This window comes from Vibrio sp. JZG10, assembly GCF_054064075.1.
The window spans coordinates 230,687-288,357 of sequence record NZ_JBSUGE010000004.1 but is presented as its reverse complement, the minus strand read 5'-3'; the positions used below and the strand labels follow the sequence as shown (position 1 = coordinate 288,357).

General features: G+C 45.2%; 54 protein-coding genes (2 of these 54 running past the window's edge). 19 read left to right on the top strand and 35 right to left on the bottom strand.

All coding sequences use genetic code 11. From position 1 onward, the window contains the following. From ACWYVB_RS08245 to ACWYVB_RS08220, 6 genes are all read left to right on the top strand, one after another. Positions 1 to 622, top strand: the 3' portion of a protein-coding gene (locus tag ACWYVB_RS08245; protein WP_085344179.1) for a diguanylate cyclase. The gene continues 962 nt to the left of window position 1, outside the view; only the last 622 of its 1,584 coding nucleotides appear in the window; its start codon lies off the left edge, out of view; the stop codon is at positions 620 to 622. Between the two features lie 243 nt (positions 623 to 865). Then, a complete protein-coding gene (locus ACWYVB_RS08240; protein ID WP_006741936.1) occupies positions 866 to 1,246 on the top strand; it encodes a DUF3302 domain-containing protein in 381 nt (126 codons plus the stop codon). Beyond that, positions 1,246 to 2,376 (top strand): HlyD family secretion protein, encoded by a 1,131-nt coding sequence (locus tag ACWYVB_RS08235; RefSeq protein WP_457528671.1) that lies wholly within the window; start codon positions 1,246 to 1,248, stop codon positions 2,374 to 2,376. Before ACWYVB_RS08240 ends, ACWYVB_RS08235 begins: the two co-directional genes overlap by 1 nt. 337 nt (positions 2,377 to 2,713) lie before the next feature. Beyond that, positions 2,714 to 3,262, top strand: coding sequence for an ECF-type riboflavin transporter substrate-binding protein (locus ACWYVB_RS08230; protein WP_005375133.1), 549 nt, complete (start codon positions 2,714 to 2,716; stop codon positions 3,260 to 3,262). A gap of 6 nt (positions 3,263 to 3,268) precedes the next feature. Next, positions 3,269 to 5,008, top strand: a complete 1,740-nt coding sequence (locus ACWYVB_RS08225; protein ID WP_457528667.1) for an ABC transporter ATP-binding protein — start codon at positions 3,269 to 3,271, stop codon at positions 5,006 to 5,008. Beyond that, positions 5,005 to 5,844 (top strand): energy-coupling factor transporter transmembrane component T family protein, encoded by an 840-nt coding sequence (locus ACWYVB_RS08220; protein WP_457528665.1) that lies wholly within the window; start codon positions 5,005 to 5,007, stop codon positions 5,842 to 5,844. Before ACWYVB_RS08225 ends, ACWYVB_RS08220 begins: the two co-directional genes overlap by 4 nt. A 125-nt stretch (positions 5,845 to 5,969) precedes the next feature. Here ACWYVB_RS08220 and ACWYVB_RS08215 read toward each other — a convergent pair whose 3' ends face one another. From ACWYVB_RS08215 to napG, 4 genes are all read right to left on the bottom strand, one after another. After that, positions 5,970 to 6,281, bottom strand: a complete 312-nt coding sequence (locus ACWYVB_RS08215; protein ID WP_282149909.1) for a YrhK family protein — start codon at positions 6,279 to 6,281, stop codon at positions 5,970 to 5,972. Between the two features lie 171 nt (positions 6,282 to 6,452). Continuing rightward, positions 6,453 to 7,634: an MFS transporter gene (locus ACWYVB_RS08210; RefSeq protein WP_005394895.1), complete on the bottom strand. Its 1,182-nt coding sequence runs from the start codon at positions 7,632 to 7,634 to the stop codon at positions 6,453 to 6,455. A gap of 204 nt (positions 7,635 to 7,838) precedes the next feature. Beyond that, entirely contained in the window at positions 7,839 to 8,693 is an 855-nt protein-coding gene (gene napH / locus ACWYVB_RS08205; protein WP_457528663.1) for a quinol dehydrogenase ferredoxin subunit NapH, read from the bottom strand. Then, positions 8,693 to 9,463: a ferredoxin-type protein NapG gene (napG, locus tag ACWYVB_RS08200; RefSeq protein ID WP_015313573.1), complete on the bottom strand. Its 771-nt coding sequence runs from the start codon at positions 9,461 to 9,463 to the stop codon at positions 8,693 to 8,695. Before napG ends, napH begins: the two co-directional genes overlap by 1 nt. Positions 9,464 to 9,858: 395 nt before the next feature. Between napG and ACWYVB_RS08195 the strand changes: the two genes are divergently transcribed. Continuing rightward, positions 9,859 to 10,359 carry a GNAT family N-acetyltransferase gene (locus ACWYVB_RS08195; RefSeq protein ID WP_301657564.1) on the top strand — a complete coding sequence of 167 codons (501 nt, stop codon included), beginning with the start codon at positions 9,859 to 9,861 and terminating at the stop codon, positions 10,357 to 10,359. Positions 10,360 to 10,402: 43 nt separating this feature from the next. Here the strand turns inward: ACWYVB_RS08195 and ACWYVB_RS08190 are convergent, their stop codons facing one another. Both ACWYVB_RS08190 and ACWYVB_RS08185 read right to left on the bottom strand, forming a co-directional pair. Then, positions 10,403 to 11,377, bottom strand: a complete 975-nt coding sequence (locus ACWYVB_RS08190) for a phosphotransferase (RefSeq protein WP_457528695.1) — start codon at positions 11,375 to 11,377, stop codon at positions 10,403 to 10,405. 2 nt (positions 11,378 to 11,379) lie between these two features. After that, positions 11,380 to 11,655 (bottom strand): GNAT family N-acetyltransferase, encoded by a 276-nt coding sequence (locus tag ACWYVB_RS08185; RefSeq protein ID WP_006741945.1) that lies wholly within the window; start codon positions 11,653 to 11,655, stop codon positions 11,380 to 11,382. Between the two features lie 127 nt (positions 11,656 to 11,782). On the opposite strand from ACWYVB_RS08185, the gene ACWYVB_RS08180 reads away from it, so the two are divergent. Continuing rightward, on the top strand, positions 11,783 to 12,529 hold the full coding sequence (locus ACWYVB_RS08180; protein WP_043884593.1) for a flagellar brake protein: 747 nt from the start codon (positions 11,783 to 11,785) through the stop codon (positions 12,527 to 12,529). A 122-nt stretch (positions 12,530 to 12,651) separates the two neighbouring features. Here ACWYVB_RS08180 and ACWYVB_RS08175 read toward each other — a convergent pair whose 3' ends face one another. From ACWYVB_RS08175 to ACWYVB_RS08165, 3 genes are all read right to left on the bottom strand, one after another. Continuing rightward, positions 12,652 to 13,611: a porin gene (locus ACWYVB_RS08175; protein ID WP_005394882.1), complete on the bottom strand. Its 960-nt coding sequence runs from the start codon at positions 13,609 to 13,611 to the stop codon at positions 12,652 to 12,654. A gap of 399 nt (positions 13,612 to 14,010) precedes the next feature. Continuing rightward, a complete protein-coding gene (locus ACWYVB_RS08170; protein ID WP_005394881.1) occupies positions 14,011 to 15,639 on the bottom strand; it encodes a methyl-accepting chemotaxis protein in 1,629 nt (542 codons plus the stop codon). 294 nt (positions 15,640 to 15,933) lie between these two features. Continuing rightward, positions 15,934 to 18,294, bottom strand: coding sequence for a Lon protease family protein (locus tag ACWYVB_RS08165; RefSeq protein WP_005394880.1), 2,361 nt, complete (start codon positions 18,292 to 18,294; stop codon positions 15,934 to 15,936). A 186-nt stretch (positions 18,295 to 18,480) separates the two neighbouring features. On the opposite strand from ACWYVB_RS08165, the gene ACWYVB_RS08160 reads away from it, so the two are divergent. Beyond that, positions 18,481 to 18,978 carry a hypothetical protein gene (locus ACWYVB_RS08160; RefSeq protein ID WP_085342565.1) on the top strand — a complete coding sequence of 166 codons (498 nt, stop codon included), beginning with the start codon at positions 18,481 to 18,483 and terminating at the stop codon, positions 18,976 to 18,978. 85 nt (positions 18,979 to 19,063) lie between these two features. Further along, positions 19,064 to 20,695: an ABC transporter ATP-binding protein gene (locus ACWYVB_RS08155; RefSeq protein ID WP_395209186.1), complete on the top strand. Its 1,632-nt coding sequence runs from the start codon at positions 19,064 to 19,066 to the stop codon at positions 20,693 to 20,695. A 241-nt stretch (positions 20,696 to 20,936) separates the two neighbouring features. Here ACWYVB_RS08155 and ACWYVB_RS08150 read toward each other — a convergent pair whose 3' ends face one another. Both ACWYVB_RS08150 and ACWYVB_RS08145 read right to left on the bottom strand, forming a co-directional pair. After that, positions 20,937 to 22,970, bottom strand: a complete 2,034-nt coding sequence (locus ACWYVB_RS08150; RefSeq protein ID WP_457528658.1) for a prolyl oligopeptidase family serine peptidase — start codon at positions 22,968 to 22,970, stop codon at positions 20,937 to 20,939. Positions 22,971 to 23,091: 121 nt separating this feature from the next. Further along, positions 23,092 to 23,991, bottom strand: a complete 900-nt coding sequence (locus tag ACWYVB_RS08145; protein WP_005375112.1) for a LysR family transcriptional regulator — start codon at positions 23,989 to 23,991, stop codon at positions 23,092 to 23,094. 162 nt (positions 23,992 to 24,153) lie between these two features. Here ACWYVB_RS08145 and ACWYVB_RS08140 point away from each other — a divergent pair, with 162 nt between their 5' ends. Beyond that, positions 24,154 to 25,845, top strand: a complete 1,692-nt coding sequence (locus ACWYVB_RS08140; RefSeq protein WP_457528656.1) for an L-lactate permease — start codon at positions 24,154 to 24,156, stop codon at positions 25,843 to 25,845. A 315-nt stretch (positions 25,846 to 26,160) separates the two neighbouring features. Then, positions 26,161 to 27,300 carry an FMN-dependent L-lactate dehydrogenase LldD gene (lldD, locus tag ACWYVB_RS08135; RefSeq protein WP_457528654.1) on the top strand — a complete coding sequence of 380 codons (1,140 nt, stop codon included), beginning with the start codon at positions 26,161 to 26,163 and terminating at the stop codon, positions 27,298 to 27,300. 90 nt (positions 27,301 to 27,390) lie between these two features. Here lldD and ACWYVB_RS08130 read toward each other — a convergent pair whose 3' ends face one another. After that, positions 27,391 to 27,738: a helix-turn-helix domain-containing protein gene (locus ACWYVB_RS08130; protein ID WP_005375109.1), complete on the bottom strand. Its 348-nt coding sequence runs from the start codon at positions 27,736 to 27,738 to the stop codon at positions 27,391 to 27,393. A gap of 300 nt (positions 27,739 to 28,038) precedes the next feature. Between ACWYVB_RS08130 and ACWYVB_RS08125 the strand changes: the two genes are divergently transcribed. Continuing rightward, a complete protein-coding gene (locus ACWYVB_RS08125) occupies positions 28,039 to 29,142 on the top strand; it encodes a mechanosensitive ion channel family protein (protein WP_046875767.1) in 1,104 nt (367 codons plus the stop codon). Between the two features lie 72 nt (positions 29,143 to 29,214). Here the strand turns inward: ACWYVB_RS08125 and ACWYVB_RS08120 are convergent, their stop codons facing one another. The 6 genes from ACWYVB_RS08120 to ACWYVB_RS08095 form a co-directional block, all read right to left on the bottom strand. After that, complete coding sequence (locus ACWYVB_RS08120) at positions 29,215 to 29,934, bottom strand: carbonic anhydrase (RefSeq protein ID WP_048625383.1); 720 nt, start codon at positions 29,932 to 29,934, stop codon at positions 29,215 to 29,217. Positions 29,935 to 30,328: 394 nt separating this feature from the next. Beyond that, on the bottom strand, positions 30,329 to 31,360 hold the full coding sequence (tdh, locus tag ACWYVB_RS08115; RefSeq protein WP_005394871.1) for an L-threonine 3-dehydrogenase: 1,032 nt from the start codon (positions 31,358 to 31,360) through the stop codon (positions 30,329 to 30,331). A 44-nt stretch (positions 31,361 to 31,404) separates the two neighbouring features. Then, the gene (locus ACWYVB_RS08110) at positions 31,405 to 32,598 is read right to left on the bottom strand and encodes a glycine C-acetyltransferase (protein WP_005394869.1); all 1,194 of its coding nucleotides are present in this window, start codon (positions 32,596 to 32,598) and stop codon (positions 31,405 to 31,407) included. A gap of 212 nt (positions 32,599 to 32,810) precedes the next feature. Then, positions 32,811 to 35,141: a putative bifunctional diguanylate cyclase/phosphodiesterase gene (locus ACWYVB_RS08105; RefSeq protein WP_457528651.1), complete on the bottom strand. Its 2,331-nt coding sequence runs from the start codon at positions 35,139 to 35,141 to the stop codon at positions 32,811 to 32,813. Continuing rightward, positions 35,138 to 36,070: a transporter substrate-binding domain-containing protein gene (locus ACWYVB_RS08100; RefSeq protein WP_005394865.1), complete on the bottom strand. Its 933-nt coding sequence runs from the start codon at positions 36,068 to 36,070 to the stop codon at positions 35,138 to 35,140. Before ACWYVB_RS08100 ends, ACWYVB_RS08105 begins: the two co-directional genes overlap by 4 nt. Positions 36,071 to 36,132: 62 nt before the next feature. Further along, positions 36,133 to 37,542, bottom strand: coding sequence for an aminotransferase class V-fold PLP-dependent enzyme (locus tag ACWYVB_RS08095; protein ID WP_457528650.1), 1,410 nt, complete (start codon positions 37,540 to 37,542; stop codon positions 36,133 to 36,135). A 541-nt stretch (positions 37,543 to 38,083) separates the two neighbouring features. On the opposite strand from ACWYVB_RS08095, the gene ACWYVB_RS08090 reads away from it, so the two are divergent. Beyond that, positions 38,084 to 38,599 (top strand): superoxide dismutase family protein, encoded by a 516-nt coding sequence (locus tag ACWYVB_RS08090; protein ID WP_005394862.1) that lies wholly within the window; start codon positions 38,084 to 38,086, stop codon positions 38,597 to 38,599. 30 nt (positions 38,600 to 38,629) lie between these two features. Here the strand turns inward: ACWYVB_RS08090 and ACWYVB_RS08085 are convergent, their stop codons facing one another. From ACWYVB_RS08085 to ACWYVB_RS08070, 4 genes are all read right to left on the bottom strand, one after another. Beyond that, positions 38,630 to 40,003 carry a histidine kinase dimerization/phospho-acceptor domain-containing protein gene (locus ACWYVB_RS08085; RefSeq protein WP_457528648.1) on the bottom strand — a complete coding sequence of 458 codons (1,374 nt, stop codon included), beginning with the start codon at positions 40,001 to 40,003 and terminating at the stop codon, positions 38,630 to 38,632. A gap of 114 nt (positions 40,004 to 40,117) precedes the next feature. Next, entirely contained in the window at positions 40,118 to 40,849 is a 732-nt protein-coding gene (locus ACWYVB_RS08080; RefSeq protein WP_237311338.1) for a response regulator transcription factor, read from the bottom strand. 146 nt (positions 40,850 to 40,995) lie between these two features. Continuing rightward, positions 40,996 to 41,691: a spondin domain-containing protein gene (locus ACWYVB_RS08075; protein WP_005383999.1), complete on the bottom strand. Its 696-nt coding sequence runs from the start codon at positions 41,689 to 41,691 to the stop codon at positions 40,996 to 40,998. Positions 41,692 to 41,700: 9 nt separating this feature from the next. Then, entirely contained in the window at positions 41,701 to 42,384 is a 684-nt protein-coding gene (locus tag ACWYVB_RS08070; RefSeq protein ID WP_457528645.1) for a spondin domain-containing protein, read from the bottom strand. A gap of 288 nt (positions 42,385 to 42,672) precedes the next feature. Here ACWYVB_RS08070 and ACWYVB_RS08065 point away from each other — a divergent pair, with 288 nt between their 5' ends. From ACWYVB_RS08065 to gloA2, 3 genes are all read left to right on the top strand, one after another. Beyond that, the gene (locus ACWYVB_RS08065) at positions 42,673 to 43,146 is read left to right on the top strand and encodes a hypothetical protein (RefSeq protein WP_457528643.1); all 474 of its coding nucleotides are present in this window, start codon (positions 42,673 to 42,675) and stop codon (positions 43,144 to 43,146) included. Positions 43,147 to 43,223: 77 nt separating this feature from the next. Further along, on the top strand, positions 43,224 to 44,153 hold the full coding sequence (locus ACWYVB_RS08060) for a LysR family transcriptional regulator (protein WP_042601221.1): 930 nt from the start codon (positions 43,224 to 43,226) through the stop codon (positions 44,151 to 44,153). A gap of 30 nt (positions 44,154 to 44,183) precedes the next feature. Then, positions 44,184 to 44,567: an SMU1112c/YaeR family gloxylase I-like metalloprotein gene (gloA2, locus tag ACWYVB_RS08055; RefSeq protein ID WP_048625392.1), complete on the top strand. Its 384-nt coding sequence runs from the start codon at positions 44,184 to 44,186 to the stop codon at positions 44,565 to 44,567. Here gloA2 and ACWYVB_RS08050 read toward each other — a convergent pair. The 5 genes from ACWYVB_RS08050 to ACWYVB_RS08030 all read right to left on the bottom strand — a co-directional run bounded on the left by ACWYVB_RS08050 (position 44,547) and on the right by ACWYVB_RS08030 (position 47,939). Further along, entirely contained in the window at positions 44,547 to 44,912 is a 366-nt protein-coding gene (locus ACWYVB_RS08050) for a hypothetical protein (RefSeq protein ID WP_080619260.1), read from the bottom strand. The genes gloA2 and ACWYVB_RS08050 overlap by 21 nt on opposite strands. A gap of 176 nt (positions 44,913 to 45,088) precedes the next feature. After that, positions 45,089 to 45,478, bottom strand: a complete 390-nt coding sequence (locus ACWYVB_RS08045) for a cytochrome b562 (RefSeq protein WP_005394852.1) — start codon at positions 45,476 to 45,478, stop codon at positions 45,089 to 45,091. 155 nt (positions 45,479 to 45,633) lie between these two features. Next, positions 45,634 to 46,386: a phosphatase gene (locus ACWYVB_RS08040; protein ID WP_047009782.1), complete on the bottom strand. Its 753-nt coding sequence runs from the start codon at positions 46,384 to 46,386 to the stop codon at positions 45,634 to 45,636. 83 nt (positions 46,387 to 46,469) lie between these two features. Continuing rightward, complete coding sequence (locus ACWYVB_RS08035; RefSeq protein WP_005394850.1) at positions 46,470 to 46,916, bottom strand: SRPBCC family protein; 447 nt, start codon at positions 46,914 to 46,916, stop codon at positions 46,470 to 46,472. A gap of 99 nt (positions 46,917 to 47,015) precedes the next feature. Then, a complete protein-coding gene (locus ACWYVB_RS08030; protein WP_005394849.1) occupies positions 47,016 to 47,939 on the bottom strand; it encodes a DMT family transporter in 924 nt (307 codons plus the stop codon). Between the two features lie 129 nt (positions 47,940 to 48,068). Between ACWYVB_RS08030 and ACWYVB_RS08025 the strand changes: the two genes are divergently transcribed. Further along, complete coding sequence (locus ACWYVB_RS08025) at positions 48,069 to 48,959, top strand: LysR substrate-binding domain-containing protein (protein WP_301583177.1); 891 nt, start codon at positions 48,069 to 48,071, stop codon at positions 48,957 to 48,959. Between the two features lie 125 nt (positions 48,960 to 49,084). Beyond that, entirely contained in the window at positions 49,085 to 50,086 is a 1,002-nt protein-coding gene (locus tag ACWYVB_RS08020) for a S1 family peptidase (RefSeq protein WP_457528639.1), read from the top strand. 16 nt (positions 50,087 to 50,102) lie between these two features. Here ACWYVB_RS08020 and fliJ read toward each other — a convergent pair whose 3' ends face one another. The 8 genes in view from fliJ to ACWYVB_RS07980 are tightly spaced (at most 24 nt apart) and all read right to left on the bottom strand, a layout consistent with a single transcriptional unit that may run on beyond the window. Then, positions 50,103 to 50,543: a flagellar export protein FliJ gene (fliJ, locus tag ACWYVB_RS08015; RefSeq protein WP_005394844.1), complete on the bottom strand. Its 441-nt coding sequence runs from the start codon at positions 50,541 to 50,543 to the stop codon at positions 50,103 to 50,105. 24 nt (positions 50,544 to 50,567) lie between these two features. Next, positions 50,568 to 51,914: a flagellar protein export ATPase FliI gene (fliI, locus tag ACWYVB_RS08010; RefSeq protein WP_005394843.1), complete on the bottom strand. Its 1,347-nt coding sequence runs from the start codon at positions 51,912 to 51,914 to the stop codon at positions 50,568 to 50,570. Next, complete coding sequence (gene fliH / locus ACWYVB_RS08005) at positions 51,907 to 52,662, bottom strand: flagellar assembly protein FliH (protein WP_005394841.1); 756 nt, start codon at positions 52,660 to 52,662, stop codon at positions 51,907 to 51,909. Before fliH ends, fliI begins: the two co-directional genes overlap by 8 nt. 4 nt (positions 52,663 to 52,666) lie before the next feature. Then, the gene (locus tag ACWYVB_RS08000) at positions 52,667 to 53,680 is read right to left on the bottom strand and encodes a flagellar motor switch protein FliG (RefSeq protein WP_005394839.1); all 1,014 of its coding nucleotides are present in this window, start codon (positions 53,678 to 53,680) and stop codon (positions 52,667 to 52,669) included. After that, positions 53,649 to 55,397, bottom strand: coding sequence for a flagellar basal-body MS-ring/collar protein FliF (fliF, locus tag ACWYVB_RS07995; protein ID WP_031780427.1), 1,749 nt, complete (start codon positions 55,395 to 55,397; stop codon positions 53,649 to 53,651). Before fliF ends, ACWYVB_RS08000 begins: the two co-directional genes overlap by 32 nt. 3 nt (positions 55,398 to 55,400) lie before the next feature. Next, positions 55,401 to 55,757: a flagellar hook-basal body complex protein FliE gene (fliE, locus tag ACWYVB_RS07990; protein ID WP_005375045.1), complete on the bottom strand. Its 357-nt coding sequence runs from the start codon at positions 55,755 to 55,757 to the stop codon at positions 55,401 to 55,403. A gap of 15 nt (positions 55,758 to 55,772) precedes the next feature. Next, positions 55,773 to 57,104 (bottom strand): sigma-54 interaction domain-containing protein, encoded by a 1,332-nt coding sequence (locus tag ACWYVB_RS07985; RefSeq protein ID WP_006741978.1) that lies wholly within the window; start codon positions 57,102 to 57,104, stop codon positions 55,773 to 55,775. Continuing rightward, positions 57,104 to 57,671, bottom strand: the 3' portion of a protein-coding gene (locus tag ACWYVB_RS07980) for an OmpA family protein (RefSeq protein WP_457528635.1). Its footprint extends 452 nt past the window's final position; only the last 568 of its 1,020 coding nucleotides appear in the window; the start codon falls outside the window, past its right edge; the stop codon is at positions 57,104 to 57,106. The genes ACWYVB_RS07985 and ACWYVB_RS07980 overlap by 1 nt, the downstream gene beginning before the upstream one ends.

Genomic DNA, 57,671 nt, shown 5'->3' with positions numbered 1-57,671 from the left:
TGGTGAATTGGGTTCTACTCAATTACGTCGACTTTCTCGTTTTGAGCTACAGCTCAAACTCATTTTGTCAGAACTTGAAAACAAAGAGCTCAAGGAAACCACCAAACAACATAAGAATACGGTCGCCCAACTACAGCAAGATGTCTTTACTGACCCGCTAACCTCTTTGCACAACCGACGCTGGTTAGAAGTCAAACTCAAAGACCTGCTTTTGCACGATACTGAATTTGCGTTGATGGTCATCGATATTGACCATTTTAAGTCCATCAATGACGAGCTCAGTCACCTTGTTGGAGACAAAGCGATTAAACGTGTGTCTCAAGAATTAGCAGGATACTTCAAATTTAAAGGCGCTTCTTGCGTTCGCTTTGGCGGTGAAGAGTTTCTTGTCATTCTAGAGAATAGCAATCTAGAACGGGCAGAAATGCATGCCGAGAATTACCGCGAACGCATTTATCAATATGGTTGGGACGATATTCTTGGCGAGCGGGGGTTGACCGTATCGATCGGGATTACCTTACATCGAGAAGGAGAGAATACCCAACGTACCTTCTATCGCGCCGACAAAGCCTTGTACCGCGCCAAAGCCAATGGCCGAAACCAAGTCTGTACCGAACTTTAAACCATGCCCCAACCTTCACTTGGGGCATAACCGTGGCTTTTATTCTCTATTCCTTCCTTTATTACTACTTAGTTTGATTATAAGCGCCTTCACTTCTTATTGTCCCCGAATAGCAATCGATACGGATATCGCATAAACATAATTCAAGTACAAAATAACTTGATTGAACGATAGTTAAGACAAATACTTAAACTGTTCATTTACGTAAGATTTTCCATTAGGTAACAAGCACAGGCAGGTAAGATGTTTCTAGACTATTTTGCACTTGGGTTACTCATCTTCGTTGCTTTGGTGATCTTCTACGGGATTATCGTTATTCATGATATTCCGTATGAAATTGCTAAAGAACGCGAACACCCTCATCAAGACGCAATTCATTACGCAGGCTGGGTTAGCCTTTTCACTTTACATGCACTGTGGCCATTTTTATGGATATGGGCAACATTGTGGCGCAAGGAGCGAGGCTGGGGCTTCAAACAACTTGAGCAAGAAACGCACGACATTCATCACCGTCTTGAAGAGCTCATCGACGAAGTCAACGAACTCAAAAACGAAGTATCGATGTTGAAACAACAAAAGATTCAGCAAAGGCCTTTGACTGAACAAAGTAAAGAGGACGAATAATGGATTTATTGCTGATTCTGACTTATACAGCCCTTTGTATCGCCATTTTTAAAGTCTTTAATATTCCTTTGAACAAATGGACCGTACCTACAGCCGTACTTGGCGGCGTAGTGTTGGTGGGCACACTCGTCCTTCTTATGAACTACAACCACCCATTTACTCAGTTAGGTAACCAAGTGTTCCCAATTACGCCTATCGTCTCTGGTGTACGTGGCCGCGTTGTGGAAGTGCCCGTTCAAGCGAACCAACCGCTCAAAACCGGCGATATTCTGTTCAAAATCGACCCTGTGCCTTTTGAAGCGGAAGTCGCACGCCTTGAAGCGAAAGTGAAAGAAGCAAGCCAAGGTGCGTTGGGTTTAGAGTCTGACTTGAGAGAAGCAGAAGCGGCGGTTTTGAAAGCGCAAGCCGATAGAGATAAAGCGCAAAGAGAATTTAGCCGATATCAAAGGGGCTTTGATCGCGGCGCGTTTACGGAACAAGATTTAGATACTCGACGCCAAGCGTACAAAGCGGCAGAAGCCATGCTAGACGTTGCCATTTTGCAGCAAGAGCAAGCACAAATCGCATTAGAGTCGGAAATCGGCGGTGAGAATACCCAAGTCGCGCAACTACTCGCTGAGCTACGTAAAGCAGAGTTCAACCTTGAGCAAACCGTCGTTCGTGCGCCAACCGATGGTTACGTTACGCAATTGGCTTTGCGCCCTGGTGTGATGGCTGTGCCGTTGCCGCTTGCCCCTGCAATGACCTTCGTTCATACCGAAGACATTACGTACACCGCGGCGTTCAGACAAAACTCGCTACAACGTTTGAAGGCAGGCTTTGAAGCGGAGTTTATGTTCCGTGCGATACCGGGCAAGGTATTCCGTGGCGAAGTCATCGACGTGATTCCAGCTATTGGTGAAAGCCAAATTCAAGCCAGAGGTGCTCTGCTTGGTACCGATGCCCTGCGCACAAGCGGACGTGTATTTGCGAAGCTGAAAATCACGGACGATTTGAGCGAATACCACCTACCAATGGGTACCGCGGTTGAAGTCGCCGTTTACTCAGACAGCTTTACTCACGTGTCAGTGATGCGCAAAGTGCTGATTCGCATGAAGAGCTGGCAGAACTATTTGTACCTAGACCATTAATGAACAGCTAGCTCATTCATTTATCGATGAAAATAGTATCAGAAAGTGTAATCGGGGGCTGACAATCAGCCTCCGATTTCATTCTAGCCATCCAGACAGATAGCATTCCCACTTTTATCAATATTCTGTATAATGCGCGCCTTATTTTTAATGCTTGCTAAAAAACAAAGCCAGTCAAAGGGATACGTGAATCAAATCACACATTTCCTGAAGAAAAATAGAGCAAACAATAAGCAGCTTGGTTGTTTTGGATATATGTTACACAATCAAATAACCAATGCTTTCCAACAATATAAATGAACGTTCTTTAAAATCGACCATTGAACTGAGGTTATCTATGAATCTTTCTGCTAAAACCGTTGTGGTTATTGCAATTGGTGCTGCTCTTTACGGCATCGGTGGCTTACCTATGTTTGGCATCCCTGTGTTTGCAAACACAACGCTAAAACCAGCCATGGCAGTATTAGCATTGTTCTCAGTACTATTTGGCCCACTTGTTGGCTTTTTGGTTGGTTTTATTGGCCACTGGGTCACTGACCTATTCGCAGGTTGGGGCGTATGGCTCACTTGGGTACTTGGTTCAGGTATTGTTGGTTTGATTATCGGTCTATTCCCTTCTCTAACGCGCTACCGTTTAGAGAAAGGCGATTTCAATATGAAAGACTTCGCGTTATTCGTAGTACTTGCGCTATTAGGCAACGTATTTGGTTACGGTTGCTCTGCATTCCTCGACACGATTTTATACGCAGAACCGTTCACTAAAGTGTTTACCCAGCTTTCAATTATCGCGATCGGTAACACCATTCTTATTGCTATTGTTGGCTTCTTCATTCTTAAGTCTGTCGCTAAACGTAACAAGCAAAGCCGTAACTTAACAGAGGCTTAATGTCGAATGACAATCGAATTTTCTAACTTCTCTTTTAGATATGAGTCGCTGGACAAACCGACGCTAAAAAATATCAATCTAAGGATAGAGAAAGGAGAGAAAATCGTCATTATCGGTCCAAGTGGTAGTGGTAAATCTACCCTTGGGCAATGTCTTAACGGACTGATCCCACACGCAATCAAAGGGGAAACCAGTGGAACATTGACCATCAATGGTCAAGACACCGCCCCTTTCGACATGCACCAATACACTGAGCAAGTTGGCACCGTACTGCAAGATACGGACAGCCAATTCGTCGGTTTGAGCATTGGCGAAGACATCGCATTTGCGCTGGAAAACCAGCTAACTTCTAACATCGACATGTACCCATTGGTCAAAGCCACGGCCAAAATGGTCGACTTGGAACAGATGTTAGATCGCTCTCCCCACGATTTATCTGGCGGCCAGAAACAACGTGTTTCTTTGGCGGGCATTCTCGTCGATGACGTCGATATCCTTTTGTTTGATGAACCACTAGCTGCGCTTGACCCTAAAACGGGTAAAAAAACCATCGAGATCATCGATGATCTACACCGCGAAACAGGCAAAACCATCGTAATCATTGAGCATCGTCTTGAGGACGTTCTGCATCGCTCAGTTGACCGTATTATCTTGATGGAAAGCGGCGAAATCATTGCCGATACAACGCCAGATGAAATTTTAGCGTCGCCTCTGCTAGAAGATTACGGCATCCGCGAACCGCTTTATATTTCGGCTCTGAAAGAAGCAGGCTGCGCGATTGAGGGCGATGCAAAACCTTCTAGCTTAACTACCTTACCGTTGGAGCAATATAAACCAGCAGTACAAGCATGGTTTGATGGTTCAACAGCACAACCACCTAAAACGCCAGCCGAGACTTTGCTTGAAGTCTGTGGCCTCACCTATTCTTACGACGGTGAGAAAAACGCGTTAGAAGACGTGAGTTTTGACATCAAGCGTGGCGAGTTTGTCTCTGTACTTGGCAAAAATGGCTCGGGTAAATCGACCATCACCAAACTGATTATGGGCGTTATTGAAGCGGATAGCGGCTCAATGAGCATGAATGGTCAAGATCTTAACGAACTGACCATCTTCGAGCGCAGCCAGAAAGTGGGCGTGGTGATGCAAAACCCGAATCACATGATTTCCCATCACATGATTTTCGACGAAGTGGCCTTCGGCCTCCGTAATCGTGGCATTGAGGAGAAACAAATCGAAGCTAAAGTACTTGAAGTCCTTGAGCTGTGCGGTTTGAGCAAATACCGTCACTGGCCAATCGAAGCATTGAGCTACGGCCAGAAAAAGCGCGTGACCATTGCGTCAATTTTGGTCTTGGAACCAGAGCTTCTGATCCTTGATGAACCGACGGCAGGTCAGGACTACCGGAACTACACGTCTATGCTGAGTTTCATCGAAAAGCTCAATCGCGAGTTGGGCGTAACCGTGATGATCATATCTCATGACATGCATTTAGTGCTGGAATACACCACGCGCTCTATCGTGATTGCAGACAGTAAATTAGTCGCGGATGCACCAATGACGCAGGTATTCAGCAGTCCAGAGCTACTAGACCAAGCAAACCTCACCACAACAAGTCTGTTTGAGTTGGCTACGAAAGTTGGCATCGAAGACACCAATGGCTTTATGCAGCATTTTATCAATGTAGAAAAAGCGCACCGCCAACAAAAAAGCAGCGAAGTAAACCAACCAGAGAAAGCGGTGGCATGAAAGACAATAAGATGAAGTTTGGTATCAACTACATCGATACCCAATCGCCACTTCATAAGTTGAATGGCATTACTAAGTTCTTGCTTTTCATTGCTTGGGTAACGGTGGTGTTGACCACGTTTGACTTGCGAATCATTGCACTGTTGATCGTGCTTGGTTTGGGCTTATTGAAAATGACCAAAGTGCCATTTCATGTCTACAAACCACTTTTACTCGGTACAGGTACAGTATTGCTGATCAATGCCCTGTTTATGTTCGCGTTAGCGCCGCAACAAGGTACTGAGTTCATGGGCTCATCAACGGTTTTACTCTCGTTACCCGGTAATTACTCACTCACTCAAGAGACGTTGTTTTACTTAGTAACAGTGACGTTGAAATACTTCAGCATGTTCCCAATCGCGTTGGTGTTTGTATTTACCACCCATCCGACGGAGTTTTCAGCCAGCTTGAACCGCTTAGGTGTGCCTTACAAAATCGCCTATGCCGTGAGCTTAACGCTGCGCTACTTGCCGGAAGTGAAAAAGGACTTTGTTAACATCATGCACGCGCAACAAGCACGCGGAGTAGAACTGAGTAAGAAGGCTCCGTTGTTCACTCGTATGAAGAACGTGGCGAAGATTCTTGGCCCTCTGATTTTCTCTAGTTTGGACAGAGCAGACCAAATCTCAAACGCGATGACGCTACGTGGTTTTGGCCGTCACTCATCTCGCACCTGGTACAGCCTAAAACCCCTGGCCAAAGCCGATATGATCTGCATGGCGGGGATTGCAGTGATAGTGATTGCTGCGATCAGCAAGCGTGTTATGGACACACAACTGTTCTGGTATCCGTTTTAAAATTCTAAAGCTTCAAGCTGAACATAACGTGGTTAGTGTTGTGACCACGTTATGTTTCCCTCTTTCCCCTCGATAACCCGCTCATTAGCCTTTTGCTTGCAGGTGCTCAAAATAGGCGTGTAATCTCAGCGGCTCGTTGATGTGTCAGAAAGTTGCTTATTTAAGCGACCAACATGAACTAAACTCATCAGTTTTATCAGGGGCTTAATGATCAACTGTGCGCTGCCTACGATGAACAGCCAAGTCCCGCTTTCAATCAACGAATCATTCAAAAAGAAAAAGCTACCAATTAAAAACCAAATAGCTATGAGCAGATCGTTGGCAGCACCTAACGCCTCATAGCGACGTTGAATAACGACGTGACGGTTTCCTAGATCTAAATCCAACTCCCTGCCATGTACCTGCACTGTAAAACCCTCCTTAGTGTTTCGACTCATGTTGTACCCGAGTAATTTCAACATACTTAGGTATAAAACCCTAACGGACCCAATAGATATGTACAACCATAGAAGAAACAACATGAAGATAAAGAAAAGGGTGCCTAAGCACCCAAGTCAATAAAGCTATTAACAGTAATTAACTTCTATTACTAGATAGTAAGTACCAACTTAGCTCCACTTTAATAAGCGGGTCTCATTGCCCTCTTCTGGCTTCGCTGGAATATTGAGTGACAGCAGTAAGCTCACAGCCGCCATACCTGCACCGATGTAAAATACGCTAGCAGGAGAAACCAGCCAAATCACACCAAACGTAACAGGTATCACAACCGCCGCAATATGGTTAATAGTAAACGCAACCCCAGCGGTCGACGCCATATCGGCAGGATCGGCAATTTTTTGGAAGTAGGTTTTGATAGCAAGCGCTAGCGCGAAGAACAAATGGTCGACAACATACAATGCAGCAGCCCACTCCGCGGTTTGCACCAAACCATAACCGACGAATACGAAGATCAAACCGACGTACTCAAACATCAGCGCTTTACGCTCACCAACAACGCCGATGAAGCGGCCGATTCGCTTCGCAAACAAGAAGTTAAAGACATAGTTGATCAAAAACAGCAAGGTAATGTCTGCGGCAGAGTAGCCAAACTTCTCTACCATCAAGAAGCCAGCGAAAACCGTGAAAATCTGACGGCGAGCACCACTCATAAACGTGAGCGCATAGTACAACCAGTAACGTTTACGCAGAATGAGTTTCTTGTTTTGAGGCACTTTTGTTTTAAATTGAGGGAAAGCAAATGCCATCACCAAAATAAGCACAAAACCTAAACCACCTGCCATTAGATAGACCGTTTTAAAATCAAGTTTGAGCTGTTCGAGCGAAACCCAAATCGCACCGTAGGTAAACAGAGAAGCCAAAGCCCCAACAGAAATAAATTTACCCAACATTTCCGGGGCTTCTTCTTTCGATAGCCATTGTAAAGACAAAGACTGCTTTAGTGTTTCAAAGTAGTGGAAACCGGTGGACATTAACAAGGTGGTAAAAAGTAGACCGTACAAAGTGGGAAAATAACCTGTTAATGCCGTACCAAGCGTAAGCATCGCCAAAGAGACGAGCATAAAGCGTTGTTCACGGATAAAAAGTAAAACGAATACCGCAGTGAAAGCTAGAAAGCCAGGTACTTCCCTAACACTTTGAAGTAAACCGATATCAGCGCCATCAAAGTTCGCTTTCTCGATAACAAAGTTGTTCAACAACGCCATCCAAGTAGAAAAAGCAATGGGCACGATAATGGAAATTAACAGGAGGAAATTTTGCGGCGTTCTCCAGCCTTGCGATGAGGTAGTCATGATGTTTCCTTTAAATATGAAGGCATCATCATAGCTTCAAATGTAACAAATTCGCAATATCATTATTATTTTCAACCCTGGCCAAGCAGATACGGTGTAGAGATATTGTTATGAAAATAAACATCGCACTCAATTCCTTGGTTAAGCGCGATGTTGAAATATCGAGAGAAATAGGTAAAAACGCCAGTGATGAGGCTCAGTAACTTAATCGATATTCTTTACTGTTAGACGATTCTTAAATTCAAACACATGTTCTGGACACGCATCCAAACATCGGCCACAGCTAATGCAGTTTTGATCCATAACTCGACGATCTCCCTCTTTCAATGGTTGTCGAAGCACCTCAGGTTCTGGGCAGACGTAAAAGCAATCCATGCATTTGGTGCAATCTTCGCGGCGAACAGCAGTAACGCGCAACAGGCTTTTTCGGCCTATCACACCATAGGTAGCACCCAGTGGACATAAGTGCCCACACCACCCATGCTCAACTAAGAGTAGATCCAGTACGAACACCAGTGCGATCAACACCCAACCTGCGCCCATACCAAACACCAATCCGCGATGCAGTGCCGCCACTGGATCTAACCATGTCCAAAGAATCGCGCCAGACAGCGCGCTGCCCAACATCAAAACAGGGATCAGCCAATAGCGAATAGCAGGAGACCAACGATAGCTCGCTTTAATGTTGATCTTTCTGCGCAGCCAAGCCGCCAAATCTGTCACGATATTTAACGGGCACACCCACGCACAAAATGCGCGCGGCGCTAAAATCGCGTAGAACACCACGACAATCACTACGCCTAACAGCGCATTAAACTCCGGAACATGGCCTGTCGCCAAAGCTTGAAGCACTATCAACGGGTCACTTAAAGGCACGGTGTCGAACAACATACTCGATGAGAGATTACCAGTTAGAGCCCCTAATGTCGGCCCAGCCATAAACAGCGCAATGATGGTGAGCTGGCATAGTCTGCGTAAAATCAAAAACCGATGCGCGCACCACCAGCCAAGCTTTTCAACCGCTTCTTTTCCAGCATTTTGAGCTAAGTTCTTTGCCATTACTTACCTCCTTTTAGCGATTCAAGCGCACCTTCCGGTACAGGCGTCTCACTAGGGAGGATATTTTCGAGTGGTTTGTCGATCTCTTTCCAACCAAAATTGTAGTGACTGCCCACTTTGCCTTTCGCCAAATCCGTCGGGACGACTTTAATAGCAGCGACATCCAACACGCACGCTTGTTCGCACTTGCCACATCCGGTACACACTTCGGAATTCACTGTTGGGATAAGTTTGGCGTGATAACCGGTTCGGTCGTTGTGAACCATCTCTAATGTGATGGCTTCATCAATCAGCGGACAAACGCGATAACAAACGTCGCATCGTAGCCCTTGCCAGTTCAGGCAAGTTTCATGGTCAATAAGAACCGCTGTACCCATTCGAGCATCATCAATATCGGTTAGCTTCGGATCCAGCGCCCCACTCGGACAAGCGACCACACAAGGGATGTCTTCACACATTTCGCAGGGAATATCGCGCGCAGTAAAGTAAGGTGAACCAGTGGCTACAGGAGAAAGTAATGTCGCGAGTTTCAATGTGTCGTAAGGGCATGCTTGAACACACAAGCCACATCGAATACAGGCTGATTCGAAATCGCCTTCTGGCAAAGCACCGGGTGGGCGAATAGGCACACCTTTAGTTTCTCGAGCTTGGCTTTGCAGCGATTGTAAGCCCAACACACACGCCGCTGCGCCAACGCCTGCCGCAGTTCGGACAGTATCACGCAAAAATCGACGCCGACTTTGCGATGTTTTAGACTGAGAGGATTTCATGCTATTTCCTCAACGAAACTCCTTTATCAAGTTAAGCATAAATAGCGCTAAACGTACCTCTTCCCCATACCTCATAAGAGGTAACTCCACCCTCAATTGATTCAAGTCAACTGATGTACAGTGCCGTCGTCACAGTTTGAATCATTCCATTTATTTCCTCCAACATGAAATTCACCACGATACTCTGCCGTGCACGCCATTTTCAGTACAATAATTCAACACCTTTGCAATCTATTCGCTAAATTCAAAGATAAATGACTACTAAAATTTAGAAAAACATCGCTATAACAACCTAATTTAAAAGGTGTTTATCTCTCAAACTTCAAAAAATACTATCCAAAATAAGGAACTGTGGTTAGATTGAAAATTAATACTAAAAAGCGAAGGAGAGAAGCATGGAAATTATTGTACGTCCAACAACCGTTGAAGACGCAGCGGCACTCGTAGAAATCTATTCACAACCAAAAGCACAACGTGAAACCCTGCAACTCCCAAAACCTTCGCTCGCAATGTGGGTGGAACGATTGTCAAATATGCCCGCTGGCGTTTACAGCTACGTCGCTGAAATCGATGGTAAAGTAGTGGGTAACATTGGCTTTGACCACTCGCAGCGTCCGAGAACAATGCACACAGCATCATTTGGCATCGGAGTGCATGATAGTTTCCACGGGCTCGGTATTGGTAGCAAGTTGATTGAAACGGTCACTGAACTGGCGGATAACTGGCTAAACGTGAGAAGAATTCAAATAGAAGTCAACGCCGATAATGACGCCGCCATTGGGCTGTACAAAAAGCATGGATTTCAAATTGAGGGCGAAGCGATTGATGGCTCCTTCCGAGATGGCGAGTTCATCAATACCTATTACATGGCACGTATCAGGCCAAGTAAAAAGTAAATCAAAGCCTCCTAATTGGAGGCTTTTCTTTTTAAACTTCTACTCACTTTCGTAAGTTAGCCAGCGCTCGGCTAGTCAATGCTTCTGTGTAAGGATTGATCTTCCAGTGATCAGGGCTCCAGCCTTTCACAAAGCGTTGAAAGTCAGCCCACGCAACCGCAAACAAAGGACGCCATTCGCGCTCGACTTCATTGGGGTCAAGATTCGGCTGATAAACCATTAACGCTTGTTGCAACTGAGCAAAATACGTATCCAAGACCCAAACTTCCATCTCTGCACAACGCTCTGGCTTGACGGCGCTACTCATAAACAGTGCCACATCTTTCATCGCACAGCCATGTCCGACGTATTGAAAGTCGACCGCTGCAACGCTTGATTCTTCTCGATCAAAACAGAAGTTCGCCAATTTGGCATCACCGTGTACAAGCGTCTTGAACTTGGCTTGCGAAAGCGTTTGATCAATCAATTGAGCGGCATTTTTTAGCTCGGTGTCTTGCAACGCCTCAAGCTCATCGGGTCTGGTTGCCAAGTGCCAATACGTGCCGGTATACCACAGCTTATCCGAGCGAACACCGATGTAGCGCGCATGAAAGTTCGCCAACCAAGCAAGGCAGGCTCGTAGATGTTCTAGCTTTGCATCGGTGATGACTTTTGGAAAGCCTGCCTCGGCGAGATCTTCCATCACGATGAGCCATTCATTCTCCGATTGGAACGTTTTTAGACCTTGTGGTACTCGGCAGCGAGTGCTCACCTCTCTGGAAAAATCCGTATACCAATTCACTTCCACCTGATAAGAGTGCAGCTTTCTTTGGTGAGATCGGTCAGTATTCCAGCCTCTTGGATGCTCTGAAGGTTTAGGGAGTTTTACATGCTTAATGATCAACGAGCAAGTTGAATAAGTAACTCGGACTAACTCACCATAGCCTCCCCATAGCGATTGTATGACTTCTACCGATTGATAATTCCCGAGCTTTAGCTCCTGGCCAATGCTTTGGTAACGTTGGTGGTTGTCGTTCATCATCATGCAAGCAGATGTGACCACGCTTGGTTTTTCTCCATATAATGAATGACATATGGACAGACTGGTTTGATTTGATAACCGAGTGCCTCAATTTCTGGCAATACCGCTTCCATCATCACTTTTCCGTACCCTTTACCTCGTAATGCTTCAGGAACTACGGTTGATGTGATGTGCATGACATTATTCTCAAGCTGATAAACCACCTTGGCTTTATAACCTTGTTCTAAATCAACCCAAAATGTGTTGTTTTCAACTTCATGAGTTACTTTATGCATATCTTGCTCTCTAATTTTTGTTACGGATTGATTGAATCAAACTATATCACTGAATAGAATCAACACCATGCGGAAGTGCTCTGTCACTTCACGCCCTTACCTTCTCAAATCAGGTACGACAATAATAATGAGAAATATGAGCCCTATTGCCAGAGACGGCAAACTACCTCTGCAAAGCAAGAAGGCACCCGAACGTCAGGCAAGTACACTAAATAGCACCGATGCAATGGCAATGGTCGAACATGGCAGTGAAGTAAGTTTAAACGTCACGACACCTGTTGGTACCAAGTTTATTACAACCAGCACATTTGTCGGCTGTCACTCAAATAATACCGCATTGATAGAGGTTCCGAACATCTCCGATGAGGACTTGAAATTTTATTTTCAAGAAGGCTTTTGGATCAATGTAAAAGCGTACTCTCATCGAGGGGAAGGTGCTGTCATTCCTTTTCGGGCGCAATTGCAGCACCGACTCGGCGACCCGTATCCAATTTTGGTGCTAAGTCTACCCAACACCATGCAGGTCTTTCAGCTTCGTAAAGAAGTACGTTACGAAGTGAATTTGAGGGCGCGTGTTTGTTTAGAAGCCTATCGAACTGAATGCGAGATAAGAGATTTATCTCGCAGTGGGTGCCGCTTTGTGACATCACCAATGAGCCGACCACTTCAGGTTGGTGATCGCGTTTCATTGGACCTAACCATGCCCGGTGAAAGCCACATGCTCGCGCCATTGAGAGGTCGTATTTGTAACTTACAAAAATCGACACACCATGCTCGCTATGGAATGGAGTTTGATGAGGTTGGTAAAACCAACGCTAAAAGTCTCCTGAGTCACCTAAAATTTGATGGGACTAAACTCACACTAAAAAGGTAGCTTTGATAACGAGCACCAAGTAGCGACCAGTTTTGATACCCGGAAAACAAGAAACCCCTTACTGTAAAGTAAGGGGTTTTGTTTACTAAGAATAAGGCAGAATCTTAGATAACAGTTTCGACTTAGAAGTCGTAACGTAGACCTAGCGCTAGCTCATCTTTTTCATCAGCGCCTTCGTTATCCATTAGATCGAAGTTGTATGATGCGTAGCCACGGAAGTTAGGCTTGAAGTAGTAAGTAACATCAACAGCTAGGTTTTCTACAGTATCAGCATCTTCTAGCTCACCTTTGTTGAACGTAGAAGTAAATACAGTTTGACCCATAGTGTATGATGCAGCTAGTTCGTAGCCTTTGTAATCCGCAGACTCACCTGCAACATCCACGTCTGCACCTGTGTAGTTACCAGCGAAGTAGAAATCACCTACAGAGTATGCAGCAGCAAGCATGAACTCATCACTATCGTTTTGGTCTGCATAACCAGCACCTAGTTCAATACCAGTATTAGCAAATGCGTAGATACCAGATAGAGAGAAGCCATCTTCCTCGTTGTCTGTAAAACCTTTTGCATCTGTTGTACGGTCAGCAAAGCGGTAGCTAGCACGTACAGCTAGTTGCTCGAATTGGCCTTTGTAAGAAAGCATGTTGTCTGTACGGTCAGATACAGGCAGCTTAAGTGCTGCAGTGTTACCGTGGTAAGCCATAATATCGGTAAAGTCAGTAAGAACGAATAATGCACCGTCGTTTTTACCGTAAGTTACTTCACCGTATTTACCGCCTAGGCCTGCGTAAGCGTAACGAGTTTCAAGATCACTGTTGTTATCTACGGCACCTTCTTCTTTTGTTTCGAACTCACCTTCCCAAAAACCAACACCGTATAGGTTTTCATTGATTTCCTGTTTGCCTAGGAAGTTAAGACGGATGCGAGTACGGTCTTTTGCCTTACCATCCATCATAGAAAGACGCGCTTCAGCGCGGCCGCCCATCTCAAGAGAAGTGCCATCTTGGTTGTATAGTTCTGAAGCGACAACTTGAGATCCTGATGCCATTAGCGCCACTGCTACAGCTAAAGTTTTTAATTTCATTGTTATTTTCCATATCATTGTTTTATATGTATTTTCTCACCAGAAAAACAGGACTTTTCTGTACCAACGAGAAAACTGGCGGCATAGTAGCAGCTGTTATTTTTCACGCAACGCGTTGAATAAACAGCACTTATAGAAGAAAACACCAAGTAAAATGACGATATGAATACCTCTCAACCATCAAGTTATCGGTTGAGGTAAAAAAATCGTTCGCGTCAAAAAAAAAATTGACGCAAAAAATGTAAAAACAATCTCATTATATGTGATTTTGCTCGCAAAATATTTTCACTAAATGACTGTTTTAGATAGACTTCCTGATTTTAAATCAGTTTCTCACAAACAAAAAAATCCCCAAGCAATAGCTCAGGGATTTATACATTTTGTTAGGCGAATGGCGAATTAAAGCTTAAAGAAGCTCAATTGCTCTTTCTGCTTCTCTGCAAGTAATGAAAGCTCAGTACTCGCGCTTGCGCTTTGACTGATACCCGCCACATTCTGGTTAACCAGTTCAGACATGTTAACCACGTTTCGGTTGATGTCTTGAGTGACTTGAGACTGCTCTTCGGCTGCGGTTGCCACTTGCGTGTTTGAATCGTTAATGTTGGCTACCGACTCGGTAATACCAACCAATGCCTCATTCGCTTGTTGCGTCAGTTCGTTGTTACGACTCAGCATGTCTAGGCTGACTTGCATGCTGTCATTCGCAAGCCCAGACTGCGCTTGAAGTTCTTCAATAATCGTTTGGATCTCTTGAGTCGAGTCTTGCGTGCGTGCCGCGAGCATACGTACTTCATCCGCAACAACCGCAAAACCACGACCAGACTCACCAGCACGCGCAGCTTCAATCGCAGCGTTCAATGCGAGTAGGTTGGTCTGCTCAGAGACACCGCGAATTACTTCAATAACGTCGTTGATCTGAACCGACTGCTCTTTTAAACGCAGTACCACTTGCGCTGCATCGTTCAATGCCTGAGACATCTGTGCGCTTGCTTCTGCGCTCTCTTGGAAGATAGCCAGACCTGATTGCGCAAGACCATCAGCTTCGCGAGCTGTCGAATCCGCAGACGTTGCGTTATCGCTCACGTTGTTTGCCGTGCTAGCAAGTTCATTAACAGCAGATGCAACTTGTTCGATCTCAGCTAGCTCTAGCTGAGCATTCGCTTCTGCTTGCGTCATTACTGCGGCAAGCTCAGTCGATGCCGATGCAACCTCTTCACTGATGCGAGTAAGCTGGTCGACCGTGTTATAAAGCTGTTCTGCTGTTTGGTTAACATCTTTGCTCAGCTTCGCAATTTCGTTATCACCATCTACATCTGCGCGAACTGATAAGTTGCCCATTGCCAACTGACGCATCACTTCTTGAAGTTTTTGAATAGGCGTAACAATCATGCCTGATAAGATCCACGCTCCCACCAATGAGAACGCAAATACCGCAAGAACTGTCAGCATAGCGTTGTTTTGTACACGCTCATTCTGTTGATGGCTTCTTATGGTTGACTGCTCTGCTTGATCATTCACATGCTTCGACAGAGTATTGATTTGTTGAACCATTTCTCGGCCAACATTACGGTACTCTTTAATGAATGCACGGTACTCACTGTCCGATTTCAAGCCTTGATCGTACTGGTTAAAGAAAGCCACTGAGCGCTCTGAATATCGAACATAGGCTTCGATCGCTTGGCGAACTTTAATCGCATCTTCACGAAACAGATTACGAGCTTCAATCGCACTTAAATCAGCTTCAACCTGCTTTAAGCCTTCTTTCAATTCATTAAGAAAATTTTCACGACGGGAAGCGTCGTAGATAGCGTAAACCGCTGTAATACGAAGTGGATAAATTTCATCGTCAATACGCGCCAAAGTGTCTTTATGGAAAACCAAAGACTCTTGGTTGGAAGCAATAACATCTTGCTCAGCTTGAAGATTGTTTTTAGTAATCCACAAAGCAATAAACAAAACAATCGCGGTAAATAATACCGGAACCAAAATTTGCGTTCGTACTGACAAATTTTTCAGTGATAACTGCATGACTGGACCTCAGTTGTATGCGTGATGCCTATATCCAAACGAACTCAAGCAACTCTCAATACTGAAGCTGCATTTCGGTTATTTGAATATCTATGCTTCCTTGCGACGGGAAAGTTCCCAGACGAATAAACAAGTGGCGAATATTAGAGGTCGATCACACTTTTGCCTAGTACAAAAAGTCCCCATTTTCAATCTGTTATTGACAATATCCCGACAGTAGTGTCGGGATATTGTCGTTATGATAAATTGTGATCACTTATGATGAGATACATTCACATTTAGGGCGGTTTTAGGCTATTTTCTCAACGAATTGAGCTTAGCTTGAGCAAGGCCAAAAATCGTATCTATTGGATAAGAACCTTCATCGGTTGGCTCACCGGCGACTTTCCCCGTGAACAGCTCGATGGCTTCAGTGACATGATCAATCGCCCAAATATTAAACTCACCTTTTTCTACTGCTTTCACGATGTCGGAACGGAGCATCAAGTTATGAACATTAGATTGCGGGATAATGACCCCCTGCCCTTCATGACGACCTTTAATCACACACACATCGTAAAAGCCTTCAATTTTTTCGTTCACACCACCAATCGGCTGAGCTTCACCAAACTGATTCATCGAGCCTGTAATCGCAATGTCTTGTCGGTTTGGTTGCTTTGAAAAAGCAGACACCACAGCACATAGCTCTGCCATGCTGGCACTATCACCGTCGACACCACCATAAGATTGCTCAAACGTAATCGTTGTGGTTAATGGTACTCGCGCCGTTTTACCAAACACGGAAGACAAGTAGGCCGATAGAATCATCACGCCTTTAGAGTGAATACTGCCGCCCAAGTCCACACTGCGTTCGATATCGATAACATCCCCATCGCCGTAACACGTCGTCGCGGTGATGCGATTCGGCGCGCCAAACATGTAGTCGCTAGTGCTTAATACCGAGAGGGCATTCACTTGACCGATAGCCTTCCCTTCAGTGCGAATCAAGGTTGTACCGTTAACAAACGTTTCCATCACATTGTCGCGTAATCGGCTCACTCGCATTTCTTGGTTCTTGAGCGCCTCTTCCACATGACCGATACGGATCATGTTGGAGTTGGCTTGACGAGCAACGTAGTTTGACTCACGTAATAAATTCGCAATATTGGCAGAGTGGAGTGATAGCTTGGTTTGATCACCAGACAAGCGTGAACTGTATTCGATAATCCGTCCCATGGACTTTCTATCACAGTGCAGCATGTTGTTATCGTTCACGACGCTAGAAATAAAGCGCGCATAGTGCAGTTCCGACTCTGGCGTTCGCTTCATCTCATCTTCAAAATCCGCTGTCACTCGGAACAACTCACTGAACTCTGGATCGTAATGCTGCAGTAATTGATAAGTTCGGTAGTCACCAAACAGAATGATTTTAATGTCGAGCGGGATAGGCTCGGGATCGAGTGATACCGCCCCTGTCAATGTCACTTCTTTTTCTAGGGAGGTAAAGCTCAATTGACGAGCACGCAGTGCGCGCTTCAAACCATCCCAAACGTAAGGCTGTTCAAGCACTTTCTGTGCATCCATTAACAGAACGCCGCCATTCGCCTTATGCAAACTCCCCGCACGAATCAGCGAAAAGTCGGTAAACACGGTTCCCTTGAAAGTGGCTGTCTCAATCGAACCGAAGAGCGAATGGTAATTGGGGTTTTCTTCAACAACGATAGGAAAGTCACTGCTGTTGCGACTTACCAAGACGTTCACTTTATAACGACGTGGCAATTTTTTATCCAACGACGCCGTTGCAATTTCGCCTTGCTCACCACTTTGGTCAAGGAAGATATCTGCGTTTTCAACAATATCTTTTTGCAGCTCAGTTAAGTACGTTTTGATTTCAGAATATTCTGCGTAATCCACTTTGAGCTTTTTAATGAAGTGAGTAATCACATCGAGCGTCACTTCATCATTAAGCTTTTTGATTTTGTCGCTGTAAGTTTCTTCCCACTCTGTGAGTTCACGGACCATCGAACGTAATCGTACTTCGAGTTCATCAATAGCATCGCTGAACTGCTCTTGCTCTTTCTTACTTAGTGCATCAAAAGACTCTTCCGTATGAAGCTCGTCACCATTCATAGCGACAAACTGATAATCGCCTTGTGTGGTAAGCGTCAAGCTAATGCCTTTCTCTTTTGCCTCTCGGCTAATGCGGTCCAGTTCGTTTTGTTGCTTCGCCGCTAATTGGTTTTTTAATCGCTCAGCTCGGCTAAAGTACATTTCATTGTCGAACGCTAGGGGTAAAGCATTCAGTAGTTTGCCCATTAAGGCTTCAATATCAACACGTAACTTATTCCCGATACCACAAGGCAGCTTCAATACCTTGGGTGTGCGGGTATCTTCAAAGTTCGCAACGTAACACCAATCAAACAAGGCTGCTGCATCGTGCTGGTGACGATTCAGATAGCGCAGGATCATGGTGCGTTTACCTAGCCCATTCTGACCAATGGCGTAGATGTTATACCCTTTCTCTTTGATGGACATCGCAAACTCGACCGCTTTTTGCGCGCGCTCTTGGCCCACAATCTCATCAATTGGAGGTAACTCCTTGGTCGACTTACATGGCATATTCTCTAGATCTGCTACAGAATATAGCTGCTTAGCTTCCAATCTTAGTATTGCCATATCCACTTCCTTTTTCTTATTTTCGTCATTTGAGTGTAGAGATTATTTGCTTAATTTTAAGTGATTTACCTTCCACCCTAGTTTGATTGGACATTTTATGAGCATAAAAGTGATATCAATACGCACTTGCAATTGATAATCAATTTCATTTAATATCAAAACAAATCAACTCTTGTGGAGATGGACATGAATATTGAGCAATGCTGGATGCGCTACTTAAAAGCAGAGCAATTGATGGAACAAGGCCACTGGCCCGAGGCACATCGTTTATACGACGATGTACTCAGCAATCTACCGAACCACATTCATTCGGCGCTCGAAAATGCTCACACCAAACCTTGTCAGTTTGTCTGTCTCATCACCGGGCTGAGAGATGCGTGCGTTGCACAATCGGAGATTCTCAACAAACTCGGATTACAGCGCGATGCTTTTTCAACACTCAATCAAACGTACGCACTATTTCAATTCTTGCAATTAGAGAATCATGAACTTATTGAGCGTGTGGGTCATTTACTTGGTCAACAAAGTGAAGACTTGTTAGCTCATATGGCGGCATTTTGCTCTGCTCAACGCAATGCTCAATGGATGATTGAGCTAGACCATGTGACGCGAGCACATGAGCAGTTTTTGCATTTACAAGCGATGAGTTCGGCAAAGTCTTCGCCTTCTCACCTTTATAATTAATCTAAAGCCCAAGCATTGAGGCCTGCTAGGTTTGTGCTGTCCATTGCTTGAGTATCATTTGCTTTATCAACCACAAGGATCTGTGATGTCTTCTAAAACCATTCTTTCGGTGAATAACCTATCGGTCAGCTTTACGACAAACGATGGGATCGTCGATGCAGTAAAGAATGTTAGCTTCGATTTAAAAGCAGGCGAGACGCTTTCCATCGTTGGCGAGTCTGGGTCTGGCAAGTCAGTATCAACCAATGCACTGATGAAACTATTGCCAGACAACGCTATTTTGCATACGGACTCATCCATCATGTTTGAGGGTAGCTCCATCTTGGATAAAACGGAGCGTGAAATGCAAAGTATTCGCGGTGATCGTATCGGTATGATTTTTCAGGAGCCGATGACCTCATTGAATCCATACATGCGGGTGGGGATCCAAGTCGCTGAGGCCATCATGTGCCACCGTCCAGTGGATAGACGGAAAGCCAAAGCGAGAGTGTTAGAGCTGTTTGAACTGGTTCACATGCCAGAGCCAGAGAAAGCGTACAGCAAATATCCGCACGAGTTTTCTGGCGGTCAGTTACAACGCATCATGATTGCAATGGCACTGATTAACGAACCCGATATTTTGATTGCCGACGAACCAACCACCGCGTTAGATGTCACGGTTCAAGCAGAAGTGCTGCACCTGATTAAAGAAATTCAGGCTCAGATGGGCATGGCGATACTTTTTATTACTCATGATTTAGGCGTTGTAAAACACTTTGCCGACCGTGTCATTGTGATGTGTAAAGGGGAAGTCGTCGAAGAAGGCGAAACGCAAACACTCTTCGAAGACCCAAAACACGAATACACACGTATGCTGATCAACTCTATTCCAAAAGGCAGTAAGGACCCTATTAGCGAGAGTGCTACACAACTATTAAAAGCTGACGATATACGAGTCAAATTCTTGATAAAGTCGCATTTTATTGCCAGTAAAAATGAGTACTTCGAAGCCGTAAAAGGCATTTCTCTTGAGCTCAAACAAGGGGAAACACTCGGGATTGTTGGGGAATCCGGTTCAGGCAAGTCTACCCTCGGCCGCGCACTGATAGGCCTCCTACCATCCACAGGTAAAATCGAATACAAAGGCCAAGATATGGCGTTGCTGACAAACAAAGAACGTTTTGAGCTGAAAAAAGACGTTCAGATGGTGTTCCAAGACCCTTATGGTTCGCTTTCTCCTCGTATGACTATCGGCGAGATCATCACGGAAGGATTAACTGTCCACCAACCAATGTTGAGCAAAAAAGAACGTATGCAGAAAGCACGTGACGTGCTCCGTGAGGTTCGCTTAGATCCCGCGTCCATCAACCGTTATCCGCACGAGTTTTCAGGAGGCCAGCGTCAGCGTATTGCTATCGCGCGAGCACTGATCCTTGAACCTTCGTTTATTCTGCTTGATGAGCCAACCTCTGCATTAGACCGCTCGGTGCAACTGACAGTGATTGACCTTCTGAAAGATTTGCAGAAAAAGCATAATATTGGCTACTTGTTTATTAGCCACGATCTATCAGTAGTTAAAGCACTCTCTGACCGTGTTCTAGTCATGCAAAAGGGCGAGGTCATGGAGCAAGGTACAGCCGAAAATATTTTCCAAAACCCTAAAAATGACTACACGAAAAAGCTGATAGATGCCTCATTTGATCTTGAAAACAGTGAAAATCAGCACAGTGCGGCTTAGGTTCATCACAGTTTCATATTCATAAACTAGGATTAAGAAAAGGTGATGATTTCATCTTGTCTTAAGAATGGCGTAGCTGCCTTTCGGTTTGGCCGCCGAGACTGGTTGGTTCAAGAGTCAGACTTAGTCAACCTGGCTCACATACTGGCAAACAGTATGAATTGAGTTCCCCCAACCATGAAAAATGCCGCGACAGTGTCGCGGCATTTTTTATTCTCAGAAGCTTCGAGCAACTAAGGCATTAAATCGACTCAATACCCATATTATGTAACGTAAATGCATACACATCTGTGGTGAGGTCAATTTGCTTACTCAGCGGCATCCCTGCACCATGACCAGCATTGACATCAATGCGTATCAATACTGGATTAGCACCTTGCTGCTTGTCTTGCAACTCCGCAATAAACTTGTACGAATGTGCTGGCACAACTCGGTCGTCGTGATCAGCAGTTGTCACCAATGTCGCAGGATACTGCACGCCTTCTTTTACATTGTGAACAGGAGAGTAGCCAAGCAAGTATTGGAACATCGCTTCGCTTTGTTCAGACGTGCCATAGTCATACTTCCAGCCTTCTCCAGACGTAAACGTGTGGTAACGCAGCATATCAAGCACACCCACGGCTGGCAGCGCCACCTTAAATAACTCAGGACGTTGCGTCATACACGCACCAACCAACAAGCCGCCATTTGAACCACCACGAATCGCTAGGCGCTCGGAGCTAGTGTAGTCGTTTTCAATCAGGTATTCCGCCGCCGCAATAAAGTCATCAAATACGTTTTGCTTTTGCTGCTGAGTGCCTGCGTTGTGCCAAGCTTTACCGTACTCACCGCCGCCTCGCATGTTGGCTACAGCGTAAATACCACCCAATTCCAGCCAGTTGGCCACATTGCCAGAAAACATCGGAGTGAGGCTGATGTTAAAACCGCCGTAACCATACAGCATGGTTGGCGCACTGCCATCAAGCGCGATGCCCTTCTTGTATGAGATGATCATCGGAACTTGCGTGCCATCTTTTGAGGTGTAGAACACCTGTTTTGATTCATACTCACTGCGATCGAATGGCGCTTTTGATTCTTGAAACAGCGTCGATTCACCAGACTCAACATCAAATGAGAAGATCGTCGGTGGCGTCACGTAGTTAGTAAAGGTGTAATACAGCGTGGTTTCTTCTTTTTTACCCGCTAGACCATAAGCCGTACCCTCTCCCGGCAGTTCAACATCTCGAATCCATTCACCTTGGTAGTTAAACTGCTGCACTTTAGAAAGTACATCCACCATATAAGTCGCAAACAGATAACCGCCACCTTTGCTGATTTCTAACGGCTGTTCTTGTTCAGCAATCACATCCATCCATTGCGCTGTTCGGGTGTTGTAGCTGACAACTTTGCCATTCGGCGCATCTAGGTTGGTGTAAAGCAGCAAGGTTTCGTCTTGGCTATCAATCAAGTAGGTGTCGCCTTGCGTTGTATCACGAAGGGTCACAATCGCTTGGGACTCAGACTGTAAATCAATATAAAACAGACGATTACCCGATGTGGATTCTGCGCCAGAAATAATGAGGAAGCGATCGTCCGTCGTCGTGGTACCAGACACATAACGGTGAACCTGCGTATCCAACTCACCGAAAATCACTTTATCTTCAGACTGAGGTGTACCAAGTTCATGATAATAAAGCTTGTGATGTTCAGTTCGCGCAGATAACTCACTGCCTTGCGGCTTATCATAGCTTGAGTAATAGAAGCCTTTGCTGCCCAGCCAAGAAATCGACGTAAACTTCGCATCCACAATCTCAGGCTCTAACTGTTCTTTGGTTTCCGCATAAATAACAAAGATCTTGCGCCAGTCACTGCCCCCTTCCGAGATGGAATACGCGACCAAACGATAATCTTTCGAGAAGCTGACTTCGCCAAGAGAGGTCGTGCCCTCTTCAGAGAACGTATTTGGGTCAAGGAAGACTTCGGCTTCTCCCTCGCCTTTACGGCGATACAATACGCTTTGGTTTTGCAAACCGTCGTTTTTGTAGAAATAGGTGTAGTCACCACGTACAAATGGCTGGGAATATTTTTCGTAGTTTTGGCTGTTCGCGACCAAGTCACGGATTTGTTGGCGGTACGGGACCTGACCAAGAAAATCGAAGGTCACTGAGTTTTGACCCGAAACCCATTGTGCGGTTTCTTCGCTGCGATCATTTTCTAACCAGCGATAAGGGTCGGCAATGTCGTGACCAAAGTAAGTGTCCACGACAGAATCTTTACGTGTTTTTGGGTAATGCATAACGTCCGTGTTACTCCGTTGTTTTTATTAAGTTGTTTATTTTCATATCGTTTTATTGCGGTGATTACCTTAGAGCACCCAATATTGATTTCAACGACATTGTTTTAAATCTATGAAGGAACTAGAAATAATGAGATATCGTTAAGTAACGATCACGAATGTGCTCAATAAGCAGTTTCACTTTATTCGGTGGTTGACGAGTAAACGGGTACACCGCGTAGATACCCAGCTTTTTACCCACTAGTTCAGGAAAAATATCGACCAGTTGACCATTGCGAATATCGTGATACACCAAGCATCGCGGGACGTAAGCTATACCATGGCCGCCCAGAGCGGCTTTACGTAATGCGGTCGCGTTATCAGTAGAAAAGCAGCCCGATACTTTGACGATGTAATTACCATCTTCGCCTTTAAACTCCCAGTCTGTTGCACCTGTGGTTTGGTAAGCGTATTGCAGACAATTGTGCGTGGTGAGATCAATCGGCTCGATCGGCTTCCCATTTTTAGCGATATATGAAGGGGACGCGCATACCACCCATTGGGAATCGAGAATATGTCGTGCGATCAAACTGGAGTCGGCTAGGTAGCCAGTTCGAATGACTAAATCGTAACCATCAGCCACCAAATCGACAAAGCGATTATCCAATGACATATCCACGGTCAGGCCCGGATGAAGGTTACAAAATTCCGCAACGGCATCAGCAAGTATCAAATCTCCAGAGATACACGGCACGGACATTTTTATGTGACCGCTCACATTCTCTCCAAAGCCTGCAACAGCGTCCATAGCCTCCTGAGTGGCCTGCTTCACATTTTTAGCACTGTGGAGTAACACCTTACCTGCTTCGGTTAAGGTCAATTTACGCGTTGTTCGATATAATAGCTGCGCCCCTATCTCTTCCTCCAACCTTGCCATTCTTTTGCTAACTACCGAATTTGTAAGGTTATTTGCTTCTGCAACCTTACTAAAACTGCCCAGTTCGATTACTTGAGAAAATAGGATTAAGTCGTCTGCTCTCATACGATTATGTCACTTTTGGAATTAATTATTTTCATTATTTCCCTATATCAACAAAAAATAAAGGAGTAAATTCACGCCAAATTAACAAAACCATTACAACAAAAAGTCACCTCTACAGCGGATTGACACCGTTCGAGAAGTCAGCGTACGAAGGATGTACAAATGAGTGAAACCCTACTTGCCCTAGTGGCATTTTCGCCAATTGTTGTTGCCGCCATCTTATTGGTTGGTCTCAACTGGCCTGCTAAAAAAGCCATGCCTGTTGCGTTCGGTTTAACCGTCGCTATTGCCCTAATGTTTTGGGATATGTCAGCCAATCGCGTACTGGCTTCTGTATTCCAAGGGCTAGGCATTACTGTCTCTGTTCTATGGATCGTGTTTGGTGCCATCTTCTTGCTCAACACTTTAAAACACACTGGAGCGATCACCACTATCCGTAATGGATTTACCGATATTTCAGCTGACCGCCGTGTGCAAGCCATCATCATTGCTTGGTGTTTTGGCTCATTCATTGAAGGCGCATCAGGGTTCGGTACCCCGGCAGCAATTGCTGCACCACTACTGGTTGCAATCGGCTTCCCTGCGCTAGCCGCTGTCCTAATGGGCATGATGATTCAGTCAACGCCTGTTTCATTCGGTGCGGTGGGTACGCCAATCATCGTGGGTGTAAACAAAGGTTTAGACACCCATAACATCAGTGAGTCTTTGGCTGCACAAGACGCAACATGGGAAATGTACCTGCAAGATATCACCGCGCACGTTGCTGTGATTCACGCTGTTGTAGGTACGATGATCCCTGTATTAATGGCGATGATGTTAACACGTTTCTTCGGCAAGAACAGAAGCTGGAGTGAAGGTCTGGATATTCTACCATTTGCTTTATTCGCAGGCGTCTCTTTCACTGTGCCATACGCGTTAACTGGTGTGTTCTTGGGTGCAGAATTCCCTTCACTTATCGGTGGTTTGGTTGGTCTTTCTATTGTTGTTACCGCAGCGAAAAAAGGCTTCTTAGTACCAAAGACTAAGTGGGATTTCGAAAGCGAAGACAAATGGCCTGCTGAATGGCTGGGCTCGCTAAAAGTCGATCTAAACGACAATCCAGGCAAGCCAATGAGCATCGTAAAAGCTTGGGTACCATATGTAATGCTGGCGGTAATTCTCGTCGCAAGCCGCGTAAGTCCGGAACTGAAAGGCTTTGTACAAAGCGTAAGTTTGTCGTTCAGCAATATTCTTGGTGAGACTGGTGTGAGTGCCGCTATTCAGCCATTGTACCTGCCAGGTGGCATCCTCGTGTTTGTCGCACTGCTTGCCGCAATGTTACAAAGCGGCAGCGCAAAACCATTGCGTGAAGCGTTTGGCGAGTCAAGCAAAACACTGATTGGCGCGGGGTTTGTCTTGGTATTTACCATCCCGATGGTTCGTATCTTCATCAACTCTGGCATTAACGGCGCTGACCTAGCAAGCATGCCGGTCACAACAGCGAACTTTGCCTCTGACCTTGTCGGTTCTGCGTTCCCAGCACTAAGTGCCACCGTTGGTGCGCTGGGTGCGTTCATCGCTGGCTCAAATACGGTTTCAAACATGATGTTCAGCCAGTTCCAATTCGAAGTGGCACAAACACTGTCTATTTCGAGTGTGATTGTTGTGTCGCTTCAAGCCGTTGGCGCAGCCGCAGGTAACATGATTGCGATTCACAACGTTGTTGCCGCATCTGCCACCGTAGGCTTACTTGGCCGTGAAGGCGCAACATTACGTAAGACTATTATCCCTACGTTCTACTACATTGTAATGACGGGCATTATTGGTTTGGTGTTGATTTACGGCCTCCAAATGACGGATGTCTTGATGAAGTAACGCGAAACGCAGGGTTTGTAGCCCTGCCTAATTTGACACAGCTGTCAGCACTACTACCCCGACATGTTGATTTAGCTTGCTACATCAATCCCCCCGACAGCTGTGTCATCCTTTCCAATTTGTATAACTGATTGAGTGATTTAACAAAATTTTTCAATCAATTATGTAAATGAGTTACCAACATCACCAGTTCAAACGTAAGTGAACCATAGGTAACTATACTCATTTTGATGCCTTCACTGCTTTGCGATGAAGGCTCAACGAAAGAGCAAATTGCTCCACAACTTTGCTTAGAATAACCGCTAGGACACCATTATGATTATCTCAGCTTCTACTGACTACCGCGCTGCCGCGAAAGCCAAGCTTCCCCCGTTTCTATTCCATTATATTGATGGCGGTTCTTACGACGAACGCACGCTGAAGCGTAATACTGACGATTTAGGTGATGTCGCTCTTCGCCAACGCGTCCTACGCGATATGACAGATTTGAGCCTAGAAACCGAGATCTTCGGTGAGAAACTGGCAATGCCAATCGCGCTAGCTCCTGTTGGTCTAACTGGTATGTACGCGCGCCGAGGCGAAGTGCAAGCAGCAAAAGCAGCCGAGAAAAAAGGCATCCCGTTTACTATGTCGACTGTTTCGGTTTGTCCGATTGAAGAAGTCGCACCTGCAATTGAACGTCCAATGTGGTTCCAGCTTTACGTACTTAAAGACCGTGGCTTTATGAAGAACGTGCTTGAGCGTGCAAAAGCTGCTGGAGTCACAACGCTGGTGTTTACCGTTGATATGCCAGTTCCTGGCGCGCGTTACCGTGACATGCACTCAGGCATGAGCGGCCCTAACGCAGCCATGCGTCGTGTATTCCAGTCGATGCGCCACCCAAGCTGGGCACTGGATGTGGGTCTACTTGGTAAACCGCACGACTTAGGTAACATCTCAACGTATCGCGGCGAACCAACAAAACTAGAAGATTATATCGGCTGGTTAGGCGCAAACTTCGACCCGTCTATCTCCTGGAAAGATCTTGAGTGGATTCGTGACTTTTGGGATGGCCCTATGGTCATCAAAGGCATCCTCGACGAAGAAGACGCGAAAGATGCGGTACGTTTCGGCGCGGATGGCATTGTGGTATCTAACCATGGTGGTCGTCAGTTAGATGGCGTACTTTCAAGTGCTAAAGCACTACCAAGCATTGCAGATGCGGTAAAAGGCGATCTTAAAATCTTTGTTGACTCAGGTATCCGTACTGGTCTTGATGTGGTTCGTATGCTCGCACTTGGTGCAGACTGCACACTGCTTGGTCGTTCATTTGTGTACGCATTGGCTGCGCAAGGCGGCGCAGGCGTTGAAAGCCTACTGGATCTGTACGACAAAGAAATGCGTGTAGCTATGACGCTTACTGGTGCGAAGTCTATCGCGGACCTTTCTCGCGATTCCTTGGTGAAAATCCCATAATCTTTGCAGGCGAGCAAAACAGAAACGAAAAAACGAGCCACAGTTGGCTCGTTTTTTATTGCTCTTCAACCCGATAATTTGACGAGCAAGCTAACTAACTTGGTGAACGTACTCGATCACGACTTGGTTGCCGTCGATAAACACGTTACTGATATCACCATCCACCGTCACACGATTTTGTAAATAAACCGTACCAGATGCAGATAGATCACGCTCCGTCAAAGACGGAATCACCTGACCAGGACGTACATGTAGCTGCTCGCATAGCTGTTTTACAAAACCTAGCGTCAGTGGAGAATTACCACGTAACAAGCCAGAAAACTCGTGTAGACTCAAACCAAGGCGCTTCGCCATTTCCATTTGAGTGATGTGCATTTTGGCTTTTTGTGACATCCAGATGTCGTAGAGCGCGTTTCGATCCAGCTCTGTAAATTCCATATCTGCCTCCGCTAATTCAAGAGCCAATACACTCTCACACTTACTTAAGATAAATGTTAGCGATAAGTCAGAGAAGTTATAATTGATCGTTCAAATATCAACGCGCATCGGAGATGACGAAGCTCCGCACAAGAATGGAACGGCGGCTCATCACTCAGTTTCGACCACTCACTTTTCACCTCACGAAATAGCCTACCTCAGGCGATTTATACATAAGTAAATGATTTAAAGGAAATCACTGGGGTGAAGGAGTAATATCTGCTACCTTTCCTTCCATGGTTCACTAGAAAGAAGTTACATATGTCACAGTGGTTTACCGATTTGCAAAGCTATATTGAAACATCTCATCAAGATTGGAGTGGAAGTGTCCTTTTCATTACACTCGCCAGCTTTATTGCTTGGATAGCTTGGCGACTGATCCGCTCTCGTCTCGCAGTACTAGTAGAGAAAACCCCTTTCCACTGGGATGACATGTTGCTTGATGCGCTAAAAGCGCCAGTCAGTACACTCATTTGGTGTTGGCCTGCAACCGTCTCTATCGGCATCATATTAGAGAGCGAGCTCAACGATAAAATAAACTGGTTAAGCACGCTGAAACTGATTTTGGTGATCAGTATCTTCGTCTGGACCGTTATGCGACTCATTACCAATGTTGAAGAGTACGTCCTAGAACAAAAAAACCGAGATGAAACCACAGTACAAGCGATAGCTAAAGTCGCGCGCTTGTTCTTTATTACCGTCGGAATTCTCACTGTGATGCAGGCGTTTGGCTTGTCACTGTCAGGATTGCTCACCTTTGGTGGTGTCGGTGGTTTAATCGTTGGTTTAGCGGCGAAAGATCTGCTGTCAAACTTCTTTGGCGGCCTTATGATCTACTTCGATCGTCCGTTTAAAGTTGGCGACTGGATCCGCTCTCCAGATCGCCAAATTGAAGGTACGGTAGAACGAATTGGCTGGAGAATGACCATCATACGAACTTTCGACAAGCGCCCTCTTTATGTGCCAAACTCTGTGTTTAGCAACATAGTCGTAGAAAACCCATCTCGCATGCTAAACCGACGCATCTACGAAAAAATTGGACTTCGTTACGACGACGCCGAAAAAATGCCGCAAATCATTACAGCGGTGAAAGAGATGCTTAAGAATCACAAAGATATTGATGCACGCCAAACGCTTATCGTCAACTTCGATACGTTCGGTCCATCGTCACTGCATTTCTTCATTTATACCTTCACAAAAACCGTGAATTGGGTGAGATACCATGAGGTTAAACAGGATGTTCTTCTTCAAGTAATTAACATCATTAAAGAACACGAAGCAGATATCGCCTTCCCAACTCAAACACTCAAGCTCGACCCAGTTCAAATGATAAAAGCTGAAGAGCAAGAAGATCACGGCTTCTAATTTCCATCAATACCAATAACAAAGCCCGCTTTATTCAAGCGGGCTTTTTCATTTTTTATTTGCTTGGATTGGTTAGTGTTGCATTAACACCATACGAGCATTCAATGGTTGGATAGGACGATTGTTTTTCCCCATCACTGTCGTAAACGCTTTAATCTGCTCAGGGGAAATGGTTTGTGCTTCTTTCATCACTAACCAACGTACCCCTTCAGAGCATGGTGGTGTCGTTAGTGAGCCATTAAAGCGATAATACGCTTTGTCTTTTGGAAGCAACGCATCCGCTTCAAATGGCAATTTAATCTCTACACCTTGATCTTTACTTGGTATGTTTGCTAGTAACTTCGCTAAATCTGGGTTCGCTTTTCCGGATTGAAAAAATACGGCCACAACCGCCAAATGGCCAGTTGTATCAGCATGCACAAAGTGCGCTTCTAATGGGTATTCTTTGCCATCCACATGGTTTTCTGACGGAGTATGGAAGTGGAACTGCTTTAACGTGAATGCATTGCCATCAATCAACAGTGTGTTGTCACCCTCTAGGCTGGTTTGCAGGGTGTGGCCGTTATTGAGCAATGAGATTGCTTTGCCATGGTAGTCGAACTGCAATTTGTCTAACTTCGCTTCTGCTGCGGAGACAATATTAATTGGGCTTTGGTTTTGACCTTTGGAACATTCAGACGCAAACTCGCCCCAATGCTCAGGCCCGTGACTCCCCTCGTAACCCCAGCTTGCTGCGTAAGCTGTTCCTGTAAATACCAACGCCAAACCTAGTGCTGCCAGTGACTTCTTCATAGTTTTCCTTATTCCTTCAAGTTAAATGTTGTGAAAACAAAACCATACTAATCGCACAGAATTAAGCGGGAATAGAGTGAAAACTATGATTACAAAAGTTTTTTGGAATAGATGCCTCTAGTTATGCAATTGATATGATTCTCAAAATTGAACATCAACGATTATCGAGTCGGTATAAGTGCCAGCTGGTGGGGTGTTTTTTTGTACAAGAAAGATTTGTGGTATTGCCCTAAATCACTTGGAACTTCAGGCTGGAAATGTTGCTGTGCATGATCTAGAAAAAAGACTATGGACATTTGTAAAATGAGGGCTATATGTTCTATGTTACCGCTTATGTTTACAACATATCGCTAAAAAAAACGCCCCTTTCGGAGCGCTTTCTTATTTGAGCAGATTATTCCCAATCAAGGATAACTTTGCCAGACATGCCTGAACGCATGACATCGAAGCCTTCTTGGAAGTCATCAATCTTGTAGTGGTGCGTAATAATTGGTGATAGATCCAGACCAGATTGAATCAGTGAAGCCATCTTGTACCATGTTTCGAACATTTCACGACCATAGATGCCTTTGATAACTAGGCCTTTGAAGATCACTTGGTTCCAATCAATGCCCATATCTGATGGTGGAATACCGAGTAATGCAATACGGCCACCGTGGTTCATTGTGGTTAGCATTGAGTTGAATGCCGCTGGGTTACCAGACATTTCTAGGCCTACGTCAAAGCCTTCTGTCATGCCTAGTTCAGCCATTACATCTTCAAGCTTCTCTTCTGCAACGTTTACTGCGCGTGTTACGCCCATCTTACGAGCAAGTTCTAAACGGTATTCGTTAACGTCTGTGATAACCACATGGCGAGCACCAACGTGTTTTGCGACTGCAGCTGCCATGATACCGATTGGGCCAGCACCAGTGATGAGCACGTCTTCACCAACTAGATCGAAAGAAAGCGCAGTGTGTACCGCGTTACCGAACGGGTCGAAGATCGATGCTAGATCGTCAGAAATCTCGTCAGGGATCTTAAACGCGTTAAATGCAGGAATCACTAGGTATTCTGCAAATGCGCCTTCACGGTTTACACCCACACCGATCGTGTTGCGACACAAGTGAGTACGACCGCCACGACAGTTACGGCAGTGACCACAAGTTATGTGACCTTCACCAGATACGCGGTCACCAATTTCAAAGCCACGAACTTCCTGACCAATCGCAACCACTTCACCCACGTATTCGTGACCGACAACCATAGGCACTGGAATTGTCTTTTGTGACCATTCGTCCCAGTTGTAGATGTGTACGTCCGTACCACAGATAGCGGTTTTCTTAATTTTGATCAGAATGTCATTATGGCCAACTTCAGGTTTATCAACCTCAGTCATCCAGATGCCTTCTTCAGGCTTTAGCTTTGATAATGCTTTAATTTTCATAATGTAACCTTAATTAAAGGCCCTATTATCTAGGACCTAGAGTCTTAAATAAGACCCATGTCCTTACCAACTTCGATGAACGCATCAATTGCACGATCTAGCTGCTCACGAGAATGCGCTGCTGACATTTGAGTACGGATACGCGCTTGGCCTTTTGGTACCACAGGGAATGAGAAGCCGATTACGTAGATGCCTTTCTCTAGTGCTCGCTCAGCAAATTCTGCTGCCACTTTCGCATCACCTAGCATGATTGGAATGATCGCATGGTCAGCGCCGCCCATTGTGAAACCAGCAGCTTCCATACGTGCGCGGAAGTGTGCTGCGTTTTCCCATAGACGGTCACGTAGGTCACCGCTCTCTTCTAGTAGATCTAGAACTCGGATAGAAGCGCTTACGATTGCTGGTGCAACAGAGTTAGAGAATAGGTATGGACGAGAACGCTGACGTAACCAGTCGATCACTTCCGCTTTACCAGACGTGTAACCGCCTGAAGCGCCACCCATTGCTTTACCTAGCGTACCTGTAATAATGTCGATACGGTCAACCACGTTGTGGTATTCGTGCGTACCTGCACCCGTTTTACCCATGAAGCCAACCGCGTGAGAGTCATCAACCATGGTCAGTGCGCCGTATTTTTCAGCTAGGTCACAAATAGCCGGAAGGTTCGCCACTACGCCATCCATTGAGAACACACCGTCAGTAACGATAAGAATGTGGCGTGCGCCTGCTTCTTTCGCAGCAATCAGTTGTTGCTCTAGCTCTTCCATGTTGTTGTTTGAGTAACGGAAGCGCATTGCTTTACATAGACGAACACCGTCGATGATTGACGCGTGGTTTAGTGCGTCTGAAATAATTGCGTCTTCTTTACCGAGAATGGTTTCGAACAGACCTGCGTTTGCATCGAAGCAAGAGGTGTAAAGAATCGTATCTTCTTTACCTAGGAACTTAGACAACTTCTGCTCAAGCTCTTTGTGGATGTCTTGAGTACCACAGATGAAACGTACTGAAGCCATACCAAAGCCGTGCTCGTCCATGCCCGCTTTACCCGCTTCAATTAGCGCAGGATGGTTAGCAAGACCAAGGTAGTTGTTTGCACAGAAGTTTAATACTTCTTCACCGGTAGAGATTTTAACAGCCGCTTGTTGCTGAGACGTGATTACGCGCTCTGATTTGTAAAGACCTTCAGCCTTCACTTCTTCAATTTGCTGCTGAATCTGTTGGTAGAATGCAGAAGACATTTGAAATTCCTTCCTGGTTATTTTGGCGAGTATTTACTCGTTTAGAATTAGGTTGAGCCTTTATGCGACGGGCATCACAGGCTATCACTCATCAATTAATTGTAGTGTAATTCAAGGAAGGAAGAAGGATTATCCCTTAAGGTGGAAAAGCATTAATGAATTCAAGGCACGAATTCAATTAATGCTTTCCTATAATATTGTAATAAAAGGAGTTATCGCCCAGTTGGTTGTTTAAGTAGTGCTTCAAAGTCTTTGGCTGGTAACGGGCGGCTATAGTGGAAACCTTGCCCGAACTCACAGTTTAAGTCTTTTAGATAATCGACATGACGCTGTTCTTCAATGCCTTCAGCAACAATCTTAAGGTTCAGCGCTTTCGCCATTGCAATGATCACGTTGACGAGCTCACGATCGGAGTCGTTTTCGAACATATTTTGCATAAAGCTGCGATCAATCTTAAGGCGATCGAACGGAAATTTCTGTAAGTAACTCAACGCAGAATAACCAGTACCAAAGTCATCGATGGTAAGCTTAGTGCCTAACGCTCTTAAGTTATTGAGCATGTCTAATAGCTCTGAGTCGTGGTTAAAGAGAAGGCTCTCTGTCACCTCAATATCGAACTTATCTGATGGAAGACCAGATTCCTCAAGGCTCTTCTTAATAAACGCAAGTAAGCGATCACAATACCTAAATTGAACACTGGAGAAATTCACAGAAACAAACAGCGACGTCAGATTTTGCCATTGCGCCGCTTGGCGGCACGCTTGCTGGATAGCGAATTCACCAATTTGATGAATCAAGCCATTTTTCTCAGCAATAGAGATAAACTCTTCAGGATTTACGAATCCGTACTTCTCATCATTCCAACGCATTAACGCTTCTGCGCCAACAATTTTACCACTGCTCAGCTCAATAATAGGTTGATAATACAACTCTAGTAATTGACTAGAGATGGCATTTCTTAGTCGATTTTCCAAATCCAAATAGCGTTGCAAGTCTTGGTTCATATTGTGGTTATAAAAACAGAAGGCATCGCGTCCATCTTGCTTCACGCGATACATCGCCATGTCAGCACACGCGAGGAGCTGCTCGGCATTATCTCCATCATCCGGAAATACGGACATTCCGACGCTGCTACTCAAGAAGAATTCATGGTTGTTCCATACAAATGGATCGTTAAACGCCGAAAGCACGCTTGAAGCAACGCGCTTCGCGGTGTCATTATCAGGCAAGTCAGGAATCACTAATAAAAACTCATCCCCACCAATTCTCGCCAGTAAGTCTGTTTTTCTCGCGACTTGATGCAGTCGTTGAGCACTAAGTTTAAGGATCTCGTCGCCAACAAAGTGACCCATTGAATCGTTAATCTGCTTAAAGTGGTCTAAATCAATAAACATGACCAATACTTTTGAGCCACTACGTGACGCTCTAATCAACTCCAAAGCCAGTCTCTCAGAACCGTAGCTGCGATTAGGCAAGTTAGTCAACGTATCGTATTTAGCTTGGAAGGCGAGTTCTTTTTCAGACGCTTTTCGGCGTTCAATTTCGTTAGTTAGTTTTCGGTTCTGTTGAGAAAGTATGTCTTTTCGCTTTTTCTCTTCTTCAAGTTTAATTTTCAATTCAATTCTATTATTGTTTGTGATGAACGCATAACACAGCGCAATAACAACCATAACAGCAAGAATACTCAAACCGAGAATGAAGATCCGTGATGTAAAAATATCTCGCTCACTCAAAGGCTCAAACCAAGCCATAAGTTTGAAGTGATGTTTTTCAACAGGCACTTCAAAATATATCTTTCCATCAACGGCTTCAGATATTAAATAATTCTCATCTTTATTATGAGAAGACGTTTTATTTATTGTATCCCATACGACCATCTCAACGTCTTTTATTTTGAGCACCATCCGGCTATAACTGTCTTCGTGCTCTTGATTAGTGAGCTGATCAATAACAATGTTTTTATTGAGATCTGCAATTAGAAAGGCAACTGGCTTTCCAGAGAACTTGACTTGCTTAATGACTTGAATACGCACGTCGTCGTTATATCGAGTTGCACAAACCTCTTCGGGATGCCCATGTTGAGTCATTAAGGTTTGGATATCCATCTTATGCTCTATGTTGTCTTCAGAGCCCGTCGTGACAATCGTTGTGCCATCACTGCCTACCAGTGTGAGCTTTTTATAGATTTGGCTGCTATTAATTAACTTACCATCTATCTTTTCATCGAAACGACGCTTCAAGTTAATTAAACTCGCTCCTAATCCGTACTCCATTGACATGCCAGAGGCTAAATTAGCAAAGAATGTTTGTACTGTTTTATCTGTAGATAAATTATCAACATCTTCACTAGCAATGGTAAATAAATTATCGAGTGTGCTTGCGTAACTTTTTACTTTTAAACCAAGTTCCCTATGTTGGGATTCTTTTAATTTATTTTGCCCCAAACTTGTCACAACAATAAGCATAGCTAAATAAATAGAGACTAATATTGCGCTTATTGCAATAAATTTTTTACTAGATATTTTTTTAACGGCCTTTTTCATCGGGTTTTCTTACTATCTTCTATGAAGTAATCGTTATAAAAGTAGTAAATAGATGGATAGTATTTTTTTACTAATTTTTCGTAGGTTCCATCTTTCTTTATTGAATCTAAATAACGATCAAATGCTTTGCGTAATTCCGGCGAGTTTTTACGGAATGCAACAGCCATTTTCTGATTTTCGGATACTGGACCAATGACTTTTATTTCACCTGGCCATTTTTCTAATGCAATTAACGTATCGGCGACGTCTAGTAATGTGCTTTCCGCATCATTTTTCATTATCGCTGGCACCATCTCATTAAGAAGACGAGCCCCATCAGGCAGTATGACTTTTGCGCCTGTGTCATATAAGTCATAAAGGTTAGGGTCCAAGCAAGAGTGCTCCAACGCCAACACTTCGCGACCATGAATAAGCTGCTTGACGGTTTTTACATCTTCATCAACCGACCCACTTGGTTTAATCGGACTCAGCGTGGAGTCTGTTCTGGAAACTAACCAAACGCCCGACGGGAAGTAATCTTGTGAAAAGTCTAAAACTTCAGAGCGCCAGTCAAGAATGGTAACGCCATTTGCGATCAAGTCACCCTCGATTGGAACACTTTCTCCCACAACGGCTTGCTTATTATGGTATTGAACATCTTGGCCCGTCAGCTTACCGACCATATCGCTCCACTGAGCTGGAACATATTGGTACTTAACGCCCAAAGACTTGGCAAAGCCTTTTACTATCTCTACATCTAAGCCAGTCAAGGTTTCCACTTCACCTTGTTCAATATAAGAAACGAAGTTAGCGTACGGCACACCAATATGGCGCAACACTCCGCGATCACGAATCTGTTGTAAGTCGTCTGACCAGGCGGAAGAGGACATAACAGAGGCCGCCATAAGCGCCATCGCCGCTAAAGTTCTTTTGAATGTTTTGACTGACATAATAATATCCTTACCTTTCACAAAGCGCCCAATAACGGGCGCTTGAGTGATAAACAACGATGTTAGAACGACGAGTAATACAAATTCGTCATCGCCACCACGAGCCCTTCAACATCCTGCTCGTCATGGAACAAGTGCGTGGAGATACGGAGTGCGTAAGTATCAAAGTCATCATCTTTATGCAGCTTAAAGCTGGTTGTTCGAATGATATAGCCATATTCTTCACGCAGACGATCTCTGAATTCAGTCAATATGTCTTCATTCGTCACATCAGAGAATGGGTTAACTGTGGTTAAGCCACTCGTTAAACCTTCCACGTTTGGCGAGTACATTTGGGCTTGTGGCAAGTACTCTTGTAGTAAGGTTTTACACAAACTACCAAGACTTAGAACACGTTCCTCAATGCGGTCACGACCAATCTCATCCCACATTTTGCAGCTATCAACTAACGCTTGTTTCGCAGGATAGTTGTCGTTCCCGATGTACTGCATCTGTAATTGTTTGCCTAAGTAATCAGCATGAGAAAGTGAAGAGTTGATCAACCACAACGGGTTTTCACGATCACTCCAATACTCATTCAAGCGATTGGCGTTATCACGTACGTACAAAATACCGGTTGCGCCAGGACCACACTGCCATTTGTGACCAGAACCTGCATAGAAATCACAATCCATATCATGGAAATCGAGGTCAAACATACCAACAGTATGCGCTCCATCTACAAGCGTAGGCACACCATATTCTTTCGCTAAAGCACAAATGGCTTTGGCTGGTAACGCCGTTCCCGTTTTATAGGTGATATGAGAGAACATGATGAGGCGAACGTTTTGATGCGCATCAAGCGCGTCGCGGAAAGCTTGGATGTAATCTTGTTCAGAAACGTCTTCAGTACCGGTAAATACCGGTAGTTGAATTTCAACAACATCGACGCCAAAACGATGTTTTGCGACGTTCATCGGTGATGTTGCAGCCATATGCTCATGGTGCGTCGTTAAAATCACATCACCTGGTTCAAAGTGTAAGCCGTTAATGATCGAACATAGACCATCAGTAGTATTGCGGCTGAGAATGATTTCTTCTGGGTTAGCACCAAAGCCAGACGCTACTTCTTGAACCATCTCAGAGACATAAGGCCAAGAGCCAAATTTGCCCTTCATATCCCAAGGATACTTAGCCACCAACTTGTTGTTATGCTCGTAATCTTGAAGAACTTGTCTTGGCATAGAACCCGTTGTGCCAATGTTCATGTAAGTCGTACGTTTATCCAAAACGAACTGTCGTTGCACTTTACGCCAAAAGCGCTTATCGTGTTTTCTACCTAGCCCGCGGCTGCTCCAATCAATTTTCTGTTCTCGTGCTTGAACTGCGCCCGAGAAAGCGGAAGCACTCACACCAGCAACAACAGCTCCTGTTGCGCCTTTCAGAAAATTACGGCGGCTGCTATTAGTCTGAATAGATTCCTTGTCTTTCATCTTTTTCAATCCTTGTCGGAAATTAGCCATATTATTAATTTTAAGTGCGTAACTATCTGTTACTAAAACATTATTACCCATTAAAACCAGAGTTTAATTTTTTCCTCTGCCATTAAGTGACTTTAGTTCCAATTTTTTATCTTATTTGATGATATAAGCAACAGTTTGACCACAAACCTATAAACAACCATATTCACATTAAAATATTCATTAAATTGATTATTTTTTATAGAAGACAATTCCGACAACTTCTTTATAAAACAATTATGAGCTTTGTTATAAAGTCATTAAAAATTTAACTTTGCGTTAATTTAAAAATATTCAGGCTATTTTTTGATTGACGTCTATTCTTTTTATATCTGAACAATCTCAATATGTTAAGTCTTAATAGTGGAGAGCTGGTTTCGCAGATAGATACCAGTTTAAGACCATAGAGTGAGACACATCACTCTCTGACATAAACCCACCGCTCAACAGACATAAGGAAGAGAAGTTTTCACTAATATGTGCTTGAGCGTACAACCAAAAAGAAGGAAGTCCCATGTTAAAAGGATTGCTATGCATTTCAGTTGCTGCCACTCTCGTAGCCGCTCCTAACGTACTTGCGCAGACTGTAGCGATGACCGATCTCAACAGCAAGAAGAGCGCTGGCACCATTGAGATTTCACAAAGTGACTATGGCGTGGTATTTATGCCTCAGTTATCAGGTTTGTCATCAGGGGTGCACGGTTTCCATGTTCACACTAATCCATCGTGCGATAGCGCGGAGAAGAATGGCAAAACCGTCCTTGGTGGTGCAGCAGGTGGTCACTATGACCCCAGCAACACAGGGAAACATGGCTACCCTTGGACCGATGACAATCATTTAGGCGACCTGCCTCCACTCTACGTGGACATGGATGGCAATGCTAATCAGCCCGTTGTCGCGCCTCGCCTAAAATTATCAGATTTAAAAGGCCGAGCATTAATGATTCATGCTGGTGGTGACAATCATTCCGACCATCCTGCTAAATTAGGCGGCGGCGGCGCGCGCGTTGTATGTGGCGTTATTAAGTAGTCATTCGATAAGCCAAATTCGCGCTTCTCCTCAAGTAGCGAGAAGTGCGAATTTTTGTTGATACTCAGTGTCCGTCTCGCACGTCTCTAAGTAGCTGTGGTGCAACATTAAAATTGACTGCACTATCTTTGTACCAATTCCTAATGCGCCCCCGACGGCATCTTTATCAATTCGATTGACAAAAGTGAACAGGATTCGCGACTTATCCTCACTCAAATGCGCTTGGCAATGCACTTCCGAGCCGATTGGGCTGTGGCGCAACGCATTTTCAAGCAGGTTCAATACCAACCGCTCTAAGAGTCCTTTGTCACCCACAGTTTGGATCTTGCTATCCATATCCACTTTCAACACCACTTCTTTACGAGAAAACTGGCTCTGCATCGTCTCGGCACATTCTGCCATCAATGCGCCAAGATCTATGGGGCGGTATTCGTAGTTTGGCATTGGTTCCTCTTTACGCGCGGCGTCTAATAAAGAATGCAATTGAGTTGAGAGCTTCTCACAATTTCGGAACGCGACATCAATCAAAGGATCAGATTCCGGATGTTTCAAACGCCACGTTTCCAAATAACCAAGCACACTCGATAACGGCGTTTTTAAATCATGACTGAGCTGCAACAAGCTCTGACGACGATGAGAAGACTGATACTCCAACTGTAAAAACTGCTGCTGAATGTGCTTCGCCATCATCTGATAAGAGTGCGCAATCGGCACGAGCTCCGGCACTTGGTGAGTAAAGTCAGGTTGCAGGTGAAAATCATGTTCAGCTTGCTGTTGAAGTTGCTTGGTCACACGCTCAATCGGGTTCAACAGGCTACGTTTGACCAGCACATAAGCCCCGAGAGCAAAGCCTAAAATGGACACTAAGACCAATCCTGCCAGCGCGATGTAAGGGGTATCGACTTGCGCATTGGCAATGGCGTCATGTCGGGTACTGCCAATCACCACATAGAGATAACCGACCGTAGAGCCTAATTCCTCTATCGCCGCAACAGAAAACACTTTGTGTTCACCGCGATTACGAGGATCTTCGCCTAAGATGGGAAGCGGTTCGTTGTTTAAAAATTGCTGAATGGGGTTCAGATCCACCGAGTCCATAAGCTTTGCCCCATCTGGCGCAGCATGGGTGGTGATATTGCCTTGGCTATCGAGGAAATAGATTTCAAAATCAGGGCCGATCAGCATAAGGGTATGAAAGATCGACTTGAGCGCTTTAGGGTTGTAATCCGTTCCAATCATCAGCGGATTATCGTCACGCATGTGGCTGGCTAGTTCTTTATGCAGGCTTTGCTTAGTGCGTAACTCAATGGTTTCTTTTTGCCAATTGTAAGTCAGTGCAATCACCACCGCCGCAAGACAGAACCACAAGCTAGTAAATACTACCAAGCGAGATTTGAAGCTCATCCTATCGCCTCCTTAAACAGCGGTGTTTTTGAAACACCCGTGATGATTGAAAAATGACGGTGAAACAACTGCCAACTTACTGTCTGGCTTGATGTTTTGACTTGCTTTTTTGCATTAGTGTCTTGGCTGAAACTTATACCCAACGCCCCACACGGTTTGGATGAAGTGATGATCTGAATCAGACAAAGACAATTTGCTGCGTAAACGGTTAATGGTGCTACACACCGTGTGGTGATAACCAGAATGACTGGTGTTCCATACGTGATCGAGCAATTCATCTTTACTGTAGACTCTGCCCGGACGAGTCGCGAGAAACTGCAGCAAAGTAAACTCTGTCGCGGTAAGAGTGACATCCTTGTCGTTTAGGGATACTTGGTGCAACTCCGGAATGATTCTTAGCGGACCAAAATCCATCGCTTCGTCGAGGACTTCATTTGCTACTTTGGCCTCTGCGGTTTGACTGACTCGGCGCAGCACGTTTCGCACTCGTGCTTGGAATTCTAATACGCTAAACGGCTTAGTGATGTAGTCATCAACGCCCGCTTCTAAACCGTCAACCTTGTCCATTTCACCGTCTCTGGCTGTCAGCATGAGCACTGGATTCCAATCTTGTTGCTGACGCAAATAATGACAGATGTCTAGGCCATCACCATCTGGTAAACCTCGGTCAAGGATCAATAAATCAAAGGGTTGTTGCTGATATTGCGCTTTAGCATCGGCGACATTTGCGGCTCGCGATACTTGGTGTCCTTGAAACTTGAGATGCATCTGAACCAGTTCTGCCAAATCATCGTCATCTTCCACCAACAAGATGTTCGCGACTAAATTGATTGCCTGTTGTTCCATGGTCCTTTCCTTGCCTTCGAGTATCCTCACTTTGCACATGACCGGAACAAATTAGAAATTCTTTCAAAAAAGGTTCCGATGACGCCATGAGGGATAAAGCGCTCGGCTACAAGCGCTTTGGAAAGGAGACGTCATCGGAGCCTGTGTTACTCGACTCGAGTGATGGTGACTTTCGCACCTGGGTTCAAGAAACGATGGTTCGCAGAAAGTGCTGAGTTTGCTAATCCATCATCTTGGCTAACTACCCCTGCATGGAATGCAACAACGTCATTGCTGTCATTACGAGCGGCATTGAAGCCCTCACCGCCACCTGCTGGGCCAGGAATGGTTGCGGCAAGCTCATCGTTTAGCTCTGTACCGGAATCCCAAACGTTCATGCTCATTTCGTAGCTTTCACCTACTGCGAGCGATTTGAGCGATAGCCCCGTTTCGCCAACAAAGGCATCATTGGTATTCACAAACATAGACGCCACAGACAAGTAACCGTAACGACTAGGGTCAACCGTGATGGTGACTTCGTCCGATGCACCCGGCAACACCAATCCATTGCCCGAAATACCTTGGTAAACACTGTCATTGCTGTTCATCAACTCAATCAGCTCAGCGTTACTACCGCCTTCGGCAAGGTGCTCAAGTTCAACGGATGCGGCTTGTCCAATTTCAAACAATTGGTAGTCACCATTGTGAGTGAGTACAGCAAGCGGAGACATAGGTTGATTCGCAGTCAAGTTCGCCACGTTGACGGTGTAGCGGTACGATTTCACTACGTCATTATCATCATCGCTTGGACAACCGGCGAGCAAGCCGACTGAAGCTGCTACTAGTAAGATTCTGTATTTCATACATCCCCCTTACTTCACAACGATTGTGATGGTTGCGACTGGGTTTAACCAACGATGGCTGCTGCTGTCTAGGTCACTGATGCCGCCAGTTGGGTCGCTATCACCAAGGTTACCCGGATGCACGTGAACTTTATCGTTAGTTACCGTTGCTTCAACGCCTGTGCCGCCAGTACCAAAGGTAATGAAAGGTGGGTTTGGCATGCTAGACGCAAGTTCATCGTTCGCTTCTGTACCGGCATCGTAACTTCTTAGGGTTGCTCGGTATGTACCCGCTTCCGTTGGAATCTTCCAACTATCCAGACCGACGAAACCGTCATTGGTTGGAAGCAACATCGCGCTCAGAGAAAGATAACCGTGGTCGCCACTGTCTAAGGTGAAGGTGGTTGCAACACCCGGATTCAAAATACCACCAACAGGATTCTCAACCACCGCACCACCAGCGTTACCAATCACACTAGCAAGACCAGAGATATCACCACCTTCTGCCATTGCTTCTAGTTCTGGCGTTGCTGCTTGACCCGTTCTGAACATTTGAAGATCAGAGCCATGTGCAGCAACAATAAGTGGCGTAAAGTAGATGCCTTTGGTTGCGTTTGTCACGGTGATTTCCAATTCCGCCGCATTCACTGATGCAGAGCCTAGTGTCATAGCGACTGAAGTCATGACGAGTCCGAGTTGGGTACGTTTTTTCATTGTGATTCCATCCTTTAATGAGGGTTGAACTACCCAAGCCCATGTGTACGGCTTTACTTCTTTGTTCGTGACTTGAGTAAGTTAAGCATTACGTTTCGAACGTTTTGCGTTCTTGCCTCTAAGAATGACGAGCAAATCTATCAGCAACTTCATCGAATTCTCATAAAATTCTCACAAGTTCTGTTCGAATTCTGTCAACAGCACTTTTTTACTCTTAATCAGCTGTTTACACTTCGCGCTCTCCCCTCCTACAATGCGTTATTCTCTGTTTAAATCACGATTCTCACCATGATTCATAACGTTCTGTCTGCCTACTATGGCGAAATCTACGGCATCGCTTTTTTCAACCACTACTTGAGCCACTACGCCCAAAGTGAACAACAAACACTGTGGCAAACCTTGATTGAAGTGGAAGAACTCACCGCAGAAAAGCTCAAACCTGTACTGCTGACAAATGGCATGGATATCGAAAATCGACACCAAGAGATGCAGGATAAGGGCTTGGCAGATGCAACCAAGTGGATTGGTTTACCATGGCAAGAGTTGGTGGCGACTCTTTTGAAGTGGGTAGAACCTTATGAGGTCAAGTATCGAGAGTGGCATGAAGAAGTGAAAGCTTCACAGCAGTATTCAACCGCTGAACAAGAAGCTATCGAGTTAATTGCCGACCACGAAACGGCCATTTATCACTGTTGGCAGAAATACCATACTGGTGAATCTGGCTTGCCTGCACTCAATGCATTTTTAGCAAAATATCGTTAAAGCGAGACGGTGACACTTGAACCTCGTGAAACCGTACCAGACAATATCGTTATTCCGCAGCGCAGAACTGAACAATTATGGTTAATCCAAAACTCATTGCCCTACTTCCTGATCTTGCTTCGTTTATCCTAGTGGTAAACGAAGGCAGTTTTACCGCTGCAGCCAAACAACTCGGCGTAACGCCATCGGCTTTAAGTAAGTTGATCACACGGTTGGAACAAGCCCTCTCGGTGAAACTGTTTGAGCGCACGACTCGTAAGTTGATCATCACTCAAGCAGGACAAAAGGTTTATGACCAAAGCATCGCAATGGTGAATGCCGCGCAGCAAGCCGTTGAGTTATCTGCAGAAGATCATGCCGAGCCAACAGGCGCACTCACAGTGGCAGCCCCAGAAGCATTTCTTAATTCGGTGCTTCAACCGTTTGTGTTGCCATTCCTAGAACGTTATCCAAATATTCAGCTTAAACTGCGTGCAGCAGATGGTGAGATCGATCTGTTCCGCCAAGGTATTGATGTCGCATTTAAGCTTACCGATAAACCCGATGAGAACCTGGTACTCAAAGAGATCAGTAAGACCAATCTTGTTTTGTGTGCCTCTCCAGATTACCTCACCAAACACGGTATGCCTGAGCACCCAACCGAGCTTGAACAGCACGATTGTATTTACCTTGCCGAGAACGACAAAGACAACATCTGGTCGTTCTTTAAAGAGGAAGCCTTTCATTCGATTGCCGTGAGTGGGCGCTACGCCGTCAACCATTCTCAAATGCGCTTGAACGGGGTTAAGTCTGGCTTGGGAATTGGGATCTTCCATGACTTCGTGATCAAAGACGCGTTAGAGCAAGGGGAAGTGGTGGAAGTATTGCCGGATTGGATGATCAAGAGTAACTACCACGGCGCTATCGCGATGCAGTATGCGCAAACCAAATACATGCCTGCTCGCCTGCGCGTATTTATCGACTTCGTTAAGGAGCATTTAGTCTCCGAGGACACTAACCATGCTTGAGGATACAAGCCATGTTTGAAGAGGCTAACCATGTTTAATGCTATTCATCACGTCGCGATCATTTGCAGTGATTATCCAAGGTCAAAACGCTTTTACACCGAATTGTTAGGGCTAAAAGTCATTGCTGAAAATTACCGTGAAGCCAGAGACTCCTACAAGCTTGACCTCGCTTTACCTGACGGCAGCCAAGTTGAATTGTTTAGCTTTCCGGACGCACCAGAGAGACCGAGCTTTCCTGAAGCTCAGGGGTTACGCCACCTTGCTTTTCAAGTGGATGATGTCGAGCATGTTAAAGAATATTTAGAGACGAGAGAAATTGAGGTAGAGCCCATTCGCATCGATGAATTTACAGGCAAAGCGTTTACCTTTTTCAAAGATCCAGATGGCTTGCCGCTAGAAGTTTATCAACGCTAACTTTGGTGGGGCACGAGGAACTGGCGTTTCAAATCGTACACTTAGAGCCAAAAAAGTGTAGCTTTCAGAAATGACCAAGCTCAGTTGTGGAAGTATTGGTGTAGTTGGAAGTGAATCATGATGAAAGGTCGAGAAGTGGCTAAAAGGACAAGGTTTGCCTTTATGGCTGACGGCATTGTCACTTTCTTCGATTTGAACCAATTCAAAACCGTTAAGCGTACATAGCGTCGCCCACACACCCATGCTGTTACCATGAGCATTGATAACAGGCATCAGGGTCACTAGCACCCAACTTAGAGCACTAGCAAATAGCATGGAGCGATAAAAAGGAATTAATCTACGCATAACGGTGACTTAACAAATTTCATTCAGCGTAACTAATTCTGAGTGCTAGCTCAAAAACAGGATCAATAAGTGGTTGCCACCTCACAGCTTTTCTTCAATAACGCAATTGACAGACACAAAAAAGCCCACCAAAACGGCAGGCTATTTTCATATTCTATTGTCAGCTTTTATCGCGATTAGCCGAACAGCTTACTCCAAATACTTGGGTTACGCTTGTCATGGTATTCTTCACGTAGGCTATCAATTTCACGTAATTGTGCTTTCGCGTCTTGCAGGTTACCAGCGTCTAAGTCTGCTTCAATCTTGTCTAACGTTACCGTTAGTTTATTAAAGCCTTCTAAGTAGGTATCGAATTTCTCTGGTGGATAGTTACCGCGCTTAGATTGCTCGACGATTGCTTGCAAGCTATCAATTGCAGACTTCATGGTTTCAACATCCGACGCTTCTGCCGCCTGTTTGAATTCCATCTTCATCTGCTTCATGTTTTGTTTTAAATCAACCGCTTCTGCCATTGCGTATGTTGAGCCAAACGCAATCGCACACCCTAGGACTAAAGGACGTAACATTTTCACTTCTCCATTTATAGTGCCGAATTCTGTGTCGGCTTTATTTACCCAAATAACCCACGCCATAAAAGGCGACAAACTAGCTTAGTTGAGTATTTCCGGGTCGCAGTGTAAAGCAATCTTACGCCAGGTGCATACCTAAAATGTAATCAAGTTTATGCGTTGCGAATGTCGTCATACTCTGGAATTGGCTTACGGCCTCTCAGAGCTAAGAAAGACAAAAACTGCTGGGCGGTGTGAGTAATCACTTTTTTGCTATCGATACCCACTTTATCCATTAGCTCTCCAACCAAATCCAGATTACCAACATCATGGCAGAAATGTGCATCACTTCCTGTTGTGAAGAAGACACCGAGATCTTTACCGATTTGTGCAATCTCGTGGCAACGGTCTACGCTACCCACTCGGCTATTCCCTTTTAGCGTGGTGTTATTGATTTCAATCGCAACATTATACTCTTTCGCGCACGCTAAAACGGCCTGAAAATCAAAGTCGAAATTTGGATTCCCAAGATGGCCAAGCGCATCAATACGACCGTTTTGAATCACACTAATGAGCGCTTCCGTATGAGTTTCTTTGTTTGCAGGACGAAAAACAGGTTCATGGAAACTTGCAATAACCCAATCTAGGTTACGATCGACACTCAGCGGAATATCGATGTCGCCTTCGGTATTAAGAATGTTGGATTCCACACCCCGAATGATCGCGATACCGTCTAAAAATCGAGGCAGGATTTTTTGGTTGGAGAAAAACCAGTAATGCGGCGCGCCCGGCATTGATTCTGCGTGATCGGTCGTACAGAACATATCCAAGCCGTTCTCTTTCGCCAATTTTGCATTTTCAATCAAGGTGCTGTACGCATGACCACTGGCGTACGTATGTGTATGGGTATCAACTTTAAATTCCATCATCCACTCTCTTAGGTGCGCTATCTTGCGTGCTATTGTATACCTACACGTGATGTACCGTCAGCCCAAGATGAGTATCAGACTTAAGCTTGCTCCTCACTGATGGCTTTTATTAGGGGCAACGCTTTTTCCCATCCGTGATTAAACATAGAAACAAAGTCGCTGTGCGTATGAATGGTGACATTGAGTAACAAACGATCACTGTTGGTGTCGATCTGATAGATCTCTCGTGATCCAATCCACTTAGATGCTAAATCTCCATCCAGTTGCTGCCTATTATCCGGATTAAAAATGGCAATGTGATGAAATTCAAGGCGCTGTTGCGGTTGCACGATATCGATAGTCGCTCGCGTTCCGCCCATATCGGGATCAAAAAAAGTGATGTCTTGCCCTTCTTCCCATATCCCATCAAATTGAGACTGGGGTGAGAAAGCCTGTGCCCAGCGTTTGTATAACTCAGCATCGGTTAGCACTTCCCACACCCGTTGCGGTGTAGCCGAAATCTCAACGTAATAATTTAGCGTAAGCATTATTTCTCTCCCTGAACCTTTCTTGACGCTAGTTCATTGTCAGAAAAAATCAAACCACACCTCTGATTTGCCTAACTTAATCCTCTATTTTCCGACAGGCTAAGAAGTTCTCGCTTGTAACCTGCCACCACGATGCGCCGTAAAGCGAACCCAACATGTGTTCAGTATGGTTGCGAGCACGATTAAACTCATCCCGATAATTTGGCTTTGGCTCATTCGGTCATCGAAAAACGCACTCTGCCAAACCGCAGTGAACAGTAGGTTAGTAAAAATAAGTGGTGCAAGTTGAGAGCCGCTGCTTGCCAGTTGATACGCTTTGGAGCGGAAAACTTGGGTGTTAATGATCATCAGGGACATCACACCGAGCCACAGCATATTAGAAGAAACAGTAGATTCCATCACATTGGCTTTGAGGAAAACATCGATGTCGTTAAACAACGTTAGCGGTAACAGAAATACGGCAGCAAACCCAAACGCCCAAAAGTTGATTTCTAATGGCGACATATCAGTTTTACTCACTTTATATAGCGTAAGCTGAGAGCCGGAATTGAAGAGTCCACCAGCTAGACCGAGTAATAAATCCGAACGCCAAGTAAACTCCCCACCAACTCCCGCCAACATAACCACTCCAGTAAACGCCATTGCTAAAGCCGCCAATGTTGAAACGCGAATGTGGCCTCCCATAAACAGCTTTTCAACCAAAGGAATAAATAATGGGCCAGTGGCAAACAATACCACCCCTTCTACCAGCGTTAACGTTTGTAATGACGCGATGAAACACAACTGTGATAAGCCGATACAGAAGGCGCGAAGCAAAATCGGTTTTAACGTCCCAGCTTTAGGAAAGGTAAGATTTTTGAAACGAAGTAAGACAAGCAAAATAAGTGCAGGAGCCAAAAAGCGTAAGAAGCTAAACAGTGTGACGGAAAGTTCACCTGTCAACTGCTTTGCTAACAACCCAGTAACAGATAAGCTTAACGTAGACATCAGCATGAAAAGGATAGATTTATTTACTGCATTCATTCGATACTCCTTAATATGTGGAGTATTTTATGAGATATCACTTATTGTAAATAGCGAGTAATATTAACTATTAATGTAAGAAAAACTTACAAGTCAACTTATCTCTCATCATGTTATGGTTTCTAAAATATGCGTAAATTAGTCCCTCTAAAATCCATCTATGCATTTGTCGCTGTGGCGGAATCTGGCAGCATGACAGAAGCAGCGCAGATATTAAGTGTGAGTCATTCGGCGGTGAGTCAGGCGATAAAATCACTGGAGACTCAGGTCAACAAGCCTCTGTTTGATCGCGTAGGCAGACAAGTTCAACTTAATGCTGACGGTAAAAAATATTATCGAAAGGTTGCGCCAGCTTTAGAACAAATTGTCGATGCCACAGAAGCGCTAATCCAAGACCAAAACTTGCAACGTATTACGCTTAATATGGTGAATTCCTTGGCGCTGCATTGGTGGATTCCGCGAATGTCGAGTTTGCAGGACTTTGCTCCGCAATTAGACGTTCGTTTATCCAACCTGTCTGGCAGGTTTAATCTAGAACAAGAAGGCATCGACGCAGCACTCGTGCATGGAAACACCGAGGAATGGCAAGATTATTACTGTGAAAAGCTCAGTGAAGATGAACTGGTTTTGGTGTGTAGCCCTGAATTGGTAGCTAAGACGAATGACTCAAATATCGCTCAACTGTTAAAGCAGTATCCCATCATTGAAGTCACTAACGAACGAAGAAAAAATGACTGGAACGTGTGGCAGAATGCGACTGGCATCCTGCGACCTAAAAGCAAAAAACCAATCACTTTTAATATGTCGATACAAGCCGTCCAGGCCACAACTCGTCGTTTGGGGTTATTGGTCACTCATCGCTTGTTTGTGAAAGATGACATCAAATATGGCCAGTTAATCGAGCTGGGCGAACCCGTAATTAATCCTCATCAACAGCTTTACTTTGTATGCCCGCCACACAAGCTAAAGCTGGAATCGTTTCACCTTCTGCGCTCGTGGTTGCAACAATCATTCAATTAAAGAAACCTTTTGTTAAGCACATTCATTGAAAAATTAGTATAAAGTTAGAAAGAGCACTTTTCATCCAAGGATGGTTTATGAAGCGGTATCAAATATGGTTAAGCGTACTCTGCCTCGCAGTACCCATGAGTGCAGTCGCTGAAAGTAAAGACGCTCATTCAGAGCAAGGCATCTCAACGGCAATCATAGGCGGCCAGCAAGCCACTCAAAATCAATTGCCCTTTTTCGCACGACTCATTCTACACAAAACTGGCGCTAATCAATTTGCCAACATCTGTGGCGGCACTATTGTTAATGACCGCTTCATTTTAACCGCCGCTCATTGTGTAGAGCCGAGTGTTTTTTCTGATGGATGGACAATCAATGATCTGCGAGTCTTAGTAAAAAACCCGACAATGAACGATGTGTTTGTTGATGAATTCAAAGATGTTCGCTCTATCACTATTCATCCAAATTACGAGCCTAGTGATTTATGGATTAATGATATCGCCGTACTTGAACTTACCCATCCGATCACCGACAACGTTCAATCCATTACGTTGCCGCAAGATTTTGGTGCTTACAGCAGCAAATCGGTTTATCAGATATTCGGTTTAGGGCAAACCTCGACCAACGATGAAAATGGACCAAATTATTTGCGATGGGCGGAAGTAAAACCACTCACTGATGCACAATGTGCTTCTTTAGTGACGGGGTTTAATGCTCAAGAAAGCTTATGTGCCAATGGGTTTCCTGAACGCAGTTATACCGGTATTTGCAGCGGTGACTCTGGTGGCCCTCTCACCTATCAAGACAATAACGGAATGTATCAACAAATCGGTATTGTGAGCTATGGTTCTTCTGTTTGTGAATCCGCTGCGATTCCGAGTGTGTTTACTGAGGTTCTAAATTACACAACATGGATTGAAGCCCAAACCAGCTCGGGAGTGAAGACTCGTTACAATGCTCTTTTAGCAAGCACAGAAGATTATCATAGTGAAGGTGATTCCGGCTTTGAACCAGAAGATACCAACACATCTGGCTTTGAGGATAATGGCAGTAGTGGTGGCGCACTTGGCGCAGGGATGATCATGCTTGGAGGCTGGTTTGGTTGGCTAAGACGCCGAAGAAATTATTCGCGCTCCTAATAGCTTCGATAAGACATCATAATATCTTGCGCTTAACACGAGAGTTGATGATGTCTTCTATTATTTTTTGCTCTTTTTTCGCTTTTTCATAATTTTGCTTAGTACGCCATCGTTCGAGCACTTTTTCTAACCCTTGAACACGAGCGTGTTTGTGCTCCAGCGTTTTCTGTACAGACGCGCATTCCGCTTGCATGACGGCTTGTTCATGCTCATGGTGGCGAAGCATTTTTTGCAGCATTTGATCGACACGGTTAAAGTTCATCAGTGCTGCGCTTGTCAGTGTTGGAACAGTTCTGGTTGATTGTCCCGCATGGCCTTTCAATGCTGACAATTGTTCCAACTGCATTGAAAGATGGGAGTGACGTTGACGCATGGCATCAAGTTGCTGACCCACACGATCACGTTGCTTTTCTTCCATTTGTTGCAGCTTACCCACTGCTTTTAACTTGGATTTCATCTCAACGATACCACTCCCATTTGGTTAAGCACTTTGAAAAAGCTGCGCAAGCTCGGTCAAACTGGTTGGGTAATCCACTGACTCATTGGCGGCTTGTTGTAAATACGCACGTAAGTTTGGATACATAGCAACAGATTGATCTAATTCAGGATCTTGCCCCGGTTGATAGCCTCCTAACGGCAACAGTTCTTTCACCTGAAGATAGTTGGAGTACATCTGGCGGAAATTATTCGCGATCGTGCTATGCGCCTCCTGTGTACAGGTACTCATACAACGGCTGATAGACGCATTAATATCAATGGCAGGATAGTGCCCTTGCTCGGCAAGTTGACGCGATAATACAACATGCCCATCTAAGATAGCACGCGCAGAATCCACGACAGGATCTTGCTGGTCGTCCCCTTCCGCCAACACGGTATAAATTGCGGTTAGGCTACCGTGCTGATTTTCACTGTTGCCCGCACGCTCAAGGAGTTGCGGTAACACGCTGAAGACAGAGGGCGGATAACCGCGAGATGCCGGAGGCTCGCCAAGCGAAAGAGCGATTTCACGCTGTGCCATGGCGTATCGAGTGAGAGAGTCCATCAACAACAGAACATCTTTGCCTTGATCTCGAAAATACTCGGAAACGCGATGACAAAGCAGTGTCGCTCTTAACCTCATCAGCGGGGATTCATCAGCAGGAGCTGCGATGATAATCGCCTTCTTGCGCGCCTCTGGGGTTAAGTTTCGTTCGATGAACTCGCGTACCTCTCGGCCTCGCTCACCAATAAGACCGACCACAATCACATCGGCTTCGGTGTTTTTGGTGATCATCCCCATTAAAACACTTTTACCGACACCACTGCCCGCCATTAAGCCAATGCGTTGCCCTTTTCCGACGGTCAAGAGTCCATTGATTGCGCGCACCCCAACGTTGAGTGGGGTATCAACAGGACGTCGCTTCAATGGGTTAATCGGTTTTGGTTCAAGTGAAACACGATCTCCCCCTTTAAGCGGTGCCCCGTCGTCCAACGGCTCACCTAAACCATTCAGCACTCGCCCTAACCACTGAGCACTTAACTGCACGGTACTGTCACCGTCCAGAGGAATGACTTTCGCACCAGCAAATAAGCCACCTAAGCGCCGAATAGGCATTAGGTAAGCAATAGTGTGCTCAAAGCCCACCACTTGCGCTTCGATCATGTCGCCTTCTGCGGTTTCTACGAGACAGCGCTGCTCCAGTTTAAACCGGCACCCAACGGCTTGTAACATTAAGCCGTTTACTTTAATCAAGCGCCCTGTCACGCGAGCAACAGGGATTGAATCGAGCGAAGCCAATGCTTCGCTCAAACGCTCACTCAATAGCTCATGGCTTAAGGTATTACTCATGCTCTGATTCTACCTGCGGAATACTAACTTCATCCAAAAGGTGTTGTTTTACATTGTCCATACAGGCTTCTAAACGAGAGTCGCAACTTGCATCCGCCTCTGCATCATCGGTCACTAGTTGACAGCCACCAATCGGAAGTTCCGTATTAGCCACCAGTTTCCAAGATTGTGGCAGATCAGCATTAATGTGAGTAATTCGTTCTAAATCCTGCGGATTTAAATGCACGGTTACGGTTTCCGCTTTACCAGGCATGGCAGACAATGTCTCATCCACCAAGGCAAGGATCTGTTGAGGCATTAAAGTGAGCTCAGCACGAATCACTTGCTGAGCCACTTTTTGTACCAGCTCACAAATCATATGACGTTGCTGTTGCTCTTTTTCGTCTTGCCAGCGAGACAGCGCATGAAAGAGCTCGTTCACGGGTTTCGCCGCCTCTAGAAAGCTCTGTTTTCCTGACTGCTCACCAGACACAAAGCCTTTTTGGAAGCCTTCTTTTTGCCCATCTAACAGACCTTGTTGCTTACCCTGCTCGATACCTTGACGTAAGCCTTCTTCATGCCCTTGTTGTAAACCTTGTTGAAAACCGGCTTCAAGCTGCTGTTGAATATCAACTTGCGGCTCTTGCCAACCTTGGTTATCTAGCCCGAATTCGTCTTCTATAGCCTTAGGCTGCGCCAAAGGCGGAAAACGGTGCAAACGGTATCCACTCGGCGGCAGTCGCATCGTACTTGATTTTGTCTCTACCATGACGTTACTCCACCGTTGGCTCTTCATAAAGAAGCAACTGAACTTCACCAGATTCATCCAATTCACGCACCATTTGCATGATGTCTTGACGCGCTTTTTGAACACGACTTAGCGCAACAGCCCCGCGCGCTTCCATATCGTCTTCCAGTGCTTTCACCATACGCTGAGGCATAGAACGTTTAATGGCTTGCTGTAACGTAATTTCTGAACCTTTAAGTGCAACCGCCCACAATTCTAGTGGGATCTGCTGCACCAGCATGTCCATGGTTTCTTCACGCTGACGACCAAGAACCATAAAGTCGAACATATTCTCTTCAATGGCATTAACGACATCTTCATCATGCAACTTCAGCATTTCCATCAACGACCCGCGATCACCTTCAAAGCGGTTAATGATGTCAGCAGCTTGCTTGACACCAGATAGCGGTGTGCTTTGGCTTGCAGATACTTTTTCAATGCAGCGCTCAACGAGCTCATGCAAATCAATAGCAACTTGATGATCGATGTCTTGCAGCTGAGCAATTCGGAACAAGATTTCGTCATGGTAATCTTGTGGCAGGTGCTTCAACACCGCTGAAGAGCTATCGGCTGGCAAATACGCAAGAAAAATCGCTTGCATTTGCGGGTGCTCATTCACAATGAAACGAGCAAGCGTTTCTGCTTCCACCCACTGTAAGCGCTGCATATTGTTGCGAATTTCATCACCATACAGCGTATTCAGCAGCCCTTTTGCCAAATCATTACCCAATGCTTTACGTAGCGTATTGGACAAATATTCTTTAGAAGCTCCACGAATGCCACTGTGCTCACGAAAGTCTTCAAAGAAAGTTTGAATAACGCCGCGAGCGGAATCGCTCTTAATGCCATTCAACTTCGCCATTGCACGAGTCACCCGCTGGGTTTCATCACGGCTAAAGTGCTGTAAAACCTTCGCAGCGGCATCCTCGCCCATGCCTAATAGCACGAGCGCGGTTTGTTCTACATAACTAAGCGTCTGCTTTGATGGAACTGTGTTCATTGATGTTTACCCATTGTTTCAGTATTTCGGCTACGCGCTCTGGCTCTTCATTGGCAATAAGCTGTAGGTGTTTCAATTGAATCTCTAGTGGCGAACCGGCTGGAGGCAGCATGTCGCTGTTTACATCTAAGCCGGAAGAGGCTGAGATACCTTTTTCTGATAGACGGCGATCAAGCACTTCTTCATGTTCACGCTCTTCACGCGTTTGCAGGTTGTCGTAATCAGGCTCTTCTTGCGGTTCAGCAAAGTCTAACTCTGGTACTGGCTTATCAACGCCTGTGAGGTGCATGATCAATGGGCGTAGTACGAAGAAGATCATCGCCAAGCCTAACAAACCACCGATAACGTAACGTATTGGCTGCTGTACTGTAGGGTCTTGCCACCACGGCAGCGCAGGAGGCGCATCAATTTCAATTGGAGTGAAGTTGAAACTCATCAAGCTTAAGCTGTCACCTCGTGCCGCAGAAATACCGACAGCATCCATGATCATATTTGAAATCTGCTCTTTATCTGCTTCACTCCAAGCAACACCATCCGGAGAGGCTTTCGAGTTCAACAGTACCGACACGCTCATTTTCTCAATTTGACCTTGTTGGTATTGAGTACGACGAACACTACTCCCCACTGCATACTGACGGTTTACTTCAGAGCGTGCGTTGGTGTTTTGGCTATCGTTCGTTTCTACTTCTTCACCAGTTACCGGCGGTTGGTTGCTTAGAGAACCTGGTACGCCTAGCGCAATTTGGTCAACTGAGTTGTTGTGAATGGTGTGCTCGTTACGTACGACAGGTGCGTTATCCAAAATCTCTTGCGTTTCTTCAACTTGGCTAAAGTCCATATCAGCAGCGACTTGCACACGGAAGTTACTCGGACCCACAATTGGCGTAAGCATGTCTGCTGCGCGTTGAATGATCTGCTTCTCAACGTTCTTTTGATATTCAAGGTATTTTGCATTGACTTTACCTGCTTCCGCCGAAGCAACATCTGCACTGAGCAAACGGCCATATTGGTCGATAACAGATACAAATTCAGGCTTCATCGCCGTCACGCTACCAACCACTAAGTTGATGATTGCTTCAACTTGCTCAGACTTGAGGTCTTCGCCAGGTTTCAGCTCAAGCATCACTGACGCTGAAGGGTTCTCGCTGTTTTGACGAACAAATAAGGTTTGACGAGGAATAGCTAAGTGAACACGCGCATTCGCCACTGAATTCAGAGACATGATAGTGCGTACTAACTCACCTTCTAAACCATGACGGTAACGCGCCGTTTCCATAAATTGGCTTGTACCGAGAGAGCTGTCTTCTTTAAGCGAATCCAAACCTGTCGGCAGTTTGGCTTTAACACCTTTTGACGCAAGCAACATGCGAACTTTCGCAACTTCGCCTTCTGGCACAAGAACTTGGCCATTTTGCTCTTGCATACGGTAGCTCACACCTTCACTTTCTAATACCGAGACAATCTCTCCGATATCAAAACGTTCTTGTTGGCTATACAGTGGACGGAAGCTTTGTGAGGAACTCCAAAGAGCGACCACAATGATTGCCGCAACAATCGCAGCGAGTACGGCAGATAACACTAGGTTTCTCTGGCTACTCGACCAGATTTGCTTCAGCTTCGTTGTTACATCGTCCATGCTATTCGCAGTAGAAAATGTCTGTGCTGAGCCGGAGGTCATGGCTGTATTTCCGGCGACTTGGGGGGTTAGTTCTGACATGAATTACACCGGCATCTTCATAATATCTTCAAATGAGGTCACGACTTTGTTGCGCACTTGCATCAAAGCATTAAATGATAAGCTGGCTTTTTGGCTAGCGACCATCGCACCAACTAGGTCATCACTTTTTCCTGTTTCTACGGCCGTCATTTTTTGACTAGCCACTGATTGATGTTGATTCACTGTATCCAACACATTTGTCATCGCTTGTGAGAACGATAATGGTGCGTTTAGTGATTGTTGATCTAAAGGATTTGCACTCACGATAAACTCTGGCGGCTGCACTTGTGCCTGCATCGCCTGCATTTTTGACAACATAAGTTGCTCTGCCGAGACCGCATGAGTAGGTTGACTTGCCATCTATTTTTTCTCCTATTAGGCAGCCGAGCCTAGTGCCGACTGTAAATCAATACCATGTTCTCGCATGGCTGCGAGTTTGTAGCGTAGCGCTCGAGTAGAGACTCCAAGCGCGTTTGCGGTTTTCGTTCGGTTTCCACCAAACTGACGTAATTTTTCTAAAATAAATTGATATTCGGCCTGCTTCTTCGCTTCTACATGACCAAAGCTTGAAGCTGGCTCAGCGGATGGAACTGGCGCAACAAGTTCAATAGGCAGCATCAGATCATGGGCAGTAATGTAGTCACCATGACGCATGACCAATGCACGCTGAATGACATTTTCCAACTCGCGAATATTACCTGGCCAGTGATACTGACTCAGCGCACTGATCGCATCTTGGGATAGATGACAGCGACTGCTATCTTGATACTTTTCAATAAAGAATTGGCTGATCGGTAAAATGTCTTCTTTTCTTTCACGCAAAGGAGGCCAGTGCAGAGGCAAAACATCCAATCGGTAATAAAGGTCTTCACGGAATGTGCCTTTTTGAACTTCTTCACGTAAGTCTTTATTGGTTGCCGCAATAACACGAATATCAAGCTTCACCGCCTTGTGGCTGCCTACGCGTTCCACTTCACGCTCTTGAAGAACGCGTAATAACTTGGCTTGAACTGCAGGGGACATTTCACCGATTTCATCTAGCAAAATCGTCCCGCCATTCGCTTCTTCAAACTTACCGCTTTGAGAGTTAGTCGCTCCTGTGAAGGCACCTTTTACATGACCAAATAGAACCGCTTCTAGCATCGACTCTGGAATGGCGGCGCAGTTAACCGCCACAAATGGACCATCAATACGTGGAGAGTGCTCATGCACATATCGAGCCAGCACTTCTTTACCCGTTCCCGATTCGCCTGTAATTAACACACTGGCGCTGGTGCAAGCGGCACGATGCGCCAATTGCAGTACCTGCTTGCTTCGCCAAGATTCCGCAACAATGTTGGCCATTGGCTTACCTAACGCTTCAACGCGCTTCAGTAAATTAAGCAGCTGATTCGCTTCAAATGGGCGTAATAGATAATCGGTTGCTCCCGATTTCATCGTCTCAGCCGCCAAGATTCCCTGCTCTTGATCGACAATAGCGATAACAACACCAGAGTTACGTTGCTTTTGGTGGCAAGCAACAAACTCGCGGACACACATGTCCGGTAAAGTAGAGCTCACAAGAGTGATTTCTGCTCGCTCTTCAAGTAATGCGCCTCGGCCAGTACGAGTGTGTTTTGCGGTGTAACCTGCATTTTGCAACACATCCAATACTGGTTGAGCAAGAGCTTCATTCGGCTCAACCAACAAAATTTTCGTTTTCGTCATCATTGAACCTTAACTTTCGTTTGTTGATTTTGTTGTTGTACATCAGGGTGGTGTTTCACTGCCGTTCGCTCGTTATCTCTAACTAGGCGCAACGTTACACGTCGATTTTTCGCTTGGCCCTTCGTCGAACTATTGCTGGCAATTGGGTAACGAGAACCATGCGCTCTTGTTTCGATCATCGATTTATCAATACCAAGTTCAACTAAGGCCTCGGCAACTTGTTCTGCTCTAGTACGTGATACTGAAAGGTTCGCCAAGCTAGAACCAACGTTATCGGTGTGGCCATCAATTAAGATCTTGGTCACACGATCATCAACAGATACATAGCTATTTAACGCTGCGAGCGTTTCTTGCTGCTTACGACTGAGCGCCTTCTGACCAAAGTCAAAAGACAGAACAAGATTTCGTGCCTCTGAAAACGAAAGCTTAGGCAAACGCGCTCGACAGGCATTAAATGACTTGAGCGCGTTTTGAATTTGAATAGTCGGAATCACAATCTCTGACAAAGAGGAAGCATTACTTCCCTTTGGTGACAACGTCACCCAGTTACCAGTAGCAATTGAATCC

Bases quoted from the DNA above. Each gene is read 5' to 3' on its own strand.
- ACWYVB_RS08120 (WP_048625383.1), bottom strand. From the start codon at position 29,934: ATGAAGAAGTCACTGGCAGCACTAGGTTTGGCGTTGGTATTTACAGGA.
- lldD (WP_457528654.1), top strand. From the start codon at position 26,161: ATGATTATCTCAGCTTCTACTGACTACCGCGCTGCCGCGAAAGCCAAG.
- fliI (WP_005394843.1), bottom strand. From the start codon at position 51,914: ATGAGTAATACCTTAAGCCATGAGCTATTGAGTGAGCGTTTGAGCGAA.
- ACWYVB_RS08230 (WP_005375133.1), top strand. From the start codon at position 2,714: ATGAATCTTTCTGCTAAAACCGTTGTGGTTATTGCAATTGGTGCTGCT.
- ACWYVB_RS08065 (WP_457528643.1), top strand. From the start codon at position 42,673: ATGATTCATAACGTTCTGTCTGCCTACTATGGCGAAATCTACGGCATC.
- ACWYVB_RS08035 (WP_005394850.1), bottom strand. From the start codon at position 46,916: ATGCTTACGCTAAATTATTACGTTGAGATTTCGGCTACACCGCAACGG.
- ACWYVB_RS08100 (WP_005394865.1), bottom strand. From the start codon at position 36,070: ATGTCAGTCAAAACATTCAAAAGAACTTTAGCGGCGATGGCGCTTATG.
- ACWYVB_RS08185 (WP_006741945.1), bottom strand. From the start codon at position 11,655: ATGCATAAAGTAACTCATGAAGTTGAAAACAACACATTTTGGGTTGAT.
- ACWYVB_RS08155 (WP_395209186.1), top strand. From the start codon at position 19,064: ATGTCTTCTAAAACCATTCTTTCGGTGAATAACCTATCGGTCAGCTTT.
- ACWYVB_RS08225 (WP_457528667.1), top strand. From the start codon at position 3,269: ATGACAATCGAATTTTCTAACTTCTCTTTTAGATATGAGTCGCTGGAC.
- ACWYVB_RS08045 (WP_005394852.1), bottom strand. From the start codon at position 45,478: ATGTTACGTCCTTTAGTCCTAGGGTGTGCGATTGCGTTTGGCTCAACA.
- fliH (WP_005394841.1), bottom strand. From the start codon at position 52,662: ATGGTAGAGACAAAATCAAGTACGATGCGACTGCCGCCGAGTGGATAC.
- ACWYVB_RS08075 (WP_005383999.1), bottom strand. From the start codon at position 41,691: ATGAAATACAGAATCTTACTAGTAGCAGCTTCAGTCGGCTTGCTCGCC.
- napH (WP_457528663.1), bottom strand. From the start codon at position 8,693: ATGGCAAAGAACTTAGCTCAAAATGCTGGAAAAGAAGCGGTTGAAAAG.
- ACWYVB_RS08160 (WP_085342565.1), top strand. From the start codon at position 18,481: ATGAATATTGAGCAATGCTGGATGCGCTACTTAAAAGCAGAGCAATTG.
- ACWYVB_RS08170 (WP_005394881.1), bottom strand. From the start codon at position 15,639: ATGCAGTTATCACTGAAAAATTTGTCAGTACGAACGCAAATTTTGGTT.
- ACWYVB_RS08150 (WP_457528658.1), bottom strand. From the start codon at position 22,970: ATGCATTACCCAAAAACACGTAAAGATTCTGTCGTGGACACTTACTTT.
- ACWYVB_RS08110 (WP_005394869.1), bottom strand. From the start codon at position 32,598: ATGTCTTCTGCATTCTACCAACAGATTCAGCAGCAAATTGAAGAAGTG.
- ACWYVB_RS08215 (WP_282149909.1), bottom strand. From the start codon at position 6,281: ATGAGTCGAAACACTAAGGAGGGTTTTACAGTGCAGGTACATGGCAGG.
- ACWYVB_RS08235 (WP_457528671.1), top strand. From the start codon at position 1,246: ATGGATTTATTGCTGATTCTGACTTATACAGCCCTTTGTATCGCCATT.
- ACWYVB_RS08020 (WP_457528639.1), top strand. From the start codon at position 49,085: ATGAGTGCAGTCGCTGAAAGTAAAGACGCTCATTCAGAGCAAGGCATC.
- ACWYVB_RS08240 (WP_006741936.1), top strand. From the start codon at position 866: ATGTTTCTAGACTATTTTGCACTTGGGTTACTCATCTTCGTTGCTTTG.
- ACWYVB_RS08080 (WP_237311338.1), bottom strand. From the start codon at position 40,849: ATGGAACAACAGGCAATCAATTTAGTCGCGAACATCTTGTTGGTGGAA.
- ACWYVB_RS08140 (WP_457528656.1), top strand. From the start codon at position 24,154: ATGAGTGAAACCCTACTTGCCCTAGTGGCATTTTCGCCAATTGTTGTT.
- ACWYVB_RS08040 (WP_047009782.1), bottom strand. From the start codon at position 46,386: ATGGAATTTAAAGTTGATACCCATACACATACGTACGCCAGTGGTCAT.
- ACWYVB_RS08130 (WP_005375109.1), bottom strand. From the start codon at position 27,738: ATGGAATTTACAGAGCTGGATCGAAACGCGCTCTACGACATCTGGATG.
- ACWYVB_RS08145 (WP_005375112.1), bottom strand. From the start codon at position 23,991: ATGAGAGCAGACGACTTAATCCTATTTTCTCAAGTAATCGAACTGGGC.
- ACWYVB_RS08090 (WP_005394862.1), top strand. From the start codon at position 38,084: ATGTTAAAAGGATTGCTATGCATTTCAGTTGCTGCCACTCTCGTAGCC.
- ACWYVB_RS08125 (WP_046875767.1), top strand. From the start codon at position 28,039: ATGTCACAGTGGTTTACCGATTTGCAAAGCTATATTGAAACATCTCAT.
- ACWYVB_RS08070 (WP_457528645.1), bottom strand. From the start codon at position 42,384: ATGAAAAAACGTACCCAACTCGGACTCGTCATGACTTCAGTCGCTATG.
- napG (WP_015313573.1), bottom strand. From the start codon at position 9,463: ATGAAATCCTCTCAGTCTAAAACATCGCAAAGTCGGCGTCGATTTTTG.
- ACWYVB_RS08030 (WP_005394849.1), bottom strand. From the start codon at position 47,939: ATGAATGCAGTAAATAAATCTATCCTTTTCATGCTGATGTCTACGTTA.
- ACWYVB_RS08095 (WP_457528650.1), bottom strand. From the start codon at position 37,542: ATGAAAGACAAGGAATCTATTCAGACTAATAGCAGCCGCCGTAATTTT.
- fliE (WP_005375045.1), bottom strand. From the start codon at position 55,757: ATGGCAAGTCAACCTACTCATGCGGTCTCGGCAGAGCAACTTATGTTG.
- ACWYVB_RS08165 (WP_005394880.1), bottom strand. From the start codon at position 18,294: ATGGCAATACTAAGATTGGAAGCTAAGCAGCTATATTCTGTAGCAGAT.
- fliF (WP_031780427.1), bottom strand. From the start codon at position 55,397: ATGTCAGAACTAACCCCCCAAGTCGCCGGAAATACAGCCATGACCTCC.
- ACWYVB_RS08105 (WP_457528651.1), bottom strand. From the start codon at position 35,141: ATGAAAAAGGCCGTTAAAAAAATATCTAGTAAAAAATTTATTGCAATA.
- ACWYVB_RS08190 (WP_457528695.1), bottom strand. From the start codon at position 11,377: ATGAACGACAACCACCAACGTTACCAAAGCATTGGCCAGGAGCTAAAG.
- ACWYVB_RS08220 (WP_457528665.1), top strand. From the start codon at position 5,005: ATGAAAGACAATAAGATGAAGTTTGGTATCAACTACATCGATACCCAA.
- ACWYVB_RS08210 (WP_005394895.1), bottom strand. From the start codon at position 7,634: ATGACTACCTCATCGCAAGGCTGGAGAACGCCGCAAAATTTCCTCCTG.
- fliJ (WP_005394844.1), bottom strand. From the start codon at position 50,543: ATGAAATCCAAGTTAAAAGCAGTGGGTAAGCTGCAACAAATGGAAGAA.
- ACWYVB_RS08000 (WP_005394839.1), bottom strand. From the start codon at position 53,680: ATGAACACAGTTCCATCAAAGCAGACGCTTAGTTATGTAGAACAAACC.
- ACWYVB_RS08060 (WP_042601221.1), top strand. From the start codon at position 43,224: ATGGTTAATCCAAAACTCATTGCCCTACTTCCTGATCTTGCTTCGTTT.
- ACWYVB_RS08195 (WP_301657564.1), top strand. From the start codon at position 9,859: ATGGAAATTATTGTACGTCCAACAACCGTTGAAGACGCAGCGGCACTC.
- tdh (WP_005394871.1), bottom strand. From the start codon at position 31,360: ATGAAAATTAAAGCATTATCAAAGCTAAAGCCTGAAGAAGGCATCTGG.
- ACWYVB_RS08025 (WP_301583177.1), top strand. From the start codon at position 48,069: ATGCGTAAATTAGTCCCTCTAAAATCCATCTATGCATTTGTCGCTGTG.
- ACWYVB_RS07985 (WP_006741978.1), bottom strand. From the start codon at position 57,104: ATGACGAAAACGAAAATTTTGTTGGTTGAGCCGAATGAAGCTCTTGCT.
- ACWYVB_RS08085 (WP_457528648.1), bottom strand. From the start codon at position 40,003: ATGAGCTTCAAATCTCGCTTGGTAGTATTTACTAGCTTGTGGTTCTGT.
- ACWYVB_RS08180 (WP_043884593.1), top strand. From the start codon at position 11,783: ATGAGAAATATGAGCCCTATTGCCAGAGACGGCAAACTACCTCTGCAA.
- ACWYVB_RS08050 (WP_080619260.1), bottom strand. From the start codon at position 44,912: ATGCGTAGATTAATTCCTTTTTATCGCTCCATGCTATTTGCTAGTGCT.
- ACWYVB_RS08175 (WP_005394882.1), bottom strand. From the start codon at position 13,611: ATGAAATTAAAAACTTTAGCTGTAGCAGTGGCGCTAATGGCATCAGGA.
- gloA2 (WP_048625392.1), top strand. From the start codon at position 44,184: ATGTTTAATGCTATTCATCACGTCGCGATCATTTGCAGTGATTATCCA.